Origin of the sequence: Halobacterium sp. NMX12-1, assembly GCF_040435975.1 — an archaeon.
GTDB classification, from domain to species: domain Archaea; phylum Halobacteriota; class Halobacteria; order Halobacteriales; family Halobacteriaceae; genus Halobacterium; species Halobacterium hubeiense.
Genome location: NZ_CP159205.1, coordinates 57,672 through 115,342, shown reverse-complemented (window position 1 = coordinate 115,342; position 57,671 = coordinate 57,672). Strand labels below are relative to the sequence as shown.

The 57,671-nt window shown below is 57.6% G+C and carries 55 protein-coding genes and 2 pseudogenes; 32 read left to right on the top strand and 25 right to left on the bottom strand.

Going from position 1 to position 57,671, the window contains the following annotated elements:
* Positions 1-15: 15 nt before the first annotated feature.
* A complete protein-coding gene (locus tag ABSL23_RS16210) occupies positions 16-345 on the bottom strand; it encodes a hypothetical protein (RefSeq protein ID WP_353635412.1) in 330 nt (109 codons plus the stop codon).
* 2 nt (positions 346-347) lie between these two features.
* Positions 348-737, bottom strand: a complete 390-nt coding sequence (locus ABSL23_RS16205) for a hypothetical protein (protein WP_353635411.1) — start codon at positions 735-737, stop codon at positions 348-350.
* A 739-nt stretch (positions 738-1,476) separates the two neighbouring features.
* Here ABSL23_RS16205 and ABSL23_RS16200 point away from each other — a divergent pair.
* Positions 1,477-2,433, top strand: coding sequence for a hypothetical protein (locus tag ABSL23_RS16200; RefSeq protein WP_353635410.1), 957 nt, complete (start codon positions 1,477-1,479; stop codon positions 2,431-2,433).
* Between the two features lie 55 nt (positions 2,434-2,488).
* Here the strand turns inward: ABSL23_RS16200 and ABSL23_RS16195 are convergent, their stop codons facing one another.
* Positions 2,489-3,304: a uracil-DNA glycosylase family protein gene (locus ABSL23_RS16195; protein ID WP_353635409.1), complete on the bottom strand. Its 816-nt coding sequence runs from the start codon at positions 3,302-3,304 to the stop codon at positions 2,489-2,491.
* A gap of 392 nt (positions 3,305-3,696) precedes the next feature.
* Between ABSL23_RS16195 and ABSL23_RS16190 the strand changes: the two genes are divergently transcribed.
* Positions 3,697-4,665, top strand: a complete 969-nt coding sequence (locus ABSL23_RS16190; protein ID WP_353635408.1) for a hypothetical protein — start codon at positions 3,697-3,699, stop codon at positions 4,663-4,665.
* A gap of 441 nt (positions 4,666-5,106) precedes the next feature.
* Complete coding sequence (locus ABSL23_RS16185; protein ID WP_353635407.1) at positions 5,107-5,508, top strand: hypothetical protein; 402 nt, start codon at positions 5,107-5,109, stop codon at positions 5,506-5,508.
* Positions 5,509-5,524: 16 nt separating this feature from the next.
* Here ABSL23_RS16185 and ABSL23_RS16180 read toward each other — a convergent pair whose 3' ends face one another.
* Positions 5,525-6,502 (bottom strand): hypothetical protein, encoded by a 978-nt coding sequence (locus ABSL23_RS16180; protein ID WP_353635406.1) that lies wholly within the window; start codon positions 6,500-6,502, stop codon positions 5,525-5,527.
* A 505-nt stretch (positions 6,503-7,007) separates the two neighbouring features.
* On the opposite strand from ABSL23_RS16180, the gene ABSL23_RS16175 reads away from it, so the two are divergent.
* Together ABSL23_RS16175 and ABSL23_RS16170 are read left to right on the top strand one after the other, a co-directional pair.
* Complete coding sequence (locus ABSL23_RS16175) at positions 7,008-7,754, top strand: hypothetical protein (protein ID WP_353635405.1); 747 nt, start codon at positions 7,008-7,010, stop codon at positions 7,752-7,754.
* A gap of 4 nt (positions 7,755-7,758) precedes the next feature.
* Positions 7,759-8,925 (top strand): annotated as a pseudogene (locus ABSL23_RS16170) (ISH3-like element ISH27-2 family transposase).
* Positions 8,926-9,458: 533 nt separating this feature from the next.
* Here ABSL23_RS16170 and ABSL23_RS16165 read toward each other — a convergent pair.
* On the bottom strand, positions 9,459-9,533 hold the full coding sequence (locus ABSL23_RS16165; RefSeq protein WP_353635554.1) for a hypothetical protein: 75 nt from the start codon (positions 9,531-9,533) through the stop codon (positions 9,459-9,461).
* Between the two features lie 332 nt (positions 9,534-9,865).
* Here ABSL23_RS16165 and ABSL23_RS16160 point away from each other — a divergent pair, with 332 nt between their 5' ends.
* Both ABSL23_RS16160 and ABSL23_RS16155 read left to right on the top strand, forming a co-directional pair.
* Positions 9,866-11,263, top strand: coding sequence for a hypothetical protein (locus tag ABSL23_RS16160; RefSeq protein WP_353635548.1), 1,398 nt, complete (start codon positions 9,866-9,868; stop codon positions 11,261-11,263).
* 1,098 nt (positions 11,264-12,361) lie between these two features.
* Positions 12,362-14,227 carry an MBL fold metallo-hydrolase gene (locus ABSL23_RS16155; RefSeq protein WP_353635547.1) on the top strand — a complete coding sequence of 622 codons (1,866 nt, stop codon included), beginning with the start codon at positions 12,362-12,364 and terminating at the stop codon, positions 14,225-14,227.
* Positions 14,228-14,324: 97 nt separating this feature from the next.
* On the opposite strand, the gene ABSL23_RS16150 is transcribed toward ABSL23_RS16155, so the two are convergent.
* The 5 genes from ABSL23_RS16150 to ABSL23_RS16130 form a co-directional block, all read right to left on the bottom strand.
* Positions 14,325-16,598, bottom strand: coding sequence for a heavy metal translocating P-type ATPase (locus ABSL23_RS16150; RefSeq protein WP_353635546.1), 2,274 nt, complete (start codon positions 16,596-16,598; stop codon positions 14,325-14,327).
* Between the two features lie 131 nt (positions 16,599-16,729).
* A complete protein-coding gene (locus ABSL23_RS16145) occupies positions 16,730-16,927 on the bottom strand; it encodes a heavy metal-associated domain-containing protein (protein ID WP_049938511.1) in 198 nt (65 codons plus the stop codon).
* Between the two features lie 145 nt (positions 16,928-17,072).
* The gene (locus ABSL23_RS16140; RefSeq protein ID WP_353635545.1) at positions 17,073-17,468 is read right to left on the bottom strand and encodes a hypothetical protein; all 396 of its coding nucleotides are present in this window, start codon (positions 17,466-17,468) and stop codon (positions 17,073-17,075) included.
* A gap of 137 nt (positions 17,469-17,605) precedes the next feature.
* Positions 17,606-17,881, bottom strand: coding sequence for a hypothetical protein (locus ABSL23_RS16135; protein WP_004515576.1), 276 nt, complete (start codon positions 17,879-17,881; stop codon positions 17,606-17,608).
* A gap of 3 nt (positions 17,882-17,884) precedes the next feature.
* The gene (locus ABSL23_RS16130; protein ID WP_049938495.1) at positions 17,885-18,235 is read right to left on the bottom strand and encodes a winged helix-turn-helix domain-containing protein; all 351 of its coding nucleotides are present in this window, start codon (positions 18,233-18,235) and stop codon (positions 17,885-17,887) included.
* Between the two features lie 114 nt (positions 18,236-18,349).
* Here ABSL23_RS16130 and ABSL23_RS16125 point away from each other — a divergent pair, with 114 nt between their 5' ends.
* Positions 18,350-18,910: a DoxX family protein gene (locus ABSL23_RS16125; RefSeq protein WP_011222420.1), complete on the top strand. Its 561-nt coding sequence runs from the start codon at positions 18,350-18,352 to the stop codon at positions 18,908-18,910.
* 28 nt (positions 18,911-18,938) lie between these two features.
* A complete protein-coding gene (locus ABSL23_RS16120; protein WP_059059114.1) occupies positions 18,939-19,337 on the top strand; it encodes an SHOCT domain-containing protein in 399 nt (132 codons plus the stop codon).
* A gap of 11 nt (positions 19,338-19,348) precedes the next feature.
* Here ABSL23_RS16120 and acnA read toward each other — a convergent pair whose 3' ends face one another.
* Positions 19,349-22,132, bottom strand: a complete 2,784-nt coding sequence (gene acnA / locus ABSL23_RS16115; protein WP_011222418.1) for an aconitate hydratase AcnA — start codon at positions 22,130-22,132, stop codon at positions 19,349-19,351.
* 71 nt (positions 22,133-22,203) lie between these two features.
* Complete coding sequence (locus ABSL23_RS16110; protein ID WP_049938510.1) at positions 22,204-22,401, bottom strand: heavy metal-associated domain-containing protein; 198 nt, start codon at positions 22,399-22,401, stop codon at positions 22,204-22,206.
* A 134-nt stretch (positions 22,402-22,535) separates the two neighbouring features.
* Here ABSL23_RS16110 and ABSL23_RS16105 point away from each other — a divergent pair, with 134 nt between their 5' ends.
* From ABSL23_RS16105 to ABSL23_RS16080, 6 genes are all read left to right on the top strand, one after another.
* Positions 22,536-23,126 carry an AsnC family transcriptional regulator gene (locus ABSL23_RS16105; protein WP_049938493.1) on the top strand — a complete coding sequence of 197 codons (591 nt, stop codon included), beginning with the start codon at positions 22,536-22,538 and terminating at the stop codon, positions 23,124-23,126.
* Between the two features lie 94 nt (positions 23,127-23,220).
* Positions 23,221-25,827 (top strand): heavy metal translocating P-type ATPase, encoded by a 2,607-nt coding sequence (locus ABSL23_RS16100; protein ID WP_004594598.1) that lies wholly within the window; start codon positions 23,221-23,223, stop codon positions 25,825-25,827.
* Positions 25,828-26,065: 238 nt separating this feature from the next.
* Entirely contained in the window at positions 26,066-27,067 is a 1,002-nt protein-coding gene (locus ABSL23_RS16095) for a DUF63 family protein (RefSeq protein ID WP_004594600.1), read from the top strand.
* Between the two features lie 28 nt (positions 27,068-27,095).
* Complete coding sequence (locus ABSL23_RS16090) at positions 27,096-28,271, top strand: NAD(P)/FAD-dependent oxidoreductase (protein WP_353635544.1); 1,176 nt, start codon at positions 27,096-27,098, stop codon at positions 28,269-28,271.
* Positions 28,272-28,578: 307 nt separating this feature from the next.
* On the top strand, positions 28,579-29,124 hold the full coding sequence (locus ABSL23_RS16085) for a DoxX family protein (RefSeq protein ID WP_229772977.1): 546 nt from the start codon (positions 28,579-28,581) through the stop codon (positions 29,122-29,124).
* 6 nt (positions 29,125-29,130) lie between these two features.
* Entirely contained in the window at positions 29,131-29,418 is a 288-nt protein-coding gene (locus tag ABSL23_RS16080) for a hypothetical protein (RefSeq protein WP_004594603.1), read from the top strand.
* A 264-nt stretch (positions 29,419-29,682) separates the two neighbouring features.
* Here ABSL23_RS16080 and ABSL23_RS16075 read toward each other — a convergent pair whose 3' ends face one another.
* A complete protein-coding gene (locus ABSL23_RS16075) occupies positions 29,683-30,681 on the bottom strand; it encodes a universal stress protein (protein ID WP_353635543.1) in 999 nt (332 codons plus the stop codon).
* 579 nt (positions 30,682-31,260) lie between these two features.
* Between ABSL23_RS16075 and ABSL23_RS16070 the strand changes: the two genes are divergently transcribed.
* From ABSL23_RS16070 to ABSL23_RS16035, 8 genes and pseudogenes are all read left to right on the top strand, one after another.
* Complete coding sequence (locus ABSL23_RS16070) at positions 31,261-31,632, top strand: DUF411 domain-containing protein (RefSeq protein ID WP_229772983.1); 372 nt, start codon at positions 31,261-31,263, stop codon at positions 31,630-31,632.
* A 61-nt stretch (positions 31,633-31,693) separates the two neighbouring features.
* Positions 31,694-32,056 (top strand): annotated as a pseudogene (locus tag ABSL23_RS16065) (hypothetical protein); the annotation flags it as partial.
* 135 nt (positions 32,057-32,191) lie between these two features.
* On the top strand, positions 32,192-32,950 hold the full coding sequence (locus ABSL23_RS16060; protein WP_353635542.1) for a class I SAM-dependent methyltransferase: 759 nt from the start codon (positions 32,192-32,194) through the stop codon (positions 32,948-32,950).
* 349 nt (positions 32,951-33,299) lie between these two features.
* Positions 33,300-33,440 carry a YHS domain-containing protein gene (locus ABSL23_RS16055; RefSeq protein WP_011222411.1) on the top strand — a complete coding sequence of 47 codons (141 nt, stop codon included), beginning with the start codon at positions 33,300-33,302 and terminating at the stop codon, positions 33,438-33,440.
* Positions 33,441-33,499: 59 nt separating this feature from the next.
* Entirely contained in the window at positions 33,500-34,102 is a 603-nt protein-coding gene (locus ABSL23_RS16050) for an AsnC family transcriptional regulator (RefSeq protein WP_004594609.1), read from the top strand.
* 216 nt (positions 34,103-34,318) lie between these two features.
* Positions 34,319-34,942: an ATP-binding cassette domain-containing protein gene (locus ABSL23_RS16045; RefSeq protein ID WP_004594610.1), complete on the top strand. Its 624-nt coding sequence runs from the start codon at positions 34,319-34,321 to the stop codon at positions 34,940-34,942.
* Positions 34,943-35,069: 127 nt separating this feature from the next.
* Positions 35,070-35,672, top strand: coding sequence for an ABC transporter permease (locus tag ABSL23_RS16040; RefSeq protein WP_004594611.1), 603 nt, complete (start codon positions 35,070-35,072; stop codon positions 35,670-35,672).
* Positions 35,669-36,421, top strand: coding sequence for an ABC transporter permease (locus ABSL23_RS16035; RefSeq protein WP_353635541.1), 753 nt, complete (start codon positions 35,669-35,671; stop codon positions 36,419-36,421). Before ABSL23_RS16040 ends, ABSL23_RS16035 begins: the two co-directional genes overlap by 4 nt.
* Positions 36,422-36,705: 284 nt before the next feature.
* Here ABSL23_RS16035 and ABSL23_RS16030 read toward each other — a convergent pair whose 3' ends face one another.
* The 8 genes from ABSL23_RS16030 to ABSL23_RS15995 all read right to left on the bottom strand — a co-directional run bounded on the left by ABSL23_RS16030 (position 36,706) and on the right by ABSL23_RS15995 (position 41,792).
* The gene (locus ABSL23_RS16030) at positions 36,706-37,452 is read right to left on the bottom strand and encodes a plastocyanin/azurin family copper-binding protein (RefSeq protein ID WP_004594613.1); all 747 of its coding nucleotides are present in this window, start codon (positions 37,450-37,452) and stop codon (positions 36,706-36,708) included.
* 19 nt (positions 37,453-37,471) lie between these two features.
* A complete protein-coding gene (locus tag ABSL23_RS16025; RefSeq protein ID WP_004594614.1) occupies positions 37,472-37,780 on the bottom strand; it encodes a thioredoxin family protein in 309 nt (102 codons plus the stop codon).
* A 123-nt stretch (positions 37,781-37,903) separates the two neighbouring features.
* Positions 37,904-38,257, bottom strand: coding sequence for an SHOCT domain-containing protein (locus tag ABSL23_RS16020; RefSeq protein WP_004594615.1), 354 nt, complete (start codon positions 38,255-38,257; stop codon positions 37,904-37,906).
* Between the two features lie 3 nt (positions 38,258-38,260).
* Positions 38,261-38,677 (bottom strand): DUF302 domain-containing protein, encoded by a 417-nt coding sequence (locus ABSL23_RS16015; protein WP_004594616.1) that lies wholly within the window; start codon positions 38,675-38,677, stop codon positions 38,261-38,263.
* Positions 38,678-38,772: 95 nt separating this feature from the next.
* The gene (locus ABSL23_RS16010; protein WP_089649900.1) at positions 38,773-39,126 is read right to left on the bottom strand and encodes an SHOCT domain-containing protein; all 354 of its coding nucleotides are present in this window, start codon (positions 39,124-39,126) and stop codon (positions 38,773-38,775) included.
* 57 nt (positions 39,127-39,183) lie between these two features.
* Complete coding sequence (locus ABSL23_RS16005) at positions 39,184-39,504, bottom strand: hypothetical protein (protein WP_004594618.1); 321 nt, start codon at positions 39,502-39,504, stop codon at positions 39,184-39,186.
* 168 nt (positions 39,505-39,672) lie between these two features.
* Positions 39,673-40,272 (bottom strand): MarR family transcriptional regulator, encoded by a 600-nt coding sequence (locus ABSL23_RS16000; protein ID WP_353635540.1) that lies wholly within the window; start codon positions 40,270-40,272, stop codon positions 39,673-39,675.
* 125 nt (positions 40,273-40,397) lie between these two features.
* On the bottom strand, positions 40,398-41,792 hold the full coding sequence (locus ABSL23_RS15995; RefSeq protein ID WP_011222407.1) for a permease: 1,395 nt from the start codon (positions 41,790-41,792) through the stop codon (positions 40,398-40,400).
* A gap of 328 nt (positions 41,793-42,120) precedes the next feature.
* Here ABSL23_RS15995 and ABSL23_RS15990 point away from each other — a divergent pair, with 328 nt between their 5' ends.
* Positions 42,121-43,587 (top strand): amidohydrolase family protein, encoded by a 1,467-nt coding sequence (locus ABSL23_RS15990; protein WP_011222406.1) that lies wholly within the window; start codon positions 42,121-42,123, stop codon positions 43,585-43,587.
* Between the two features lie 29 nt (positions 43,588-43,616).
* Here the strand turns inward: ABSL23_RS15990 and ABSL23_RS15985 are convergent, their stop codons facing one another.
* Positions 43,617-44,141, bottom strand: a complete 525-nt coding sequence (locus ABSL23_RS15985; RefSeq protein WP_353635539.1) for a helix-turn-helix domain-containing protein — start codon at positions 44,139-44,141, stop codon at positions 43,617-43,619.
* 201 nt (positions 44,142-44,342) lie between these two features.
* Between ABSL23_RS15985 and ABSL23_RS15980 the strand changes: the two genes are divergently transcribed.
* Genes ABSL23_RS15980 through ABSL23_RS15970 form a run of 3 tightly spaced genes read left to right on the top strand, consistent with a single transcriptional unit; the run spans position 44,343 to position 47,164 of the window.
* Positions 44,343-44,558, top strand: a complete 216-nt coding sequence (locus ABSL23_RS15980; protein ID WP_004594622.1) for a heavy metal-associated domain-containing protein — start codon at positions 44,343-44,345, stop codon at positions 44,556-44,558.
* Between the two features lie 4 nt (positions 44,559-44,562).
* Positions 44,563-46,482, top strand: coding sequence for a cation-translocating P-type ATPase (locus tag ABSL23_RS15975; RefSeq protein WP_004594624.1), 1,920 nt, complete (start codon positions 44,563-44,565; stop codon positions 46,480-46,482).
* A gap of 28 nt (positions 46,483-46,510) precedes the next feature.
* Positions 46,511-47,164, top strand: coding sequence for a hypothetical protein (locus ABSL23_RS15970; RefSeq protein ID WP_353635538.1), 654 nt, complete (start codon positions 46,511-46,513; stop codon positions 47,162-47,164).
* 33 nt (positions 47,165-47,197) lie between these two features.
* Here ABSL23_RS15970 and ABSL23_RS15965 read toward each other — a convergent pair whose 3' ends face one another.
* The 3 genes from ABSL23_RS15965 to fni form a co-directional block, all read right to left on the bottom strand.
* Positions 47,198-48,430, bottom strand: coding sequence for a phage integrase SAM-like domain-containing protein (locus ABSL23_RS15965; protein ID WP_353635537.1), 1,233 nt, complete (start codon positions 48,428-48,430; stop codon positions 47,198-47,200).
* 450 nt (positions 48,431-48,880) lie between these two features.
* Positions 48,881-50,554 carry a transposase gene (locus tag ABSL23_RS15960; protein ID WP_353635536.1) on the bottom strand — a complete coding sequence of 558 codons (1,674 nt, stop codon included), beginning with the start codon at positions 50,552-50,554 and terminating at the stop codon, positions 48,881-48,883.
* Positions 50,555-51,069: 515 nt separating this feature from the next.
* Positions 51,070-52,152, bottom strand: a complete 1,083-nt coding sequence (gene fni, locus ABSL23_RS15955) for a type 2 isopentenyl-diphosphate Delta-isomerase (protein WP_010904022.1) — start codon at positions 52,150-52,152, stop codon at positions 51,070-51,072.
* Positions 52,153-52,437: 285 nt separating this feature from the next.
* On the opposite strand from fni, the gene ABSL23_RS15950 reads away from it, so the two are divergent.
* The 5 genes from ABSL23_RS15950 (at position 52,438) to ABSL23_RS15930 (ending at position 57,455) form a co-directional block, all read left to right on the top strand.
* Positions 52,438-53,091, top strand: coding sequence for a helix-turn-helix domain-containing protein (locus tag ABSL23_RS15950; protein ID WP_010890434.1), 654 nt, complete (start codon positions 52,438-52,440; stop codon positions 53,089-53,091).
* Between the two features lie 11 nt (positions 53,092-53,102).
* A complete protein-coding gene (locus ABSL23_RS15945; protein WP_353635553.1) occupies positions 53,103-53,660 on the top strand; it encodes a hypothetical protein in 558 nt (185 codons plus the stop codon).
* A 359-nt stretch (positions 53,661-54,019) separates the two neighbouring features.
* The gene (locus ABSL23_RS15940; protein ID WP_353635535.1) at positions 54,020-55,669 is read left to right on the top strand and encodes a hypothetical protein; all 1,650 of its coding nucleotides are present in this window, start codon (positions 54,020-54,022) and stop codon (positions 55,667-55,669) included.
* Positions 55,670-56,104: 435 nt separating this feature from the next.
* A complete protein-coding gene (locus tag ABSL23_RS15935; RefSeq protein WP_353635534.1) occupies positions 56,105-57,007 on the top strand; it encodes a ParA family protein in 903 nt (300 codons plus the stop codon).
* Complete coding sequence (locus tag ABSL23_RS15930; RefSeq protein WP_353635533.1) at positions 57,000-57,455, top strand: hypothetical protein; 456 nt, start codon at positions 57,000-57,002, stop codon at positions 57,453-57,455. Before ABSL23_RS15935 ends, ABSL23_RS15930 begins: the two co-directional genes overlap by 8 nt.
* Positions 57,456-57,671: the final 216 nt, after the last annotated feature.

The window sequence follows — 57,671 nt, the reverse complement described above, 5'->3', positions numbered from 1 at the left end:
CGGAAGGGATCAATTTCAATCGTCCTGTCGCGCGTTCAACTCTGCAAGGAACTGGCCGGCCGCCGTCCCGATTCGAACGCCGTCGACGTTGTCGACGTCGAGGTCTGCCGTCGCAGTTCGAAACGGATAGGCGTCGACAAGTACGCGCTGGATAACGGCTCGGACAGTCTCCGAGCTATATCTGTCGACGACAGTCGCCATCGCTTCGTCCAGGTGGGCGTCTTGATGATCCGCTCGTGGGTTCTCTGCTCGCTCGAGAACGAGGTCGACGACGTCATCAACCGATGGATGCTCGGGGTTCCCGGTACGCTCACGAACGTCATAGAGGGGCCCAGAGTCGGTCATCACTACTCCTCCGTCACGTCCTCGTTCGTGTCTTCCGCCGCTGGCTCCAGCCGTCGCTGTCGACGAACCTCCGCCAGCGTGTCCTCCAGCGTCCCGAGGGCCTCGATGGCTTCGAGTTCATCGGTAATCTCTTCCAGAAGGCGGGCTCGCTCGATTGCGTCTGCATCGCCGGCGGTCGTCTCGATTGCCTCGATGCGGAGCCGGCGCTCCTCTTGCCACCCACAGTCCCAGCACGTCCGGACGACGTCGAGACGCTCGTCTTCAGCAGCATCGAGAACCGCGTCGGACAGTGACGTCGACGGCGGTCGGTCCGGCCCGACCTCGAGCGTGACCGAGCCACCGCACGCAGGACAGTCCATATCCGACAGGATGCGCGCCGCGGTCATCAACATCAGGGACCCATGAGACGGACCCACAGACAGGGCTCTCGAGGAGGCAAAACCTGATACCTCAGGCTGGTCGTTGGGACGGCAATCGCCCCGGTGACTCGGTAGACGATACTGTCCGCTCAAACTGATACATTTCGGAAATCAAGACCCCAGAGATGGCCCCTCGGCCGGAGAGAGCCGGCGGCCTTCGCACATTGCATATCGCCTCTTTCTTTGGACGAAAACCGCGATATGCAACGCGAGATAACGCGCTCAAATCGCAGAAAAGCCTCGTCGGGCCGATTTGAGGCGGTAGAAAATACCTCGACGAGCTGCCGGCTCACTACTATTTCGCTAAAATTGCTCGACCACGGGGTAAGCGGGGTAAATTCGGGAAGTACTGATGAGGGATACGAATAGCCCTGTGTCAAGAACGCCTTGCTGGATGGCCGTGCTTTCTCGGGAGATGCCGAAAGAGATCCCCGATTCCCGCGAATTCGAGGCGTTGAACCCACTCAAAATTGCCCGACGGGGTTTCAGTACAAGGTAGACAGTACTACAACCCATCACCTCGATATACTGAGGGGACGGCTTGTTCACAGTCCAGACTCGACAGTGGACAAGTACGGGCTGTTAACCAACAATCCGAATCAGGAACAGAGTTTGTTGGTTAATAGTCTGCCCCCTCCACTGTTTCCGGAGCTATTGCTGTCTTCGTCTGTCCGACACAAGGCTTTTCGAGCGTCTCCGTGGAATCACGATTATGCGCCGCCGTGCCCTCCTCGCGACCGCCGCCACGTCCCTCCCCGCAGCAATCGCTGGCTGCACCAGTCCCGGTGGGTTGGGTGGAAGCAACGCCGCTGCAGAAGCCCCGACAGCACGCCTCGAACTGACGACGATTGCCGACGCGAAACTCCCGACGAAGGTCCTCTATACAGTCCGCCCTGCTGAAGGCAACGACGAAACGGCACAACTGTTCGATCGGATTCTCGACGGTGGCACGACAACGAAGGCGACACGGCCGCCACTGCCCGAACAACAACATATCGCCTACCAAGACGGCGTCTACGAGCTGGCGTACGAGGTGATCGAGGAAACGCCGGCCACCAGGTACTCCGTGAAGGTGGATATCGTCACCGGCTCGGTGACCGAGGCAGAGGCTATCCAGTTCGCTGACCTCCCCGAAGTTGATCAAGCGGAATTTGCTGCCCACGGACTCGCTGATGGTGACCCGATCGGAATCGGGACGACGTTCCTCTATACGGACGCCGAGCGCGAACAATCCGTCCTTGTCCCCGAGTCGGAGTACTCGTACATCACCTGGGAGGACGGGACCGAAGCCGAATGGGTCGTCGACGACGCGTACGACACGACGCTGAACACCTATCGCTACAAGGCTGACCAAGTGGCACCGGCCCCCGAGTACGGCCAACAGATGCGCGAGCGGTTTACGTTCGAACTTGCAGACCTTCCAGACGACCAGCGAGAGATCGTCGAGACGGCGATCACGGACGGACCGTACGTTGTCGGGCCCGATGAGACGCCGTCTGATGCGCTTGTGGCGCTCGCAGACCGGTTTCGCGGACACGAACAGGCCCACGGGCTCGACGAGGAGGGTGAAGGTGACCTGAGCGGCACGTATCTGGTTCGGTACCAAGGCGACGTGTATTGGACAACACTCGTCGTCCAACGGGATGCCCTCACGACGACAGAGGGATGAACGGGTAAGCCGTGGTAACTCACGACAATCCGGCGACCCAAATCTGGCGTTGATACTATTTGTGTTGCTGGAGGACCTGGAGTGCGGTACTGAGCCGGGCGATGTACTCGTCGGGTGGGAACCGCCACCAGACTTGCCCACTCATATGCGCTAAGGGAAGCACGTAGGTATCGACGGGATCGCTGATCCGATGCAGCGTTCCGTGAATGTCCATCACACTAGCTGGATCGGCATCCGTCTCTACAACGGGCTCCGGTGACGTGTGCCGGCGAAGTGCCGGCCACGCGTTACCGCCAAAGGTGAACACCACCTCCGGATCGAGCGCTTGGAGTTCTCGCTCGAGCAGCGCGTGATACGACACACGTTCCTCGCTCGTTCCAAACCCATCGACACGGTATTTCACTACATCACCGAGGTAGAAGTCGTGATAGAACTGCCCAGAGGCGACGTACTGGTGCCAGCCACTGGGGAGCGAGATGAGATCGTGGTGCGCAAGCGTCTCAAAGAATCGTTCGGTGAAATCAGCGTTGCGGCCAGTCAACCAACTCTGTCCGAACGCCCGGTAGACACTAATCTGATCGCGGGCGGAACAGTCGCCTGCAAGCGGATTGTGGGGCCGCAGTTCCGAGAGGTGTCGCTCGTGGAGGTTCCCCGGATCCTGTACCAGCAACACGTAATCCGGATCGTCAGTTTCCCAGTCGTAGTAGAACGTGTATGAGAGACGCCTGCAAACCTCTGCTTGAACGGGGAAGCCTGCCTGTGACAGGACCGACTCGATATCGTCGATGGCTGACTTCTGTAACGTTTGTAACTCGGGCTGCGGTGGTTGGTCAATCAGAGATAGAAGATCGCGAGCCGTTGTCTCATCCATTTCTGGGTGAGTGATCTCGTGCTCTCCAGTTGAGACTTTGGGCGTGACGATACAAGATACGACAGCAACAAGCGGGTTAGAGGGCTGTGCAACCGATATCTCACCTGAATCCCTGTAGAGTCGGGGCTATAGGTATTCCTATAGAATATACTATGGCAATAACAAGAGCAGACTGCATCTTGACAATAACCAACAGAACAGCCCGAATCGAACTGTGTTGGTTAATCGGGAGTCCACCGGTTCCGGAGCTTTGTCGCCGGCGATCCATCTGAGAAGCGGAACCAGCGAGGACCCGATGTCAGTCACGACCGGTGTACAGGCCTGGCTCGCCTCACGGGCAGGACGGAATTTGAAGACCACAGCGCGCAAAGGAGTAGCAGAGGCGATAGCCGATGGATCACGCACCGCCAGAAGCTCGAAGGCGAGCTGACGACATCCTCAAGGACTGGTCCCCGCCGGCGCTCGATATTCTCTGGGCGATTGCGCAGTGGTACAACGGCGCCGTGCTGGAGCGAGACAACCAGCGCTATCACATCGGGTGGCACCGTCCACCGGACCTCCAGACGCTTCTCGGCTGTTCCGACGCGGAGTGGGAGCAACGATACGAAGCTGCGTTCACCGACCTGCAAGCCCCCGCGACGTCGCCGACGCTCGTCGACGACCGACGCCACGGCCAGAGCGAGGAGTCACAGCCGTGGCTCACGGAGCAGTACATCCTCCGGCGCAAGGTTCGGTGGACACCGACCCGGACCGCCCGAACCGCGATGGACACGCTCTTCGCCGGCTTGTTCGACGCCGACGACTTCCCACAGCACCAGCTTGAGCCCGACACCGGCCTCGTCGGCGACTGGGACGAATCGCTCCTCCACCGCACCGGCGTCGCCGTCGTGGCCGCGGTCTGGCGCCAGCAGGGACGCTCCGTCGAGCTGTATCCCGGCGAACAGGGGCAGGCCCAGCCGGACGTTCGGAGTACAGCACTCGACGGTACCACCTGGGAAGCCGAAGTGCTGACTGACCACCACGACCGGGCGATGCCCCGATCGAAGTTCGCGACCTTCGCCGAGCGACCGGAGCGACAGCACCTCTGGATCTTCGAGAACCGAGAAACTGCTTTCGAGACGCTGAACCGCCTCCACGAATCCGGCAACGTCGACTGTAAGATCGCGAACGCGCCGTTCGACACGCCGGAGAACTACAGCCTCCAGGTCGGCAACCGCTACCTCGACCAGAGCCACACCGACGCCGACTACCACTGTCCCGGCATCGACCGGATCGACACGATCACCGGCTGGTACGGCCGCCACTACGACGACGCCGCTCGCACCCACCTCGCGACACCGACATCCACCACCCACTCCTGATATCTCTCACCAATCAAACATACCTCACCTAGACACCTCTCACAGTGTAACCCACCCTCATTCCCCCAATAATCGCGGGGATTTACACAGGTGAAGACCATCGATTCATAGCCGTCTGAATGGACTCAATCTACAGAATCAATCTGAAACACCTGCGTAAACACCTGACTACTGAGGAATAGGAGATTTACAGAGTCTACACCGGGAATAGTCATAATACTAGAACACGTTCATCTCGAGTACATAGATCTCTCTGGGTGGGATTGATCGTAGGAGCGGTTCTCTGATATGTGATTTTGAGACCCGTGCGAATAGGATATTCAACAATAGTAGATAGGGAATTAAGACCGATTATCAGCCTCTACAGGGGCTTTTGACGAAATTATACTAAATTAAAAGTGGGTCAAAACCCATAAGTAGTTTCGAAATAGATATATGGGTATGGCGCGAGAGATACGGTTCGAGCTTGATGATGACCAGCACGAAAAAATGAGAGAGATAAAAAATGAACAAGGTAGGACGTGGGCAGGCTTGTTCGTTGCAGGTGTTAGAGAGTTAGAAGGGACTAACAGCGGTGACCGGCTTGACGGATTAAAACACGATTGGGATAAGGACCAACGAGTCTTTCCTGAACCTGGGAATGATCGACTTGGATCTTTCAAGGCTGGTTGGACAAAAGCAGAAAACGGCGAAGAATTTGGCCCAAGAGCACTAGAGGGCCTCTCGTGGCATAATCTGGGATGGCGGTTAGGAATGATATTCGACGACACGCCCACGGATCTCAAAGAGGAACTCTACCGGTGGTGTGTTGAGCAACAGAAAGAGACACAGGAAGAAGAGTAATCGGCGAAACAGCACTTTATAATGCGTCTCGAGGGTCGTAGTAATCGTCGCTCAGAGCAAGCGCTCGTTCAATAATCCATTCGTCGTACAACGTATCCTCCGAAACAAGACTCACCCACTCGGCTCGATTTCGATCCGACTGTCGAACCAGCCGTTCTATTTGCTCGCTATCGCCCCCAGTCCAATACGCAAGCTGGCTACAGAACGCGACGTCAGCCTCTCTTTGGCTCGCATACCCTGCACTACTGCCGCTCCACAGGCGCCGGAAGACGTTGCCAGCGGGCCCGTACTGTGCCCGTTCGATGACTGTAGTGTCACTCAAATCAACGTCGACACCGGGCTCTGATGGCAGTCCACCGAATTCCTGGATATCAATGGCAGACAGCGTGGCCGCGGCTTCGGATGGGTCAGCAGCTCCTTTCCACGCCTTGTAGACACCCCGGAGTTTCGTCGTTCGCTCGGTGATCGTTGCCGGCGTCGACGACAGCCACTCGCCCGTGATTGGGATATAGAACTCCGCATCACAGATATCGATCGCCCCGAAGGTCCAGCTCGGTGGCCGTCCCGCAACGAGAATCCGAATACTCTGGCCGTCGGACGTAACTTCAGTATAGGAATCAAGCGTCTCGATCACCGTCTGGGCCCAGTCATCGAGGTCACCAGTCTCAGGGTCACGACAAGCGGTGAGTTCGACAGCAGTGAATGGATCATTGCGTGTGGGATAGAAGGCGAGTCCGTCGACGTCCAAGTCGGACGCTGTCGCCGTGGCGTATGCATCCTCGAAACCGCTCCACGTAGTCTCATCATCGAAGGTTGCGCGCTCGCCGGTCGCCGGATCGATCGGTGTGACCCAAATTCCGTCTACTGTGTCACTGGAATCAGCCGCCCGCCAACAGACCCACTGCTCGCGTTTGCGAAGTGCCTCAGGAACGGTCTCCCAGTGGGGGATCCGTTCACGGAGCATCGGTACGACCTCCCGCTGGATGGCCAGCACACTTCGTCTCGTCCGAGCTGTGCCACAGTCCTGTAGAACGCCGATACCTGGAGGGCGACATTAGTGAGTGACAGGACCGCATAAAACTTGTATTCTCTGGGGTGGGGGGTTCACACTCGATCATAATCGGAATCGCTCTATCTACTAGCGGAGAGGAATCCGATTGTGAAATCCGAGTTTAGCGCCTTATTTGTACAGTATCGCCGGAATCAGGGGGGAAATCGGAACTAGGAAAAGTGCCCAGAAACGAAGTGAATCGATTATACAAACACGACTATCACAATATTCTGATACAACTATTCGATTCTGAGAGAGCTTCAGTCAGGAATCTCCGACAAAGACCTCTTACTCGCACCTATTTCGGGAGTTCGGAATATGCCCTTCGTGTATAAGACAATAGTAACACTAAGAACAGGGTGGAAAACCATTAAGTTCAGACAGCACCTACATCAGAGTAGGCCGTTGGAAATGCGACGTTGTCCGGTGAGATCCCGCTCACAGCGCCGTGGACGCCTGCTTCTCGAACAGTACCCGGACTCACGCCGAGGAACTGCCACCCGTAGTGATCGAGAACCCACCACACTACACAATGAGTACCAGCGATTCCGACGACACTGACCGACTCGAACAGTATATCCGCAACGAGAAAGGAGACCTTCCCAGCAGCGAGAGCATGATCGCGTTCGCGAACTGGCTCTACGCGAACGAGTATTTCGAGACCAACGATCGCGTGGTTCCTACGAGTACTCTGAAGGACACCCTCGGCGACCGGCTTGAATATGGGGTCGACACAGTCCTTGACCATCTTGAAGAGATTGACGTTGTCGCTGAGGTTTCGCGTGGTAGTGGACAGCTGATTCTACACGAACGGAAGAATAAGGGCTTCTTCGACCCGAGCAATCGGGATATGATTCCACTTCTCGAAGAAGAGCTTTCCCGCTTCCTCGAGGATCTCCAAGAACAGGAAAGCCAAATACTGGAGTCCGAAGACGCCAGTGATGACGAGACTCCGTCGGTCGCTGATGGCGGTGAGCCTGAAACAAATACAGAGGAGGCTCAAGCGGAGGACATCGACGAGGGCGAAGCCAGCGATGAGGAGGACACAGACGATGTGCCGACAACGCTCCGCGAAGTTGCCGCGGCTACGCTAGACGTCGACGTGCCGATCGAGGATGCGCTCACCAATCCCACGGACCACATCGAGAGAATCAGTACATCACAAAGCCGCTTAGTTAGAACGTCTGCTTGCTGAAGGTGTGTCTACGACCCAGCAAGCAGACAGTGAGATTCACGAGGACCAGCTCCTTAACTTCCTCGTCAACTGCCTTGACGAGGAAGTTTCTCTCAACCTCGCCAACAACGCTGAAATCGATGCAGAGGACATCTACGAGGTCCTCGTCGGCGCGACCGCCGACGGGACCTCGATCTCGACGCTGTGCAACTCCAGTGAAGACTCGCCATCGGCGAACACAGTTCTCTATCATCTACGGACGAAGTTCGAGCCCGAACGGCTCGAACGAGTCGCTAACACGCTTCTTCGACGAGACATCGTCGAACTGCTCCCCGAGCAGGTGGAGGTCTGCGCAGACCTCCACCTGCGGCCCTACTACGGTGATGAAGACGACACGGAGAACCTCTATCACTCGGAAGCCAAGCGTGGAACCACCGCATTCCACGCCTACGCCACACTCTACGCGCGTGTGAAGAACAAACGCTACACGCTGGCGGTGCGCCGTCTCGAAGACGGCGACACCGCCAGCAGCGTCCTCGCTGAGTTCCTCGGTGTCCTCGACGGCCTTGACACCGACGTCAAGGCCGTCTACCCTGATCGCGGATTCTACGACAGCAAGTGTCTCACGCTGTTACAGACGCACAACTACGCCTACGTTGTCCCGATCATCCGGTGGGGTGAAGCGATTCAGCAGGAACTCTCGGAAGGGTGGAGTCGCGTCATCCAACACGATCTGACGGGGAAACTCGACGGTCACAGCTGGACCGTCGAGTTTCCCGTCTACATCGACTGTACGTACCTGAACGGACGGTACGACGAGCACGGCGTGGCGCGTCACGGCTACGCCGCTGACGCGCCGTTCATCGAGAATCCACGCGACGCTCGATACCACTACTCGAAACGGTTCGGTATCGAGTCGAGCTATCGGTTGTCTGAGCAAGCGATAGCGACGACAACGACGCGAGAGGCCACGGTGAGACTGCTGTACGTCGTGGTGAGTCTGCTGTTGCAGAACACGTGGCGGTATCTGCACTACGAATACGTGGCGACGCCGCGCCGAGGCGGGCGTCGCCTCTGGTGGTGGCCGTACAAGGAGTTCGTGAATATGGTTTGACGGGCCGCGTGGACGGCCCTCGCGGTGCGTCGGGCCGTCCCCGCGAACCGGCCACCAGACGACCGGTTCCACCGGTAGTCACCCACCGAGTACGGCGTCTCCGCAAGTGGCAACGCTGTCGCGTCGGCGGCTGAGCGCCGCCGACAGCGACAGCTCCGCCTTCGATCAGCGTTGCTCAACCGTGATCGACGACTCACCACAACAGAACAGATGGCTCAAGTCGGATTAGCCGGCGATGCTTTGTGAGGTACTGAGAATTGAGCGGTTTGATGATGTAGTCTCAGCGATTATCGAAAGCGACGAAGTAAGTCGCCGGCGTGAGTACGAGCCGATGGGTTGGCGCAATACCGCTAACAAGTGGGTACTGACGAAGACAGCAAAAGCGCGCCGGGAGAACGAATCGCTATCGAGCTGAATCACCCAGTGCTACGGGGTAATCGTCGGGGTCGAAAAGCCCTCACAGTGAGAGTGAAACACTCCGATGAACTAATCGTCCGATTACTCACTCACTGTCGGCGGAATCGATTAGCGTCCACTCAAGCTTGTGTAGCTGTTCAGTGACATCGCCGTCTTTGTTGATCTGGTGGGCCCACTGATCTTCGGCGTCTGTTCTACGGCTCTATCGCTCGGAGATCCCCAAGATGGTCGTACACAGTGCTGCGGCTCATACCAGCCTGCTCGGCGATCTGACTGACGTTGCTGTCACGGCCGTCGCTCAGGATGATAGCAAGGCTTTCACCTTCAGATGGTGTCCGAGGAGCTCCGTTAGCGCGGTCTGTTCTGCGAACGATTCGCCTCCGGATTGTACGTCTGGAGTGGTCGATACGAGTGTCAATATAGAGGATGTACAGTGTATCGCTCAGCTACGGGAATAATATCTCACGGATTAATTTCGGGTAGGAATTACGGTCTCCTATCCCGGTTTTCGTTCTTCACAAGTTTCCGCCGATATCGCTTTCCCACCATAACCACCAACAGCGCCACTGAATCTATTACGCCTCGTATTTTTAATCCCAATATGACCGATGAGGGATGGTTGGATCCAGTATTAGAGAAACTGCATTATGTCCCTGTCCCAGATGATGAGCATGTCCAGGTTGAAGATGACTCATCATTTCACCATGACGTTGAGCGACTCATCACAGATGGACTTGGGGTAGATCCTCAAGAAAAACGACATTCCCTTGAGACACTTCGTCGGGAGTTCGTACCGCTATTATGTGATGCAGTAGAGCAAGCGGAGACATCTGAACAGTCGAAAAAGGAGGCGTATGAGGATAAGAAAGCGGAGTTTTTCCGTTCTGTTGTCAACCGTGACGAACACACATATACGATTATCTTTCCGTTCCACCTGGGCAATAATGAACTGAATGACACGGTGACTGTATTAGGTCACGAACTGAAACCTGCTGACCACACCGAACTAGAATCCGGTTTGGAATCATATACGGCCCATTACAGCTCAAAAAACTCTACAGAGACAGCGGACCAGTTTCGTGAGTACGACGGGGAGTACTGGCAGCTCCAGATCAAAGCCAGAGATAGTACCTTCGCATATCGACGTGGAGTAACCATTTTCCGATATTTCTACGGGATTCTGAATCACTTACTGCTACGGTGGAAACGTCCAAAGTGGACAACAGCTGGTGAGCCGGCACAGAAACCAGCACCAGGACTACAGTTACCAGCAGGAGTACTAGTATACTCAGCGACAGCAGCAGAGACTCGTAACGAACCCGCCCAGCTCACGATCAATCGCGAGTCAATATCCAAACACGCAGGCCACAGCCAGATTCTATCTGAATTTAAATCTCTTCCGCAGCTTCCGCCGCTCGACTCACTTACTGAAGCTCAAGAAAGGCTGTACGCAGCTGCCATTTCATATCAAAAGGGTTCGGGCACAGCCAACGCAAATGACGCGTTTTTTGCGTTCTGGCGGGGCCTCGAAGTGTTAGCGCTAAGTGATCAGTCAAGCAACGAAGAGTTAGTTGATCGGGCCCAACAGATTCTCTGGTCAGTCAGCGGTCCAGATTTGGGTAATCCTGAAAACCGAAGGGGGAATCTGTGGTTGGAACAATCGCGGCTGTTAGACGCAATGAATAGCCTCGATGATCTCCGCAACACGATGGTGCATGAAGGGCCGGATGTAGAAATTCAACCGATCGATGTCGTAGCAGTGAAAACACTACTTGATGCATACTTTGATGTCTATTTTGAGTATTGGGATATGGTTGGTGAGCAGAACTTCAAGAAACTATTAGATGGGCTCGTCCTCTCGCCTGATGAACGCTCTGAGCGGGTTACCGAGTTGGAAGAACAAATCGATATTTTGAGAGAAGCGAATGAATTCGATACACAGCGCACCCACGCCGGTTATGAGGATGATACGTGGATGCTACCGGTCCCAGACTACTGATCTTCCAAGATCTCTTGCCAGATAGTCCTGATAATGCCTGCTATCAAATATAGTTATACCTATAGTTATACCTATAGTTATACCTATAGAACAACATATAGGTAGAATATGAGAGTTTGTGAATCTCACGTAGCCATCCGCATCGATTTTTTACTTTCACTCCGCTTTGATGACATTTAGATTCTGGTAGGCCCTTGGCTGGCGTATGAGCAACAGTAGTTCCGATACAAGTTCTGTCGAGACAAGCAGCCGAGGAGCGGTTATTCTGGATGAATCAGATCCACGAACGGTGATAGAACGCTTACCGAATACCGTCTTCCCGGTTATGATTCGATTTGCTCTCCAGAAATCGACGAGTGGTGACCGGACACACGAGTCGCTAAGAACACCAGATTACCCTGTAGACGTGCGAATTCCACAGGGAGCATACATCCCGCAATCGACAGTTTATTTCGATAATCCTGCAGAGCGGCCGCCACGAAATGCAGCGGCCTGGCGACCACGAGAATTCGTTGATTCGCTCTCTGGGCTGTTAGATGAAATCGAGGACTCACCACATGTCGATCCAGATCGGTTACAATTCACCGACCTTTGTGTGGCCGAGATAGCCCCCCGGTATACTACCAGCGACCCACAAACAGGTGACACCGTCGCCACGCCAGAATTGTACGGTGACCAGGGGGACATCACCCTCGGGTATTTCCGGCGTGAGGGGAGTCTCTCTGCAACCGAAGTTCGGGATTCCCTCGATACTGCAATGCCTGGTGAAACGCGGTCTCCCCCACAGCTCATCCAGATCACTGAAGCAACGGCGAAACCGGCTCGGTCAAGTCGAGAGACACAGCAACCAGCGGGACGACACAAATACTTCACAGAGGGTGAAGCTGAGCGGGTAGACAAACTTGATGCAACTCCTGCCGCCTGGATGCTGGACCAAGTTGCTGCGGCATCTGAGAGTCATCGGCCGCTTGATCCGGTACTCTCCGAAATTGAACGATTTTTCCCACAGCTCGCAGAGACTGATCTCCTCGAGTTCATTCAGCTACAGGGACGCACTGAGACGAGTGAGCGATTCTACGCAAACGAAGTACTGTCACGATGAGTGAAGCAATTCAAGAATCTGATGACGAGGGGTCGCAAAATGAATACATCCCACGAGTCGGTGGGGAGATTGATCTCGATATTTCGGTTGACAGCGAATCCCCGTTCGTGGTTATCCCTCGTGGGGGAGCAAAGGAGATCGGCCGGAGTTGCTATCAGGTTGAGACGCGTAATGGAACGTATCTCGTCGACGTCGGACTGAATCAAGGTGACGGGGGATTATTCCCTGATCTAAGGGGACTCGATGAGGGACAGATAGACGCCGTTTTTCTCACCCATGCTCATATCGACCACGTCGGCTCGCTCCCCCTGTTGGAGAGTCACGACTTCCTCTCTGATCAGGCACCAGTGATTACAACGAGGCCAACAGCTGCGCTTGCAGACACATTACTCCGAGATTCACTGAAGCTTCACCGACGAGCGACGCAAAAACCAGGGAGAGAACAACAGTACTCGGAAACAGACCTGAGGAAAGTTATCGACCGATTCCGTCCCTGTGGATACCAGGCGGCAGACCTGAGTGATCACGTCGCACATATCGAAGATACGGAAACGCTCCACTTCGAATTCGGAAATGCAGCCCACCTACTGGGCAGTGCTTGGTTAGCGCTAACAGTAGACGGTTCACGGGTTGTCTTCTCAGGAGACATTGGCGGCCGGTCGAATCATCTCCCCGAAATTGATGAACCTCCACAGGCAGACGCCCTCTTCCTTGAATCGACGTATGGGGACACCCATTCGCATACCAGTGCCACTGACACCCGAACGGACATCTACAACGAAGCCATCGACGCAGCTACCGATGGGAAGCCAGTACTCATCCCCTGTTTCGGGGTTGGGCGATCCCAAGAGCTGCTCTATATGTTCAAAAACCGGGTTCATACGCTTCCTGAAGAGGACCGAAAGCAGCTCAACGTAGTCTATGATGGAATGGCGCAAAGCGCCACTGACACGTATAACGAGCACTGTAGAAGCGAGTTCGCAGCCGAATCGATCCGAAACTACATAGTAAATTCAGGTGACCAACAACCATTCCTCTTCGATCAGGCGTCGGCCGCTAGACGAATGCCGATGTCTCGCGAGGAATTGCTCGAAGCTGATGAGACACCGATCATCATTGCTCCATCTGGAATGCTCTCGGGTGGGTTCTCACCGACCTACTTACTTGAATTCTGCCAGCGGTACGATGATGCACGCGTAATTCTCTGTGGGTATCAAGCCGAGGGGACACCTGGTCGTCAATTGGAGGACGCTATTGAGGAAGATCTCGAGAGAGTTGGTGTCACTCTTCCCTCGAACGGACTTAACGGAGGGATACCAGATGAGGGCGAAGGAACCCGCGTGAAGGTTCCCGTAAGCTGGATAAGTCGATATCACGGCCTCTCAGCTCACGCAGCGCGAAATACGTTGCTTCAATTCGCTCGCCAAGTCTCATCATCCCAAGTGTACCTTATTCACGGTGAACAGGAGCAACAAGAGAAGATGGCGCAACACCTGAGAGATAATCTAGACTCGGTTTCCAAGATCCAGTTGACGGGAATGATGCATCCGGTATCTGTGTCGCCGGATCTTCCCGAAGAAGAGATCGTTGGTGACAGGCCTGCGAAACGAATACTAGACGAGCGTGGTGCTGACATCGAGGTTAGCGATAGTGCCCAATTCGGTTCAGATGCAGTCCACGGGACGTTATCCGGGTTCAGTGATCAAATCGAAGCTCTTGAATTAGCCTTGCGCACGTTGAGTGGTCAGCTCGCCGTTGAACGACATGATAGTGGATTTTCGGAAGAGGATATCCGCCAAATTGTCCGAGATGAGATGGACGAGATTGTCCGTGAAGCAGTTGAAGAGAATCAATCCAACTGAGCGGGTCAGAGCGTCTCCATAGCCGAAGACACCAGTCCGGATTATAGGACTGACTCTACGTGTCTACCTCGCTGCTGGAAATTTCAGGTCTATACGATTACTGTGCCTCCGTAGCTGGTGTCCCGCTTGCAAGCTCAGGGATGGACAGATCCACGCGACGGAGGAGCTGTGCGTTGATCGCGACGATTACTGTACTCAACGACATCAGAAGCGCACCCACAGCGGGGGACAGCAGAATTCCGATCGGTGCCAACACCCCTGCTGCGAGCGGAATCGCGAACACGTTATAGCCGGCGGCCCAGACGATGTTCTCCTGCATCTTCCGGTAGCTGGCCTTACTGAGCTTCACCAGCCGAACGACGTCCATCGGGTTGTTCTGCACGAGGATGACGTCCGCCGACTGGACGGCGACGTCGGTGCCGCTCCCGATTGCGATGCCGACATCGGCCCGCGTCAGCGCCGGCGCGTCGTTGACGCCGTCGCCGACCATCCCCACGAGCTTGCCCTGGTCCTGGAGCTCCTGGACTTTCTTGTCCTTGTCTTCGGGAAGGACTTCCGCGAACACCGTATCGATCCCCAGTTCGTCTGCGACGGCGTTGGCGACGTCCTGGGAGTCGCCAGTCAGCATCGCAACCTCGATGTCGAGGTCGTGGAGTGCGTCGACGACGGCGTAGCTTTCCTCGCGGATCACGTCGGCCATCGCGAAGGCGGCGATTAGCTCTCCGTCACGAACGAGATACACCACTGTCTGGGCATTCTGGCCGGCCTCGTCAGCGAAGCGCTGGAGATGGTCGGGGATCTCGCTATCGAGCTGGGTCAACAGGTTCGGCCCGCCGACGTACACCTCGTTTCCGTCGACGTTCGCCCGGACCCCTCGGCCTTTGATCGCCTCGAAGTCGGTCGCGTCGGGAGTAGTTAGGTCTCGCTTGTCGGCGGCCTCGCGGATGGCTCGCGCGATCATGTGTTCGGAGTCGCTCTCGACGGCTGCCGCCAGCGCGAGCGCGTCGTTCTTGTCGACGCCGTCGACGGTCGCCATATCGACGACGCCGTGCTCGCCTTCGGTGAGCGTCCCCGTCTTGTCGAAGATGATCGCGTCCAGATTCCGTGCGTCTTCCATCGCGATGCGGTCGCGGACGAGCATCCCGTTGCGCGCCGCAAGTGAGGTGTTGATGGCGACGACCAGCGGGATGGCGAGCCCGAGGGCGTGTGGGCAGGCGATGACGAGCACCGTGACGACCCGCTCGATGACGGTCGCGTCAAACGAGACCGCGACCGTCCACGCGATTGCGGTCACGACTGCCGCCCCGAGAGCCACGTAGAACAGCCAGCCGGCCGCGCGGTCGGCCAGCACCTGGGTCTTGGACTTGCTCTGCTGGGCTTCCTCGACGAGACGCATGATGCCCGCCAGCGTCGTCTCCTCGCCCGTCGCGCCAACACGGACGCGGAGACTACCATCGCCGTTGATGGTGCCGCCGATGACCTCGTCGCCAGGCTCCTTCGAGACGGGCTTGGACTCGCCGGTGATCATCGACTCGTTGACGTCGGAGTCACCCTCCTCGACGGTGCCGTCAGCAGGGACACTCGCGCCCGGCCGGACGAGCACGAGATCGCCTTCCGAGAGCTCACTGACGGGAACTTCTTCGGTCTCCCCGTCGTCGGTGATACGCTCGGCGGTGTCTGGCATCAGTTTCGCCAGTTCGTCGAGCGAGCTGGAGGCCCGCCGGACCGACCGCATCTCGATCCAGTGGCCCAGCAGCATGATGTCGATCAGCGTGACGAGCTCCCAGAAGAACGCCGACTGCGTCGGGAAGACCACGCTCGCGAGGCTGTAGACGAACGCGACGGTGATCGCCATCGAGATGAGCGTCATCATCCCCGGCGACCGATCTTTCAGCTCCGGTACCGCCATCTGGAGGAACGGCATCCCACCGTACGCGAAGACGATGACCGCGAAGACGGGGTTGATCCACTCGCTGCCCGGGAACGCGGGGACGGAGAACCCGAGCCACTCCTGCAGCATTTCGCTGTATAGCAGGACTGGGATCGACAGGAGCGTCGAGACGAAGAAGCGCCGGCGGAACATCTGCTCGTGGCCCTTGTGCATCCCGCCATGCCCCTCACCGTGGCCCTCATGGGAACCGTGGTCGTGTCCTTCGCCCTCGTGTCCAGCGTGCTCGTGCTGCTCGTCGAGCACTGTCTCACTCTCCGCAGCAGGGTGTGCCTCTTCTTCCAGTAGGTCCTGTTCTACCCGCTGCTCGTCCGACTCGGCGTCCGATTCATCCTGCTCGCCGTGTTCGTGCTGGTGACTGCTGTCGTCCTGCTGGTGTTCCCCTCCAGGGAGATTCTCATTTGTATCTTTGTGGTCGTCCATAGCCCATATTCTCTGTAGAGGTGGATCCGCTGGCCCCCTGAATCTTCCCCACTGAACTGTACAGCAGGACCAGCGTAGCGAAGCTTCAAAGACAACGGTTGGCCGTTGTCTCGGAGTGGTCCGCGCGATTCTCAGGCGTAAGCGGTGTACCCGGCGTCTTCGACGGCCTCCACGAGAGCTGTGACATTTGCCTCACCATCGACGCTCGCCTGTTCGCTCTCCCTGTCGACGGTCACGTCAGTCACGCCGGATACCTCTTCGAGGGCCTCTTCGACCGTCTGCTCACAGTGACCGCACGACATTCCTTCCACGGTGATGGTCGTCGTCATACAGAGGTACATACGGCTCCCTCTCTTTAGCGGATTTCCCCTTCGATTATACTGGTCTCTTGGGGGTCAAACTTTAGATTCCAAGTGATACGTGCAGCCGAAACGAACCAAATTTCAGATTCAGCAACTGACGATGCGGGAAGACTCAGGTACCGTTGTGGCGCTCCAGATACGTCTTCGCCGCTAAAAAGACGTATAGTACGCCGATAGCCCGAATACCCGAGCGGAATCGCTCGTTCCATTCGACCGACTCCGGACGCTCGTACAGGAACGCGGTGGCAAATCTTCGATACAGATCGGGAAACAGGAAGACGATAGCGCCGAACACACCGGTAAGATTCATCAGCCACGCGTATGCTCGCCCATTGAGGAGGGAAATCGCAGCTATCAGAACGCCCTCAGACCGGATAGCTGGGCGGACCCACCCTCTCACTGTTCCCCCGCTTCGATTCGCAATCGCAAGTTTCTCGAAGAGACTGACGATTTTGTCCGGGAACAGCGCTGAGAGAGCGCCAAGGACACCCACGAGTGTTCGAATCATACGATACTGTACGACCGGTACGGACATAATTCCCGCTGCGACCCTACACTGGTGAGAATAAGGGGAATCCGAACAATAGCGACTTCGAATGAGGAACAACGCCCAGAGGCCGCTTCTCGAATGAACGTCCCGAATCCTCAGGGGTTCGGGGCATACAGGGCGTAGAGAATCGACAGCATCCCGGCGGCGGTGACGAGTGCTGCGACGAATCCTGCTTCGAAAATCGACACTTGGAGGAGTTCGAAGAGCACGCCCTCGAGGAGGCCGCCGAGCCCGACCAGCGCGAAGCCAGCCGCGACGTACAGGAGTAACTGCGTGTGATGCCGTTGGTATCCGCGATAGGCCTGGTAGGCGATCACCAGCGCCAGGGCGGTCGTGAACAGCTTGCCGATGACGAATAACGTGTGTTCCATGAGTCAGTCTCCCCGCATTTCCTCGAAGATGGACGTAATCCGGTCGGCGGGGTCCGGCCGAACATCGATCTGCACGTCGAAGCCCTCTGCTTGGAGGAGTACTTCGACACGCTCGAGTCGCGCCTCGTACTCGCTGTAGTGCCGTCCGCCGGGGTCGACGTGCGTGTACTCCTCGAGGAGGCCCTGCTCGACGAGGCGGGTGACACGCCGCGAGACGGTCGGGCGTGACATATCGCATTCCTCGCTGAGCTCCTTCGCGGAGAGTCGGTCGGTCTTCGTCGCCACGAGGATGTTGCGGGCGTACTCGTCGTCGAGTGTGGCGAAGATGTCCGACGGGTCGGCCTCCTCAGTCACACGTCCGTACTCGCTACAGGAGGGTAATATAGCCCGCCGGTTTTCTGACTCAGAACGCCGGCTCGCTATTATATCGTCTCTACCCGCCTACTGATAGTTGAAGGTGCAATAATTATGTCCACACTCGACTCCGGCATGAACCAGCTTGAGAGCAGAGTCGGCGGCCTGACCGTCGGCGGGAAAGTCCACAGCCTCAGCGCGTGGTTCGTGCTGGCGCTCCGTCTCATGATGGGCTACGCGTTCGCGTACTCCGGCTTCACGAAGATCACCGGCGAGTTCGCGGCCGGCGGCTACCTCTCGAACGTTGCGGCGACGAACGGCAACCCGCTGGCGGGCCTGTTCGCGTGGATGGGTTCGACGCCGTGGTTTGTCGAGTTCGCGAACGTCGCCGTGCCGTACGGCGAGCTGTTCATCGGCCTCGGCCTCCTCGTCGGCGCGTTCGTCCGCCTCGCGGCGTTCTTCGGCGCGCTGATGATGCTCATGTTCTACTTCGGGAACTGGGACATGGGTCACGGGTTCATCAACGGTGACTTCGCGTACATGCTCGTGTTCCTCGCGGTCGCCGCGTTCGCCGCGGGCCGCATCCTGGGCCTCGACCAGTACATCGAGAACTACGACGTCGGCGGCGAGACGCTCGTCGAGCGCTATCCCGCCCTCGAATACATCCTCGGCTAACCACGCCGAGACCGTTGGGAGTACAACAATGCAAAATCCAATTCAAGCACGCGGGATTCGTTCTCTGGGATTCATCGTCGTTGGGGCACTGACTCTGGCCGTCGTCGCCGGGATGGTTCTAACGCACGCGACCGTCCCGGATGCAATGATGTGGGGGTGGCACGACAGTATGTGGAACGGCGGCCATATGGCCGGCTGGGGTGGCTGGGGCTGGGGGATGATACTGTTCGGGCTCCTGTGGATGGCACTTCTGATCGCCCTCCCAGTCTACGCCGTTTACTGGCTGACAACGCGGTCCCCTACGGACGGCCATACTGATGACAGCGCACTCGCTGTTCTCCAAGAACGGTACGCTCGTGGCGAAATCGACGACGAGGAGTTTGATCACCGTCGCGCCCGCCTGGTGTCCGACGACGATCGTTTCTGACCGCGTTGGTGTTACTGTCTGAGGAGGCGTCTGAGGACGTAGTGGAGGATTCCGCCGTGTTCGATATAGGTTACGGCGGCCGGCGTGCCGACCTGTGCTGTGACCGGGAACTCGACAGTCGACCCGTCCGCACGCTCGGCGATAACGGTCAGTTCGTCCATCACGTCGAGCCCGTCATCGAGGCCGTGGATCGTGAAGACCTCCGACCCATCCAGACCGAGAGATTCCCACGAGTCGCCATCATCGAACTGCAGGGGAAGCACACCCATGCCGACGAGGTTGTCGCGGTAGATGCGCTCGTAACTCTCGGCGATGGTTGCGCGGACACCGAGCAGGTCCGTTCCTTTCGCCGCCCAGTCCCGGCTAGACCCAGTTCCGAACTCCTCGCCAGCCATCACGACGAGCGGTATCCCCTCGTCCCGATAGCGGCGACTGGCTTCGAACACCGTGGTTTGTTCGTCGGTCGGGTGGTGGATCGTGTAGCCACCCTCGACGTCGTCGAGCATCTCGTTCTCGATTCGGACGTTGGCGAACGTCCCCCGCATCATCACCTCGTGATTGCCCCGACGTGCGCCGTAGGTGTTGAACTCGTGTGGCTCGACACCGTGATCGAGCAGCCACTGACCTGCGGGGAGGTCGGGACCGAACGGGCCGGCTGGACTGATGTGGTCGGTCGTAACGGTATCGCCGAGCGTCAGTAGACAGCGTGCGTCCTCGATATCGGCGACGCCGGGTTTCTCTACCGGGAAGTCCTTGAAGAACGGCGGTTCACGGATGTATGTCGAGTCCTCATCCCACTCGTAGACGTCACCCGTGGGCGCGTCGAGAGCAGCCCATCGCTCATCGCCCTCGAACACGGAGGCGTACTTCTCCTCGAACATCTCCGGAGAGACGTTCTCGTGGATTGCGGCCTGCACGTCCGCTGCGTCCGGCCAGATGTCCGCCAGATAGACTGGGTTACCCTCATCGTCAGTGCCCAGCGGCTCGTGTTCGAGATCGATGTCCATCCGCCCTGCGAGCCCGTAGGCGACGACGAGCGGCGGGCTCGCGAGGTAGTTCGCGCGGATCTTCGGGTGGATACGCGCCTCGAAGTTCCGGTTCCCGGAGAGAACGCTCGTCGTCCAGAGGTCGTGGTCGTCGATTGCCTGCTCGATGGGATCGGGAAGCGGCCCAGCGTTACCGATACAGGTGGTACAGCCGTAGCCGACGACGGCGTACCCGAGCTCTTCGAGATACGGAAGCAGCCCCGATTCTTCGAGATACTGCGTGACGACACGGCTACCCGGTGCGAGACTCGTCTTGACGTACGGCGGGACGTCTAGGCCTTTCTCGACGGCGTTCTGGGCGAGCAGTCCAGCAGCGATCATCACCGACGGGTTCGACGTGTTCGTACAGCTCGTGATGGCGCTGACGAGGACGTCTCCGTGTCCGATTTCGACCGTCTCACCGTCGAGGTCGACCTCGACACGTTTGGTTAACGGGTGCAGTTCCGATTCGGGTTCGACCTGAACGCCACCGTCGGTCTCCGCATCAGCTGCACCACCCTCACCGAGCCACCGCTGCAAGGCGTCCTCGTCGACATCATCGAGGTCGTCCTCGAACTCCCCGTGGAGAAGTCCCCGGAAGCTCTGTTTCACGTCCCCCATCGGAATCCGGTCCTGTGGCCGCTTGTGTCCGGCCAGACTCGGTTCGACTGTCGAGAGGTCGAACTCGACGACCTCAGTATATTCTGGTTCCTGTTCCCCGAACAGCCCTTGGGCTTCGAGGTACTCGCGAACGAGGTCGACGTGGTCGGGATCACGCCCGGTGAGTTCGAGATACTCGAGCGTCTGCTCGTCGACCGGGAACATACTGATCGTCGAGCCCTGTTCGGGCGCCATATTGGCGATCGTGGCCCGGTCGGGGACTGTGAGATTCTCCACACCGGGACCGAAGAACTCCACGAACCGGTCGACGACGCCGACCTCGCGGAGTCGTTCGGTGATGTGGAGCACGAGATCCGTAGCCGTCGCGCCCTCGGGTAATTCGCCTTCGAGACGGACGCCGACGACCTCGGGGAGTTTCATCGTGACCGGTTGACCGAGCATCGCCGCTTCCGCTTCGATGCCGCCGACGCCCCAACCGACCACACCGATGCCACCGATCATCGGGGTGTGGCTGTCCGTGCCGACGAGCGTGTCCGGCAGGAGCCAGTTCTCGCCGTCTTGCTCGCGGGCGTGGACGACCCGACCCAGATGTTCGAGATTCACCTGGTGGACGATACCGGTCCCCGGCGGGACGACGTTGAAGTTCTCGAAGGCGTTCTGCGCCCACTTGATCGCGCGATACCGTTCGGCGTTTCGCTCGTACTCCAGTTCGACGTTCTTCTCGTAGGCGTCCTCGGAGTCGAAGTAGTCGACCTGGACGCTGTGGTCGATCACGAGATCAATAGGAATCTCCGGTTCGACCAGGGTGGGATCTCGGTCTTTGCGGTCGACCTCGGATCGAAGGGCCGCCAGGTCGACGACTGCGGGTACACCGGTGAGATCTTGCAGGACGACTCGTGATGGAGAGAACGGAACCTCTGCGTCCGGTACGTCTGGCTTCCAGCCAGCAGCATTCTTGACATCCGCTGCAGTAACAGTTTCGCCGTCGGCGTTCCGGAGCACCGACTCAAGCAGAATACGGATGCTCACAGGGAGCGTGTCGAGGTCACAGAGCCCCTGCTCTTCGAGTGCTCGAAGATCGGCCATCTTGTACGTCGTCCCGTCGACGTCGAGCTCGCGGACGGCATCGAACGGAAGTGTATCAGTCATAGTATCTACACCTGGGATTGGCAGTCGTATCAATCCCTCTCCGAATCCGATTCGACGAGAATCGGGATTTGTTACGCAGAGGCATCGTATCCAGCGTCTTCGACCACAGTCACAAGCTCATCCCGTTCAGCGGACCCCTCGACCGTCGCGGATTCTGAGTCACGATCCGCAGTAGCGGACGTAACCCCCTCAACTTCTTCGAGTGCCTCTTCGACGGTCTGCTCGCAATGTTCACAGGTCATTCCTTCGACGGTGATTGTCTGAGTCATATCCATTCGTAGATAGGGGCGAGTATTCTATGTGGTTTTCTGCTTAGAATCCAATGTTGTCGCAGCCCTAGATCACCGATTTCGAAGGTGTGTTGTGGGCAACAATAATGTATCCTGCGAGACGAAGCGGTCGTATGCGCGATTTGGATGAAACCGACTTAGAAATCCTCTCGTTACTCGCTGATGACGCCCGCCGCCCGTTCAGCGATATTGGCGAGGAGGTCGACTTGTCGGGGCCAGCCGTTTCTGACCGGGTAAAGCGATTACAGGAAGCTGGCATCATTAACAACTTCACGATTGACGTCAACCGGGCTCATCTCCGAGCTGGTGTACCGGTATTTATTCAGGCCGAAATCGGCTCAGCGTCGTTGGAGGCCGCCCGCGAGCGGGCTCGAGAGTCAGATGGCGTTGAACACGTCTTCACGACCTCCGAAGGAGATCTTTGGTTCTATGCCCGTGTTGAAGCCCAGAACGTACGTCAGTGGGTAGATGGACTCTTTAACGAGATCGATGTAGCAGATTACACCGTCACACTAATTGACGAGCTTGAATGGACGCCGTCCGTTGATGGCGTCGAATTTGCACTCACCTGTGCTGAATGTAACAATACCGTTGATAATCAAGGTGAAACGACGAGAATCGACGGAGAGATCTATCACTTCTGTTGTCCGTCCTGTCTCACACGGTTCGACGATCGGTATCAGCGACTCGAAGAGGGAGCGTAACGCCGTCTTTGGAATCCAAATTTTCCTGCAGTCGAAACCCCGCCTCTCGAAGCAGTAAATCGCCTAAACCTAGACCCCGTATAGTAGAACAAGCATGACAAGCCAAACAATCCATCTTGATATCACGGGAATGTCCTGCGCCAACTGTTCGGCGACGATCCAGGACACTCTCGAATCGCTCGACGGGGTATCGGAGGCGGATGCGAACTTCGCCACCGACGAGGGTTCCGTCACCTACGACCCTGAAGAGGTATCGCTCAAAGAAATCTACGACGCGATCGACGAGGCCGGGTACGGCGCAGTCTCTGAGACGGTAACGATTGCCATCTCCGATATGACCTGTGCCAACTGCGCCGAGACCAACCAAACCGCTCTTGAAAATATTCCGGGCGTCGTTAATGCGGAGGTCAATTACGCAACCGACGAAGCACAGGTCACCTACAATCCTGCGGAAGTATCTATTGGTGCGCTGTACGATGCTATCGAGGAGGCTGGCTACTCGCCCGTCCGCGAAGATGGTGCCGACGAAGAGTCGGGCCAGGACGCACGAGATGCCGCCCGTCAAGCCGAAACTCGGAAACAACTCAGGTTGACCCTCTTTGGGGCAGTGTTATCGGCACCGTTGCTCTTCTTCCTCATCGACAATTATCTGCTCGGTGGCGCGATCGTCCCTGAAGCCGTCTTCGGTGTGGAACTTGGCTGGGTTGAGTTCCTCCTCGCCACGCCGGTACAGGCGATCCTCGGCTGGCCGTTCTATAAGAACTCGTACAAGGCGATCGTGAAGAACGGCCGCGCCAATATGGACGTGCTGATTGCGATCGGTTCAACAACGGCCTATCTATACTCTGTGGCAGTCCTTGCTGAACTCATTGCAGGTGGACTTTATTTCGACACGGCAGCCCTCATCCTCGTGTTCATCACGTTGGGTAACTATCTCGAAGCTCGGTCGAAGGGCCAAGCGGGTGAGGCCCTCCGAAAGCTCCTCGAAATGGAAGCCGAAACGGCGACCATTGTCCGCGAGGACGGCAGTGAAGAAGAAGTTCCACTCGAAGAGGTCACAACTGGTGACCGGATGAAAATTCGTCCAGGTGAGAAGATTCCCACTGACGGTGTCGTTGTCGACGGTCAGTCTGCCGTCGACGAGTCAATGGTCACTGGCGAATCTGTGCCTGTCGAGAAAGAGGAGGGCGATGAGGTCGTCGGCTCGACGATTAACGAGAACGGCGTCCTTGTCGTGGAGGCGACGAAGGTTGGAGAAGACACGGCCCTCCAACAGATCGTCCAGACAGTCAAGGAGGCCCAGTCGCGCCAGCCCGACATCCAGAATCTCGCCGACCGCATCTCCGCGTACTTCGTGCCTGCGGTCATCGCGAACGCCCTTCTCTGGGGTGTCGTCTGGTTCCTGTTCCCCGAGGCTCTCGCTGGCTTCGTCGACTGGCTCCCGCTGTGGGGTCAGGTTGCTGGCGGCCCGGCCCCGGTCGGTGGGACCGTTTCAGTCTTCGAGTTCGCGATAATTGTCTTCGCGTCCTCGATCCTCATCGCCTGTCCCTGTGCGCTGGGGCTGGCGACGCCCGCAGCGACGATGGTCGGGACGACGATTGGTGCCCAGAACGGCGTCCTGTTCAAGGGCGGTGACATCCTCGAACGCGCAAAAGACGTCGACACGGTCGTCTTCGACAAGACGGGCACCCTCACGGAGGGTGAAATGGAACTCACCGACGTGGTCGTCTTTGATAGCGATGGAAATGTGGTGACTGACGGTGGCGAGCCGACCCCAGATGGTGGACAGCTCAGCACCCGTGAGCGCCTCTCAGAGGATGATGTGCTTCGACTGGCGGCGATAGCTGAAAGCGGCAGCGAACACCCGCTCGCCCGTGCAATCGTCGAAGGGGCCGAAGAACGCGGCCTGGACGTGACTGAGCCTGACGACTTCGAGAACGTTCCGGGCCACGGGATCAAAGCAGTCATTGGTGACAGCGAGGTGCTGGTCGGCAACCGCAAGCTGCTGCGGGACAACGGGATCGACCCCTCTCCCGCTGAGGAGACGATGGAACGCCTCGAGAACGAGGGGAAGACGGCGATGCTGGTCGCCTACGAGGGGGAGCTCGTGGGTGTGGTCGCCGACGCCGACACAGTGAAGGAAAGCTCCAAGCAGGCTGTCACAGCACTCCAAGAGCGGGGAGTTGACGTGATGATGATTACGGGCGACAACGAGCGAACTGCCCGTGCGGTCGCTAAACAGGTGGGTATCGACCCGAAGAACGTCCGCGCAGGAGTCCTTCCTGAGGACAAGTCCAACGCGGTCGACAGTATTCAAGACGAGGGCCGGCAGGCGATGATGGTCGGTGACGGCGTCAACGACGCTCCGGCACTCGCGGTCGCACACGTCGGGACAGCAATCGGCTCCGGCACCGACGTCGCCATCGAAGCTGCAGACGTCACGCTGATGCGAGACGACCCGCTCGACGTGGTAAAGGCGATCCGAATCTCAGACGCGACACTCCAGAAGATCAAACAGAACCTCGTGTGGGCGCTCGGTTACAACACGGCGATGATTCCGTTAGCGTCGCTCGGCCTCCTCCAGCCCGTGCTCGCTGCAGCAGCAATGGCGTTCTCGTCGGTGTCGGTGCTGACGAACAGTCTCCTGTTCCGGCGGTACACCCCCGATCACGACTACAAGCTCTTCGGATTTCTTCGCTAACCGTCACCTCTAGATCAATGTCGAATATTTCCCGGCACACGGTTCGAAGGTACCTCGTCGAGACAGCCAGTAGCGAACCGACATACCTCCGGGCTCGCGAGATTGCCAGCGACCTCGACGGATCTCCCAAGGCAGTCGCGCAGTATCTCAGCCAGCTCCAGGACGAACTCACAATCGTTTCACTCGAACAGTGGGGGCGCTCGAAAAGCACGACGTGGCGATTGGAGGTGAACGGGTCGTGAGTACTGTCACCCGCCGCGTCGAGACTGTCCTTCCGGAGACCGGCTCACGCGAGTGGTGGGCGCTGTACCTGCTGGCCCCGCTCGTCCTCCTCGGTGGGGGCATCCTCGTGTTTCCGACGTTGGTCTACGACCGGTTCATCTGGCAGTATCTCTGGGGACCAGTCGTCGCCGATGCGGCCGGTCAGCCAGTCACGCACGAGGGGGTTCGTGCTGTCCAGGGCTACAACGCGGTGAACACGGTAATCTACCTCGCGGCAGTCGTATACAGCCTCCCCGGACTACGTGCGTATCTCGACCAACTCGACGTCACGTTCGACGCACGACTGGCCTACGGGTTCGCTCCGATCATCATCGCAGGTGGGGCGATGCGCGCCCTCGAGGATCTCGGGCTGCTCGGGGACTACGCGGTGTGGTTCATCACGCCATCGATTTACATCGTCGTCACCGCTGTCACCATCCTCGCGCTCGGTGTCGGTGCACTCTTGCGTGACCAAAATATCGGATCTATCCCGCTAACAGTCGGGCTCGTCGGGTCGGTGTGGGCTGTCGGGGCCGTCTGGTGGGCTGTTTGGCACGGCCTCTCGACATCGACCCCACTCCGCCTATGGGTTCCTGTCGCGACGACGGGGATAGCGCTCGGCGTAACCGCACTCTACTACTGGGGCGCGAGTTTCGTCAATATCACACACCTTCGACACCCGCTAATTCTGCTGGCCGTTTTCGGCCAGTTGTGGGACGCTGCGCAGAATCTCATCGGTGTGACGTTCCTCGGCTACTCCCCAAAGCTGGTCGTGACGAATCTCGTGTACCAGGCGACTGGATTCTCCGGATCGACGTTCGTGCTGAAACTCGTCGTGACTGTCGGCATCGTGTGGTATCTCGCCGATGCGAAAGAGGAGATGAATCACACGTGGTGGTGGCTTATGACGTTCTTCATCGGAGCGATCGGACTCCCGATGGGCGTTCGTGGGTCACTTCGGATGCTGTTGGGAGCTTAACGATGGCCTCAAAGATTGGCAAAAACCGATGACACGAACGTCCAAAATTGCGGTAATAGGTGGAGGGATGGCCGGGCTTGCAGCAGCTGCTGGATTCGACGACGCTGGATTCGTCGTCGAACTATATGAGCGGCAGTCCTACGATAGCAAAGGCGTTAATTGCGGAGAAGCGATGACAGCGGTATCGAAGATCCCACTCGAGCCGACTGTAGAGAACGGCTTTCTCAATCCGCTGCCAGCGATGGAAGTGGAGGTGTATGACGGAATCGACGCCGATCGCCACCGCACTGGAGCCGGCACCTTTCCTGCTGCGGATACATATATAACGGACCGAAATGTCGTTGAGCAGTCCTGGGCAGAACAACTCTCAGAGAAGGGTGTTGACATCCACGAAAACCAGTCTATCACACGGACAGATTTCCACGAGTTCACCGATGAGTATGATCTCGTCGTTGATGCAACCGGTCAGCCATCACTCTCTAGTAAAGCGCTCGGAACAACCAACGAGTATTCAGGATATATGGTAGCGCTTAACAGTGATGTCGAAGGGGACTTCACCGAGTTGTACCCGAACAGCCGGATAATTCTGGAGAACTATACAGGGTACTCGTGGGCATTCCCGAAGACATCGCAACGAGCCAACGTTGGTATCGGCTGGACGGTCAGTGACCGGCCTAGTGATTATATGAAGGCATTGAGGGAAGCCTGTAAGCGGAATGGGTGGCCAGTCCCGTCGCAGGAACGGACGAACGTCGCAATCATTCCCGAGGGACCAAGCCTTGATCCCGACAGAACCTATCTACCGGAGCATTCCGTCGTACGGGTGGGTGATGCTGCAGGTATCGCAAACCGACTCACTGGAAAAGGAATTTCACAGGCCGTTGAATCGGGATTCTTGGCCGCAGAGTTGGCTAACAGCGGCCAATTACACAATTTTCCTGACAGTTTATATCAGAGGATGAAAACGGAGTACATTTTCGCCACAGTTGTGAGATACTTTCTTGAAACTCGTAATCCCAAGGTTCTGGGAGCAGCAATTCGTGCCGCTGCCGGGATCGATATTGAAGACGTTGACCGGTCTCCGAGTACAGTTCTACTGCGTCTCCTCCGCCACCCTGTTTTGTTTGCCCGTATTTTCTCGAGACGACGAGTTTTAAACCGTGTCTATGGAGGAATGACTAACCAATGGGAGTTGATTAATTGACATCCGCTCGAGTTAAATTCTCAGAATCTGTTAGCTACTGGGAGGATCGGTAAGTACAGAGGATTAAATCAGCAAATGGAGTCCCTCAAGCGAATTTTCCGAGATCCAGAATTCGGTGGGCTCGGCTTCATCAGTGTTCCCGCTTACACGCCCCAGCACACAATCAGTCCGTAGAGGGTGACCGAATTCCTTCTTGAGAATCATCCAACTCACCTCGGATATCCGCGTTCCTGAAATGAGCCCCGACTCTTAGAAATCACGAACACCATCAATCTTTTTTACTACATCTGACAAAATCAGCCGTGAGGTGAAGTATGCCATGTCAACTCAATCCATCCGTACGAATTTTCTCGGAACCGAGACGTCGTTCTCGGTCTCGGGAGCCTGGTTGTCGTATTGGATCCTGCTGCTCCGGCTGACCGCCGGGTGGTGGATGCTCCACGCTGGCCTTGACAAAATCTGGGCGTGGCCCTTCGACGCCAGCTGGTTCGTCGGCGGAGCCGCTCAGGGCACGATTCTCGCCCCCTTCGTCACGCCGTTCAGCGACGGCATCCTGTTGGCGTTCGTCAACGTGGCGGTACCGCTTGGGCAAACCGCCATCGGTCTCGGGCTGATACTCGGTGTCCTCACGAGGACCGCCGCCTTCTTTGGTGCCTTCATGATGCTGTTCTTCTACTTCATCAACGGCTACGGTGGCGGCTGGGCCAACGGTATGGTCACGGGTGAACTCCTTGGGATCATGGTCTTCGGAACCATTGTGGCACTTGGAGCGGGCGGCGTCCTGGCAGTCGATAACCGCCTGCGTGAGATGGAACTGTTCGAGAACACGCGATTACGGAAACTCCTCGGGTGACTACCAATGAGTGACTTATCAACGGCAGACCAAATCGCCATGTACGTCGGCGGTGGCCTGGTTGTCTTGGGCGTCGTCGTGATCGGCCTGCTCGACATGCTACTGGGAGCCGGGCACCCAGTCGATAGCGAGGGAGCAATCGAACACGCTGCAGTGGTCCCCATCGACATTAGGGCGGGCATCATCCTGCTCGGCTTGGTGATTTGGGGACTCGTCGCCGTTTACAAGTTTGCCGCAGGGTCGGCACCGTCGGGATCGACTACGGGCCAAACCCCATCCGGCATGGACGACTAGTTCAACAACTCAGTCCGTGGAGCCATTTGCCAGTTAACTTTTCGCGTTGCTCGCACTAACGTCCATCTGATGCACCTAAACGTGAAGACAAACACGATTTTTAGGAGTAGCCCTGTCGTTTCTTGGTTTTCCTTCTGGTCAGTACGCGCGCTTTATTCAGCAGAACGAACTTAACACTCTTTGGTTTGGTAGAAGAAACGGGGATTAATACGCAATTAGAATTTCCGAATTTAAGACTGAAATTAGTATATTACAAATAATATTTCAATATAGCCTTGACTTCCGATTCTGGTTTGTCTTTCGAAGAAAGGTGTACGGGTGTTTTTTCAATTCAGCTGTCCTTCGGTTAATCGTTAGAACGGGGTAATCTGCTTCCTCGATCACTTGAGCTGCGACGCTTCCCTGTAATAGCCGACGAATGCCAGTCAATCCTCGTGTCCCCATTGTAACAAGGTCGATGTCAGTCACCTCAGTGTATTTGAGAATCTCCTGCTGAGGTTGACCAAAGCTCAACGTAGTTCGGACAGGAACGTCCAAGGTCGCTGCCTTCTCCGTAATGTCCTCCAAGAGCCGAGTTCCCCGCTGTTCCCAAGAGTCAGTGACCTCTTCCCACGTGAATCCAGGCCGACTCGAATAGGACTGTTCGGAAATGATAAAAAGTCCATGTAGGGTTGCATCATACCGTTTAGCAATTTGTAGCCCATGTTTGAAGGCCACAGATGCCTCGTCGTATCCATCCGTAGGCACGAGAATATCTGTGAACTGACTAGTAGATAACTCTCCTACCGGATCAGAGGGATCCATATCAGGTATCGTCAAGACAGGAAGAGAGATATTTTGAATGATGTGGCTGGAGACGTCTCTCCGGAGAATTCGTGCTAATCTAGTCTGTGTAGGTTTCTGGTGGACAAGCAAATCGATATCATTCTCCTCAGCGTATTCCCGAATAACACCTGAAGAGTGCCCACTATCCACTGCTGGTATCACATTGAGTCCGAGCGAGTGGGCCTGATCCACCACGGGTTCAATTACCGCTGCTGCGTCCCATTCCTCTTGTTTAGTGACTTGATCGGATTCCACCTCCGTGCGTTCCTCATCTTGAATATATAACATGTGGAGAGCCGCATCATACGTTTCTGCAAGTGATAGGCCATATTGGACCACTGAGTCCCTTATATCAGCTCCGTAGAGTGGAATGAGGATCTGGTTGTACAGGTTGATGTCCGCACCTTCTCGAACTTCTAGATGGCTGGGGGAGTTCATACATATCTATACGTAACGACGATTTACCGTGCTTTCTGTTAAGAATCGAAACCGGGAGAACAGTCTCTGGGGTGGTGACTTGAGGCTTTTATCGCAAGTAACTCGCTATAGCACGTCTATTTCGAAAAGAGTGGAGACGTCGTTTGGAGTCGCATCAGTTCGACGAGAGCGTATTTCCCACAGTTTCGAGGAGTGAAGTGTCGGAGTCGGTGCGACGAGTCATGCTCTGGGTCATGTTGGGCGCAATTTAAGGCCGATATGCTCGTTGACGGAAAACCGTCACGGCAGCACCCTCGACCGATGAGGGTCGCCACATAGAGACGAATACGGGACTCTGACCTTTGGGGTTTCCTCCTCAGAACTGAAAGTCACCTTCCCCGTCGTGCTTGAATCCGTTCTCAATACACAGGAAAGGTCGACGTACAATTGAATACTTCCGAGCCAAGTGACGAGCATATGGAACGGGCCGTAACTCGTCGCGAACTACTACGGGTCGGTGCGACGACAGTCGCACTCGGAACCGCCGGTTGTTTGGGGTCATCGAGTGGGGATGAGTGGGATATCGAGGGAACGCTAGCGGTGACGAACGCCCAACAATACAGTTCACCAGGCTGTAGCTGTTGTGGAAAATATGCGTCGTACCTGCGGGAACAGCTCGACACGACGCTCGGGGAAACCGAAACCGAGGACGTGACGGATCTCAAGCGCCAACACGGTATTCCATCGGATCTACAGAGCTGTCACACACTCGTCCTCGACGAGTACGTCGTCGAAGGACATGTTCCTGCCGAGGTTATCGCGACGATGCTCGAGGAAGAGCCGGCGATTGACGGCATCGCGTTGCCCGGGATGCCGGCTGGATCGCCGGGGATGGGCGGGACGAAGTCCGACACATTCACCGTCTACAAACTCGGCGGCGGAAAGACAGGTGACGTGTACACCGAAATCTGAACAGAAAACACCTGATCAAGATACTTTGGGACGGCAGTCGACACCCTAAACAATGATTCGACGACTCCTCCACGATCTCGGATACGTGCTTGCATACGTCCTTTTCCTCGGCGCGAATACGCCAGAATCGGTCGTTACCCGTCTTCGCATCGCCTATCGCCTTGTCGGTGTCCGGATCGTCGAGACGCCACAGGTTGATTCGGTCGAACGGACGATCTTCCTGTGTCCGTACCGAAATCTGGGCACTACGTGGGTTAGGGAGAAGTGGATCTGTCACGACATCCTGGACCGCGTCGACGACGGATACGTGACGTATCTCCGACGGCACAAGGGAATCGACTACCAGCGTCCTCGCGGGTGTGCCGACCTCGCGTACTGCGACGAATCCGAGTACTGCTATTCGGAGGTTTCCGAACTCGAGTAGGTGGCCGATGGATCAGAGTACTCTCCGCCACCGAATCACCGACCAGTTTTCTTACCGCGGCGAGCGAGCCGATATCTGGCGGGCGTTCGACCTCCTGTTCGATACTGACGAGTTCCTCAATCTCGGCTACTCGGAGTGGTACCAGCCACATATAGCCGGTTCGAGTCAACGTCGCCTCGTCACGGAAGTCGGCTCAAGGGTCGCGTCGCATCTACCCACAACCGACGGAGTGCGCCTCCTCGATGTCGGCTGCGGTCGGGGGGGGGGGGTCCAGCCCTCCACCTCGCCTATCAGTTCGGCTTCAACGTCACTGGTGTCGACCTCGTTCCGTACAACATCCAGATGGCAACCGAGAACGCACGGGGTAAGCACCTCGATTCCGAGTTCATCATCGGTGACGCGACACAACTCCCGTTTACCAGGGACTCGTTTACCGCGTGTACAGCCATCGACGCACTCGTATACCTCCCCGAGCGGAATCGCGTTTTCGCTACAGTCGCAGATACCCTCGAACCCGAGGGGGTTCTCGTAGTCTCCGATCTCGTGATGCAGTCAGACGTGACTGAAACGGAACGGAGATTGGTCGATTCATTTGCGGATGCGTGGGATATGCCGTCCTTGGGTACTGTTGAAGGATACAAAGCTGCTCTCGACGAGACGAGCTTTGAGCTCAAAGCGGTCGAAGATATCACGAAACACAGCGTCGGACGCTTCCGAAAGTGGACGACGCTGTACCTCCAGCTACTCACGAGCCCGCTCCGGGCTCTCATTGAACGACTGTTAGGAGCGTATGATCTCGATCCCCCAGCGATTACTGAGCAGGTACGGAAGGCTCACCACGCGCTGCCGTTCCTGCGACACGTTATCTTCGTTGCGGAACTAGAGACTACTTGACTGCTACTTGCACGGCGCAAGAAAGAATCGGATCGTCACGTCGACGCTTGAGCATCCACGAATTTGGATGGACCTGTGGGGTCTTCACTGCTCGTGATTGTCGTGTGGTGGATCGTGACCCATAGGTTTAGAATTGGTTCAGACTCCAGTATTTATATAGGACACAGATAGGAATCCGTTGGTATACTCGAACGATAGTTCGGGATTGTGAGGTACTAACCGTTGATTGTGGAGTCAGAAAAGCCAAACCGTGCAGCACGGCTCAAATCGCTATGTATCCCGACTTTGGATTGCTAAGAACAAATTGCTTGATTCAGGCCCTCGTACCATTGATGTGGGGTGAAACCGAATGGCAACTGATCCAGTCTGTGGAATGGACGTCGATGAAAGTGATCCGGCGGCCACAGCTGAGTACGACGGTCAGACGTACTACTTCTGTGCCGAGGGCTGCAAGGAGACGTTCACCTCGACACCGGAGGAGTACGTCTAACCGTCACACCCCACACCTGCGTCGTAGCTCCCCCACACCCACCCCCATTCCGCCTTTCGATGACCCAACCAGAACTTGACGACACGGATCGCGAAATCCTCCGTCTTTTAGCGGAGAACGCGAGACGACCCTACAGCACTATTGCTGAGGCTGTAAATCTTTCACCCCCGTCCGTTTCAGCACGCGTCCGTCAGTTGGAGCAAGAAGATGTCATTCGTCGATTCACCGTTGATCTCGACCTCACACAGTACGAAAACCGGATACACGTCATGGTACGCCTCCAGCCTGAGCTCGGAAAGACGGATTCTCTTCGAGAATCGATCCTCGAGACCCCAGCCGTAGAACACGTATTCACAACTGCGGAGGGCGAAATCGTAGCTGTTGCGACGCCGCCGCGGAATACAGTCGGAAACTGGGCGCAGCAATATCTACCACTGACTGACGTGCGGCGATACGACGTACAACTGCTGTCGAACGCTGCTCAATCAGCGTATGCCGAGGGGACTGAATCCGCACTCAAATGTGCAAATTGCGGAACCACTGTCGGTGAAGACGGACTAGCCACCCGTGTCGGTGGTTCACTCCAGCAGTTTTGCAGTGAGAACTGTGAAACAACGTATAGGGAACAGTATACAGAAAGTCAAGAGAAATCTGATGCTTAGAGTCTAGCATTAGCTGTATACTCAATTCCTGATTGCTTACGAGTTTGCTGCAAATAGTTTTGATTTGAAACAGTAATCGCAGTGAATTAGAAGCGTGTGTATACACCTATGGAAGCGTCCACAACCACCAAAGGAGAAGCTACAAGCAACAAGGTACTCGTCCGTGCTAATGAGATTGAAAAAACGTACGGATCGAGTTTTCCATTTACGCGGTCAGTGACCGTCCTCACCGATGCCGATCTCGAAATTCGGACGGGGGAAATCGTCGGGATCGTCGGCGCGAACGGGTCGGGCAAATCCACGCTCATGAACATCCTCGTCGGTGTCCTCGAACAGGATTCCGGAACAGTCGAACGGACGGGAACCGTTGGCTGGTGTCCACAGGAACCACTGCTTTACGACCGCTTGACGGTCGGAGAGACGTTCCGACTGTTCGGTTCCGGATACGGAATGACCGCCGAAGAAATCGACGAGGCCAAACACCGCTTGGCGTCGAAACTCGATTTCGAGCAGTACCTTGACTACCGAATCGACCAACTCAGTGGTGGAAACCGGCAGAAAATCAATCTCAGTATCGCCCTGATGCACGATCCGGACGTCCTCATGCTGGACGAGCCCTACACTGGATTCGACTGGGAAACGTATCTCACGTTCTGGGATCTCGCCGAGGAACTCGCTGCCGACGGAACAGCTGTCACGATGATTTCACACCTGATCGAAGAGCAAAGTCGTCTCGACCGCATCTATGAGGTTCGTGACGGACAGGTCTACGACGTGACTGACCAGGAAGGCGAGACTGATGCAACGGCCAGTGAACGGGGGGAAGAGACCGATGAATAGGGTTTGGACGGGGATTCGGGCGAACGTCTCCACCTTCCTCAGAACCCCCCTGAATGTTGTCCTAGCACTTCTCCTTCCGATTGTCGTTATCGAAGGCTGGGGACAAGCAATGGCTGGGTTACCAAGTATGCCGACGGTCGAGGCGATTCCGATCGAGCTAGGTCGCCTTCTCGGAGCGATATTCGGGGTCGCCATCATTGCCGGCCTGATGGGACTCGCGCAGATGATTAGTGCGCGTGCAGCCGATCGGCGACTCGTTCAGACAGGCTATCCACCCCGAACACTGCTTGCGACTCGATTAGCGGCGCTCGGAGGAGTGACCGTTGTCGTGGCTGCCGTAAACTACGGCGTTCTCTGGCTGACGATTTCACCGGGAGCCCCTGTCCTGACGTTCGTATTCCTCGTACTTGCCGGCCTCGTCTATGCGTTTCTTGGCGCACTCGTCGGGGCGCTCCTTCCACGACTGTTCGAAGGCTCGCTCGTCGTGGTGTTCCTTGCAATGATGGATGCGTTCCTCAGTGGCGACAGTCCGCTGGCCGCCGACGTTCCCGAGTTCGTGGAATACTTCCCGCTCTATCATCCAAAGGAACTCCTTCAGGAGGCGATGTTCCAAGGCACATATACGACGGGTGATCTCGGCTTCGTCGCCGGATACCTGCTAGTCCTGCTTGTACTCGTCACCGCAGTGTTCGGAGTGACGATGCGCACCAGTGGTGGGTGGTCCGCATGAGTCGTACGACAACGGCGTTCACAATCGGCATCAAAGAACAGGCGCGAAACTACGTCCTCGTCGCTCTACTGGTCGTCCTACCGGTCTCGTTCATCACGTTGGCGTTCGCAGTCACCCAGGACGTCGAGATGCCGGTTCGGACGCTCGTCGACGGTGAGACGGTGACGGTCATGCGAGGGATGCCTGAGGTCCACGGCGTGATTATGACGCCGATTACGAGCGCCCTCATCGCGGGACTCGCCGGGTTGTTCCTGATGCGAGAAGCCAAAGACACAGACGGTCGTCTGGCAGTCGCCGGCTATCGTGCACGACAGGTAATCACTGCCCGGTTTGGGGTCCTCGCAGCAATCACTCTCATCGTTACCGGCGTCTCAGTCGGCGTGATGCTCGTCGATTTCCAGCCTGAGCATCTCTGGTGGTTCGTCGCAGCGATGCTCGTCGTCTCGGTCACGTATGGTCTCATCGGGATGCTCGTCGGGGCCGTTTTCGACCGCCTAGCCGGGATGTGGCTAATGCTGATTCTCCCGATGCTCGATATCGGACTCTTCCAGGATCCGCTGTTCATCCAGTCCGAGCCCGAATGGTGGATGAAACTACTCCCCGGCTATTGGCCCGTCCGTGTGATGATCGATACCGGACTCACAACGGACGTAGATACGACTCTCTCATTGGTGTGGGCTACTGGATACCTCCTCCTCGTAGCTGTCCTCACAATCGGCGTCTACTACCGAATTACACAGGAGAAGTAAGATCAGGCCAGTAGACTACTTACTCCGGTAACTGTAGGGGAGAAGACCCAAACAGCACTATATCCAGCTTCGCTCAATTGGATAGTTTGACTCGGATTTCACTACGACCGTCTGATCGGGCAAACGGTTCGGTGGACTCTGGTTGCTGCTGTGTCCCTCGTTCTCTGGGCACCGATGAGTGCGGCTTACGTTCCGCGGAGAAGTGCCGCGGCGTAGGAACAGGTCTTCGAAGGACTCCTGAGCGAGGGACCTCAGGCGTGTAGAAATGGCGACGACACCGCGCCTTACCGAGATGGGTCTTCACTCCCAGTCTCCAACCGTTCACGACGCTTCTGGAACTCTTCTTCGTCGATCTCGCCTCGTGCGTAACGACGTTGGAGGGTTTCCATAGCGGAATCGTCACTCTCTGGAGGTGCATCGCCTCGACCCATTGCCCAGTAGAGGAAGCCGCCGACCAGCCCCAGCATCCCGAGTGCCCCGCCGACGAACGGCAGCCCACCGAACCATCCACCGTTCCGGCCGTGCATCATCCCTGGACCCATCATTCCGCCATCGGTACTCCCACTGCCGTCGACGTCCGAGCCGACGGCAACGGCGCCGTTCTGGACGATCGTTTCGCTGTCTGGGACCTCGCCGTCCGGGATCGGGCTGTCTTCAGCTGGACCGCCAGGGCTACCAACGACGATGCGACCGACCATGCCGACCGTCTTGTGAGGGATGCAGTAGTAGTCGTACGTTCCGGGCACCTCGAACGTGTGCTCGAAGCTCCCCTGCGAGATGGTCCCGCTGTCGAAGGCGGTGGCGTCGGCGGGAACGCGGTCCGGATAGGCCGTCGCCGAGTGAGCTCCGGCTGCTATCTCGAAGCGGACGGTCGTGCCAGGTTCGACGTGGAGCCCGATCGGGTCGAAGTAGTTGTTGCCCATCTTCACGACGGGCGTCTCCTGTGCGGCGACTGGTTGGGTGAATCCCGCACTCGCGACTGTGCCAGCACCGAGCGCTCCCAGGAACTGGCGTCTACTGTAGTCTGTCATTGTAGCTGGTTGGCTTCTGTTATCCACGGATGATGCTGGCGAGCCGGTTCGTGAGTCCGGGCGATTGCTGGCCGGCGCTCTCGATGGCAGCCTCCAATTCGTCCCGGTCGACGATGCCGATGAACTCGGCCGTCTGTTCCCCGTTTGCATACACGAGCGTCGTTGGCGTCTTTCGGACACCGTACTCCTCGGCCGTCTCCAGATCGGTCTGGATGTCGACCTCCCGGAACTCGACATCCGGATACGCATCTTCGATACCCTCGTTTTTCTCTCGCTGCGTTGCGCACGCTCCACAAGTCTCCTGTGTGAACAGGATAACTTCCGTCATAGTAGCTAGTATGGTCTTATGCTTTTAGCACACTTCTATTCACATCCGAAAGCTGTGAGGGTCACAGATTTCGGATTCCAAGGGGCCGGACGTGAGTAACGCCGGAGGTTGGTGGTCGGACCGTCACTCCGAGCGTTCGAGCTTGTTCCGACGCGCCTCGAACTCTTCCTCGGTGAGATCTCCGCGGGCGTATGCCATACGCAGCTCCTCCATTGCGGGATTCCGCGACGACTGCGATGCCGTCACGCGACGGAAGACGAGATATCCGCCACCGAGCAGGAGGAGGAGGAAGACCAGCTGGACGAGCATCCCGACGAGTGGCCACCAGCCGCTGGTCGTCCCGTATCCACCCATCATTCCACCGTATCCCATCATCCCGCCGAATCCCATCCCCATCGTGAGCAAGGGGAGGACGATGATCGCCCCGAGGATGAGGAGGACGATGGTTGTGGTGTCGAGTTGGTTTGATGATGTCATGGTTCAGATCTCGGTCGATGATTCGAGTTCGTCCGCGACGCTGGCGAGAACGCGTTCGAACCGGTCGTGGACCTCGTTCGCGATCGAGTCGAGTGCCTCGTTGTCGGCGATGCCGACGAGCTGTTGTGGGTCGACGGCACTCACCATGACCTCGCCGCCGTCGGTTTCGTAGACAATGACGTTACACGGGAGGAGTGCGCCGAGTTCGATCTCTTCGTTCAGGCCCTCGTGTGCCAGCCCCGGGTTGCACGCACCGAGGATGCAGTACTGTCGAAACTCCTCGCCGAGTTTCTCCTCGAGCGTCGCTTGGACGTCGATGTCACAGAGGACGCCGAATCCTTCGTCTTTGAGCGCCGCAATCGTCGTGTCGACGACGTCGTCGAACTCACCGGTGACTGAAGTCTGTATTGTGTATTCCATGAAGTATCATACCCCGTCTACGGGGTTAACGGTTGGGTGCCGCAACGGCGGCCGTTGGGAATATGATGTATCGGCTGGAACAGCAGCTGCTCCAGTCATCCGGTGCGTTCGAGCTGTTCTCGCCGCCGATCGAATTCGTCATCCGAGAGCTCTCCGCGGGCGTAGCGCTCACGGAGAACCGACAGCGACTGCTCTTCGTTCCCACCGGAGCCTCGATTGAGGAGCGCATAGACAATGTAGAGCGGAACGGCGATGAGGAGCCCCATCCAGAGGAACCCCCAGAGCCCCATCGCTCCACCGAAGAGGCCCCAGCCGACCCCCATCATGCCGCCGCCGTAGCTCCCACTACCGTGGGCAACAGCCGGTCCAGTCGCCGCAACTAGCAGCGGGACGGCGAGGATCGCGAGTCGCCGAGCAGTGCGTCCGATGTGAGTGGTGAGTTGCGTCATTATCTTGCGTTGGTGAGTTGTGGTGTTCGATTGGAGCGATCGAAACGGCCAGAGCCGTCAGCAGTGGCCCTGCCCGTACATCCCGCCGTTGTAGCCGTCGTCAGCCCCGTCGTGGTATTCCCCGTCAGCCATGTCCTGGGCCATCTCGTCGACGGTCACACCCATGTGCGACTCCATCCACTCGACGCTACCCGGGCCCATGTGTTCGGTCATCTGTGCCTCCATCCAAGTGGCCCATTCATCTGCGGTGGCATTGTCCGTAGGCGCGTCGTCAGCGGTCGTTGCGTTGTCGTGTGCGCTGACTGCCGGTGCGGCGAACGCGAGTCCGACAATCGCGAGCGCCACGAGCAGCCACCGGCCGAGTTTGAAGTTGGTCATTGTCTCTCTCCTCGGTTACTCGTAGGCCTGCTCGGGAGTTATCGACATGGGTGTGAATCCATACAGGAGAACGTTCGAGAACGTCTATAACATCTTCTAACCGTTTTGCTCGAGGGAGACCGTTCATACCTACGGAATTCGAGAGGGAGAGCGCCCGATAGATAGCGACTATTTTCCCGGTTGTTGCTGCCGAAGGTCATCACTCGGATACACACGATAGGTCCGACCCTGTCGTTCCCGATACAGCAGACCTCGCTCCTCGAGTGAACTCACGGTCTGGCTTACTTTACTCTTCGAGAACTCAGATCGATCCCGAAGTTCAATCTGCGTGATTCCGGGGGAGTTCAGGACGGGTTCGAGGACGCGTCGTTCATCATCCGGTAAGAGATCGAGAACGCGTGCTTGGGGGTCCGATTCAGGATTGATAGACGTCGCCGGTGCAGCGTCATCATCCATCGACGTAGCTGTTGCCGCCGATGTCTGTGCAGGATCGACAGGCGCCGTTGTGTCGGCCACTTCTGGATCGGTGAGTTCTCCCCGGACCACGTAATAGACGCCACCGATAACGCCAGCAACCAGCAGGGTTCCAACCACGTACCAGAGGGGGTCTGGGCCGTGCATCGTTCCCATAGATGAACCCATCATTGACCCTATCGATTGCTCGATAGCCCGACGCTGTTGATAGGCCCGCCAACTGAGTACCCCGCCGGCCAGGAGAACGAACCCGAGAAGCACACCGACGACAGTATCTGCTCGACGGCGATTCATATGACAGCCCCGAGTTGCGGGATTTGACTATTCATACCGTCTATTTGAGCGCAGTAGGTGTGACAATTGCGGATTGAAACTGTGATGATGAACCCCATCACAGCGGATGAACCACAGTGCGATCATCAGTGGTCATGATCGTGATCGTGGCTCGATATTTGCGGGCTTTGATTAGTAAATTCCGTTGGTTCTTCTTCGAACGTACGCTTGCATTTCTTTGAGCAAAAATAGTACGTCGTCCCATCGTGGGACGCACTCGGGCCCTCATCGTCGGTTCGCATCCCGCACACCGGATCTCGATACTGACCTGGTGCGCCGAGTCCCCGCCGGTAGACATACAGAAGGAACCCGGAGAGCGCAAAGGCGATAATATTGAGGTAGAACGTGTAGTTGAGCTCGAAGTACGTCTGTTCAGTCGCCGTCTCGCCGCCCGCCAGATCTGGAACGATACCCAGCGCGTCGAACAGCAGCTCCATGAGGAAGCCGGTGAACGCCATCGTGACGAAGAAGACGCCGAGGATGTACAGCATCACCTTCCAGCCGTAGTACTTCCGGTAGACGTTCAGGACGGGCACGGTGATGAGGTCGGCGTAGACGAACGCGATGATCCCGGCGAAGCTGACGCCACCACCCCAGAGCGCGACGGCGAACGGGACGTTGCCCATACTGCCGACGAAACTGAGGACGGCGATGATGACGCCCATGACGGCGTTCTCGGCAGTCACGAGCAGGCCGTCGCCCTGAATGAACAGCGTGTTCCACACCCACTGCGGGACGAAGACGATGACGAACCCAGAAATAAGGAAGCCGGCGACGATGTCTTTCCAGATCATCGACCACTCCTTGCGGTACTGATTCCCGACCTTGTACCAGCCACCCCACGACAGCAACTCGTCACGCCACCCGCCGCTACTCGACGTCTCCTGGCGATAGGTCTCCATACAGCCCTCCGAGCAGAATTTGAGCGTCTCACCGCCGTCGGTCGTGAGCGTGTACTCGTCTTTCCCCTCCATCCCGCAGGTGGGATCTTCCGTGACGCCCGCCTGGTGGTCGCGCTCGTTGAGCTTCTCGCGGACTTCGTTAAACAGGTTTTCGGGAAGCGTGAGGTGGACGATGGCGGCCATGACGGCGATGAGAATCAGGCCGCCGAGCAGTTCCGCGACGAGGAACTCCCAGCCAAGCAGGATGAGAATCATCAGCCCTAGTTCGACGATGAGGTTCGTCGACGCGAACATGAACGCGAGGAAGTTCACCGCGTGCGCCCCCTTCTTGAACAGGCCCTTCCCGATGGCGACGGCGCCGAAACTACAGCCACTGCTTGCTGCTCCGAACACAGTCGCCTTGGTAAGTCCAGTTAGATCGCCCTCACCCAGCACCTGTGCCATCCGCTCCTTCGAGACGTAGACCTGGACGAGACTCGTAATCGTGAGGCCCATGATGATCGCCCACGCCGCCGTCCAGAGAAATCCGACACCGATACGAAGGGATTCAAGAACTCCGTCGATTATCGTCGCCTGCATAGGTGTATCATTGTAGGGATCATCTATTGCGGTTTTGATTAGAATATACTGCCTATGAGGGTATCAGTACTATGGCATCGTAACCGTCGGCCATAGATGATCTATCGTGAAGAGGGGAAAACATTGCAAACCTCCACAAGCTCCACGGAATCCGACTTCAGATTCAAAAGGGGAATCTGATTAAATCACGCCGACGTATTAGAGGCTAATGGGACCAGTAGAGACCGATGATATCCCAAATGAGGGGAACACCACCTGGAAGAACAGCCTTCGCCGGCCTGCTCGGTTGTCCAGTACGGTAACTGTCACATCCACTTCCTAATTTACGATGGCTGTCGATCTGGCAATCCATGATGCACTCGTTCTCACAGCCGACGAGCGGAACCGCCTGTACGAGCGCGGCACAGTATGCATCACCGATGGCTGTATCGAAGAAGTCCGACCATCACGTGCAGGAGACGGAGAATTAGAAGCGTCCACCGTTATCGACGGGAACGGGAAACTGGTGATGCCGGGGTTGGTGAACGCCCACACGCACTTGGAGATGACACCGCTCATCGGTGCGTTTAGCGAACTCGAGCTGACGGAGATGCTTGGGAGTGGGACGGCCTTGTTTAACAGATTAGGGAACGGCGAATTCGAGTACCTCGTCGAGGCAGGCGTCGAGCTCGCAGCGCTCAATTTCCTCTTGGGCGGTGTCACAACCGTGAACTCGATGGACGCACGGCCTGCCGCAGGTGCAGAGGCGTTCGGGGAAGCAGGGCTCCGCGGATTTTTCGGCCCGGCGATCTCGGACCTCTTCTGGGACCAACCAGTCGATCAGCAGTTCTCCCGTGCTCGCGAGTTCGTCGAAACGTACCACGACACGTACGACGGCCGAATCAGGGCGACGATCTGCCCGCACGACGACTGGTCGTGTACCAGGCAGCTGTGGGAACGGACCGCATCCCTCGCCGCAGAGTACCCGGACCTGCTCGTCCACACGCACTTGCTCGAACTCGAGGAGAGTAACACGATGGCACGAGCGAACGGTGGCGAGGACTCGGTAGGATTGCTCGACGACGTTGGACTCCTGGACGACCGACTGGTCGCTGCTCACTTCCGCCTCGGCGACGAAGAGGACATCCAGCGAACCGCCGAGGCGGACGCGGCTGTTGCGCACTGCCCGTCCGTCTTCTGTTACTGGAATCCGGACGGGGAGACGCAGTGGACGCCCGTTCCCGAGCTTCGAGCCGCCGGCGTCGACGTCGGAGTAGGGATTGACGACCACTACTGGCACGACTCGTACAGCATGTTCGGTGAAGCGCGGCAAGCTCGGCTGGCGGCAAATCTCAAGCGTTCAGCCGGGCAGTTCGACTCGATGGAACTGATACGAATGCTCACTATCGAGGGCGCACGCGCGCTGGGGATGGGCGACGAGATCGGCAGTATCGAAGCGGGAAAGCGCGCGGATATTATCCTCCTCGACGTCGACAAACCGAAGTTCACGCCACTGACCAACGTTCCCGCACACGTCGTGAACAACGCGGTCCCGGCCGACGTCGAGACAGTGATCGTTGACGGCGACGTCGTCCTCCGGAATGGTGTGCCCGAGACAATGGACTCGGACGACGTGCGACAGCGAGTAAATCAGGCTGTCGAACGCTTCATGGACGAGACAGGCTGGGAGTTAGACATTGGTGGTAGTGAACCGCCGACCAGCATCGAGACTGTACGGGACCTCCCAAAGCGTGGCCCTGCGCGACTCCTGACTCGCCTCGCGATGCAATCCGCGCGTGATCGGTTCTCCTTCTAAGACCCTGCCAGCGTAGGGGTGGTTCCCCCTCAGGAATTTCTGTGGGCGCGAACGAACGCACGTCGCAGGACGGTCAGAAGAACGTACGTCTCGTACTTCTGGGTCTGGCAGTGCTCGCAGGGCTGCATATCCTCGACGATCTCCTCAATAGCGTCGTCGTACTCGTCGGTGAGCGTAGTGAGCGCGTCCGTGATCTGGGGCTGGGCAGCGGCGATCATCTCCTCGACGGCGGCGTCGGCCGAATCTGGTAGTGAGTACGAGAGGACGATCGTGTTCGCGTGGTAGTACTTCGTCGTCCCACCACGCCCCTCCTCGAAGCGAACGACGTCGACGAGGCCCGCATCCCGGAGCTCGTTGATGTGATGGCGGACCGTGTTCTCCGTCCGGTCGATGCCGCGATCGTCGAGGCGTTCGTGGACCTCGGTCGCAGTTAGGGCTTCCTCGGACAGAATGTCGAGGACCATCGCCCGCATCGGCTCGTCGATGGCGTCCGAAATCCGAGTGTCTCGTACCGCGATGTCGTCGAGACGGTGGTCGGTATCGGAATCACTCATACGAGGACTGAGCGCGAGCACGCGGGAAAAGGTAGCGGGGCAGGAGTCGGGTAGGTGTCTGTCGAGGTATCCAGTACAGGATGGACCCGCGATAGCGAAAGCCCTAGACGACCCGTTTGACTGTTCCAACGACTCGTATCCGAATTCAAACATATCATATAAAAAATACTTATTGAGGTACGGGCACTATCTCAAACTGTAATGAGCGACACAACCCAATTCCGCGTCCTCGACTTCGACTGCCCGACCTGCGCGAGTACCGTCGAACGCGCCCTGTCGAACGTCGACGGCGTCCAGCACGTCGAAGTCCACTACGCGACCGGCCGCGTCGAGATCGAGTACGACGACAGCGTCGCTGACCCCGACGCCTTCGCAGAGACCATCGAAAACCAGGGGTACACTCCCCAGCCCGCCTAACACTATGAACAAACAATCGATCACGCAGTACTACCGGAACCACCGGAAGGCCATCGTCACGGCGACAAGCGGCCTGCTGTACGGCGGTGGCTGGAGTCTCGGCTACCTCACGAGTTTCGAGATGGCAAGCGCCGCCATCCTCGTCCTCGCGACGGTCGTGGGTGGCTACGACATCGCCAAGACCGCTTACCACGAGGTCACCAACCGGACGCTCGGCATCAAGACGCTGGTGACGCTGGCCGCCATCGGTGCTATCGTCATCGGGGAGTACTGGGAAGCCGCCGCCGTCGTCTTCCTGTTCAGCCTTGGCAGCTACCTCGAAGGCCGGACGATGCGGAAGACCCGGACGGCACTTCAGGAGCTACTGGAGATGACGCCCGACACGGCGACCGTCCGTCGCGACGGGACACTCCAAAAGGTCTCCGCCCGCGATGTCGAAGAGGGCGAAGTCGTCGTCGTAAAGCCGGGCGGGAAGATCCCGGTCGACGGAACCGTCGTCGACGGCGAGAGCGCAGTCAACCAGGCGCCGGTCACCGGCGAGAGCGCGCCCGTCCACAAGGCCGACAGCGACGAGGTGTACGCCGGGACGGTCAACCAGGAGGGCGCGCTAGAAATCCGGACGACGGGAGCGGGATCGGATACGACTCTCGAACGGATCATCCGTCGCGTCGAGGAGGCCCAGGAGGCTCAGTCGCCCACGGAGAGTCTCATCGACCGGTTCGCGAAGTACTACACGCCGGCCGTCATTGCCCTGGCTATCGGCGCGTACGCGGTCACGCAGAACGCGATCCTGTCGCTGACGCTGCTGGTCATCGGCTGTCCGGGCGCGCTGGTCATCGGGCCACCGGTCAGCATCGTCTCGGCCATCGGTAACGCCGCCCGGTCGGGCGTCCTGATGAAGGGCGGCGAACACCTCGAACGCGCCGGCAAGATCGATCTCGTCGCCTTCGACAAGACGGGGACGCTCACGAAGGGCGAGACCACCGTCTCCGGTATCGAGGGGTTCGGCGTCGCCGCCGCCGACGTCCTCTCGCTCGCAGCGACCGCCGAGAAGAAGAGCGAACACCACCTCGCGGACGCCATCGTCGACATGGCCCGCGAACGCCAGACGGCTGCGACGGACGGTGGAGCGACGGTCGCCCAAGCGGACGATACGGACGTGGGGCGCAGGTCGGTCCCCGATCCCGACGACTTCGACGTGGTCGCCGGCAAGGGCGTCATCGCCCATGCCGATGGCCAGGAAGTCGTCGTCGGCAACCGCGCGCTGCTGGACGACCGCGACGTCGATGTCCCCGATCGGGTCGCCGACTACGTCCGCGAGCGTGAGGGGCGCGGCGAGACAGTCGTCCACGTCGTTCGGGACGGGGACATCATCGGCGCGATTGCGATGCGGGACGAGCTCCGGGAGGCCGCTCCTGGGGTCGTCGCGGCGCTCCAAGACGCTGGCATCGAGACGGTGATGCTCACCGGCGACAACGAGCGGACGGCCGCTGCCGTTGCCGAGGAGGTCGGTATCGACGAGTACCGTGCCGAACTCCTCCCCGAGGACAAGCAGTCCGTCATCGAGGGCTACCAGGCCGACGGCCACGTCGTCGCGATGGTCGGCGACGGCATCAACGACGCGCCATCGCTGGCCACTGCCGATGTCGGCATCGCGATGGGTGCTGCGGGAACGGACACCGCTATCGAAACGGCTGACATGGCGTTGATGGCCGACGACCTCGAACGCATCCCGTACGCGGTCAAACTCAGCAAGGCGACGCGCTGGAACGTCCTCGAGAACGTCGGGCTCGCGGTGCTGACCGTGACCGTCCTCCTCGCGGGCGTGCTCACCAGCTACGTCACCCTCGCGTCGGGAATGCTGGTCCACGAGGCCAGCGTCCTCCTCGTCATCCTCAACGGGATGCGACTGCTCCGCTACTGACCACAAGACACGATCACAACCACAACTCATGACATCGAATTCGACTGCGACTGACACGACCCAGACGAGAACCAATTGGCAGGTCGACTACGACGCCGACCCGATCGAAATCCGCGACCCCGTCGCGGAGGCCCTCGGCGTCCTCGAACCGGGCGAGCCGTTCGTCGTCACCTACACGGACGCGGTGAAAGAAGCCGGACACTCCTGTCCGACAGCCTCGGGTGCCTATCGGATCGTCCAGCTCGGGCTCGACGCCCTGTATCCCGACGACTATCCAGTCCGGAGCGAAATCGAGGTCCAGACGGCCGGCCCGCAGGAGGATGCTGCGTACGGCGTGATGAGCCGTATCATCTCGTACGTGACTGGCGCGACCGGCGATGACGGATTCAGCGGGCTCGCCGGCGGCTATGGCGGCCGCCGCGACCTCCTGCGCTTCGACGCGTTCGACCCGGACACGGCGGACCCGACGTTCCGGTTCCGGCGAACCGACACGGACGAGACCGTCGAAGTGACCTACCACGTCAGCGACGTTCCTGACGGTGGACCCGCAATCGGGAACCTCCAAGGGATTCTCGACGAATCGGCAACTGACCAGCAACGAGAGGCTTTCGCTGACGCCTGGCACCGCCGGGTACAGGTCGTCCTCAGCGACGACTCGCTGTTCACCGTCGACGCGGTGTGAACGCGACGGTCTACCCCTCTCACTCGAAATAAGTTACTGCGGTACACTATCGATCTCCTCAAGGGCCTCAGTAGCGACATCACCTAACTCACCAGCCTCGATATGCGAGTACCGCTCACGAACCATCTCCTCAGAATTATCGAGATATCGGGCCGCCACAGTATATCCGAATGCCCGGACCAGAACCTCGCCCATGCCACGACGGCCACCGTGCGGAGCAAGATAATCGTGTTTCGGATGGGCGATGTCGATTTCGGCGGCCTCCGAGAGTCGTTGGAGAATCGACCGTGCGCCGTCCGTCGTGATCGACGGCGGCCGAATGTCCTCATCGAGCGCCAGCAGCAGGTCGCGAGCGTACTCCGCTCGGCGTTCAGCGATTGCTTCTGGGCGTTCCCCTCGTTCGGCGAGGTTTTCCCGGACGAGCTCTGCGAGCGTCCGTTGGTCGAACGTCGGAAACACCGGCCAGCGCTCCGTTGGTGGGTCCATCAACTGGCGATAGCTTCGCAACGGCGAGATCACCGGATCGGGAAGGCTCGCGGCATCCCATTGCTGTTTCTTCCGGTAGACGTCCATACTCCCGTCGTCGACGGAGAGGTCCTCCCAGCGGACGCCGCGCCGGCGCGGGTCGTTCGGATCGCGGAGGAGTTCGCCAACGCGGACGGCGGTGTACGCGAGGACAAACACCAGCGCCCGGTCACGAGCCGCCTTCAACGCCGCGTAGCGTGCTCGCTGCTTGTCGAGGGGATCAGTATCCTCCGGGAGTGTCGTGTACGCCTCGACGGCGTCGCGGGCCCGTTCGTCGACGTGACGGGTGAGGGCGTGGCGCTGTTCGGACGTCCAGGCCTGCTGGTCGCCGGGCTTGCGACCGTCGTCCTCCGGCAGCGGCGCCATCGCACTCGCTCGCTGCGCGTAGTGGGCCTCAAGATATCCCTCGTTGACGCACCACCCACACCACGCAGAGATATAGCGGTAATAGGTTTGTACTGTGTTCTGCTTGAGTCCCCGATCTCCACCGAGATGTCGGGCGTACTCCCGGAACACGCGTTCGTCGAGATCGTCGAAGGTCGGCTCGCGGCCGACGTCGTCGGCGATCCCGGTCCAGTCGTCGGCGCCGCGGTCGCCGGCGGCCCACTCGGCGAACCGTTCGAGCTCGCGTGCAGCGTTACGTCGATAGTTCCCACCGCCGCCGCCCCGGCCTTTCCCCTTGTCTTGGAGGTAGCGCTCGAAGCTGTCGTCGAGCGGCGTCGAAAGCGCTCGGTCAGGCATTCACCGGCCCTCCACCGTCCTGCAGCCCCGGTCTCGGGTCCTCTACCCTGGGGGAAGCGTCGTTGTGAGGCGGTTGCAGCATTCGTGCTTCACCGACGGCGCCGGGGTACTTCAAAGTGGTCGTGATTACCGGCGTAATCAGGACCACTTGCTGTATTCGCCCCATCGGGAGAATTCGAGGAACTGAAGTCTCTTAGCGCCGGAATTCCGCACTACAGGAAAATGTATATTGTATATCGCTATACAAAACTCTACGCTGGTGAAGTTGAGACTATACCGGGTTTAGCGGGTCTGTGATGCGTGGTTTCGACCGAATCGATAAGTGGAGACTGCTTCAGAACCCTCTCTAAACGACTCTTCTTGTTGAAATCCCTACCATATGGACGATTTTCTGCAACTTTCGGTAGCGTTGCCACTCAGGCGACGCTCTATCACGGGTAGAGCACCGTACTACCCGATTCCTGTCTCCTTCTTCAACAGCGTGAGCGTATTATCGGCCGTCACAATGGGGGAGTACTCGTATTCACCGGTTAACTCGACTTGGACAAGTAGATCGACCGCTCGCCAAATCGAGTACAACAAACTGGCAAACGCGAAGTAGAAGAACCGCAGCCCGAAATTCGTCGAGGTTGTCGCAGCCATGAATCGCTTGATCGACCGATAGCCACTCTCAATCTCCCACCGATGGCCGTACTCACTGAGAAAGCCGCCACCTCGGTTGGACATGAACACCGAGTACTGCCGGTGATCGTCGTGTTCAGAGTTCTCTTTACGTCGGTAGATCAGCGTCGTCTCGTGCCACTCATTCTTCCCGAGATGGAGCTTCCGGTCGGTCTCGTACCGGTCTTGCCCCCGTTGGAGGAGTCGTTTTGCCTGGGCTTTCTCGCTAGCCTGCATCCGCTTTGGGACAACATAGGAGAGTCCCCGCTGGCTAATCATCTCCAAGAGGTGCTGACTATCGAACTCTCGGTCCATTAGCACGTTATCGACGTGAACGAGCTCTTCAGCGGAGTTGAGCAGGTCCTTGACGATCTCCTTTCGTGACTCGCCTCGTCGAACTGGGCGGGCATCAAGCACGAGTGGAACAGCGTTGCCGACCAGCTGGACGGTCGCCCATTGGTAGGCGTACTCGTCGTTCTTCTCCTTCGTTCCGATTATCTCGTCCTCGTGGCCGGTTCGGTCGCCCGTGAAGGAATCGTCCTCAGTGATGTCGATCGCGACGATTCCAGCTCGGAAGAACTCCTCCGTCCCCGCAAGTTCGTTGGTGAGTTGCTGGACTGCCTGTCGGTACATCTCGCGGATCTGCTCGATAGGGAGGTCACGAATCTGGTCGCGGTGGCCGTGTCCGAGTGGTGTTCGATCACGCGTCGACTCGTGGATGAAGCTCTGAGCGCCCTCGTTGGCGGCCAAGTTCTCACGGAGCCCCAGATAGGTCTGTAAGTCCCAGTAGGCGTTCTCAGGAATCTCACAGCCCTCGCCCCGGTTGAGCGAGAACGCGGGGAACACGACGCGACTGATGTGGTCGGTGATCTTCCCTGCCTTGTCGAGGATGGCTTGGTCGTTTGGGTCCGATTCAGTAGCGTCGTCGCCTCGACTCGGGAGGTTTCGTTCTGGTTCGCGTGGTACAGCGACACCCGCGTTCTGCGCTTTGATCAGGATCGTTCGAGCCGCTTTCTGGACGGTCTCGCGGAGATCTCGCGTGAAGCGCTCGTTCCAAGTGCGCCATAGTGTCGATTGATCGGGTACCGTCTCCAACTCTAGGCGTTCGCGGAGTTCGGGGTGGCTCTCAAGGTACTCGAGGAGAGGTGTTTCGTGCTGCCATCCGTGGAGTTCTTTCAGCACGAACATGCGAAAGAGAATATCCATCTCGTAGCGTGTCGAACTTCCGTAGCAGTCGTGGGCCTCAAAGCGGAAGTAGGCCAGAGGAATCGAGCAGACGAACTGTTCGAGTGAGTTATGATCTGGATGGGTAAACCAGACACCAGAGACGACTCGAACGTCCGATTCTAACCCACCGAGTGAGGAGCGATCGTACAGCGGTGTCGAGTCATATGCGGGCCATTCGACGTGTTGGTGTGCGATTCGTCGAAAGACGCTGCGCCGAGACTCGCGAGTCGCAATCACTACAGAAGAATAGCCCGGACACGCTCAAGAGTCCGTCCAACCGACCAGTATAGAGAGTTCTGTGGCTCTGTTGAATCCCTCAATCGCGAGCAGGAGTGATGCAGCTAATCGTTAGATGTAGAGGAACAGTATATCGGTTAGTGAAAATTCGTTGTGTCACAGGGGACAAAGCTTATTCTACAAGAAATTCTTCTGTGACACATGGACCTGAGCTGGGCACTTCTCCTTGTTGTCGCCGTCCTCGTAATCGGGTACGGTCTTTACACTGTGTACAATCTCTCAAATTTCCTCGGGGACTACCTTCGTTCCTGACAACCAAATTCTGGTGTTCTTGCTTCCGTATACCCGGTACATTCGCACACCTACTGAACGGTTATTTCACGACGAATTCGCTGGTGAGAACCCGCCTCGTTGTGGTTCGTAGTTCGGTAAGTACAGGTTGGACAGATATCGGAGTCGGCTCTCTCTTTCCCGCTGTTGTTCTATCCGTCCTGCTGAGACTGGGGAATCCGGGACTACTCGCTACTGGTTCGTTGTTCCACGTACTCGCGCGTCTTTCCGTGCAACACGTACTCCACCTGCTGGAGCTCGTCGATCGACCCCGAGCCGGTGACGAACATCGCTGTTCGCAGCTCGGCGATCAGGTCCCCGACGCGTTCGATGACAGCGTCTGGCCCGTCTGTAGCTGGTTTCAGGAATGGTTTCGCCAACCCGCCGGCGCGGGCACCCAGGGCAATCGCTTTTGCCACGTCCAATCCCGTTCGGACACCACCACTCGCAATGACGCAGTCGTGTTCGGCAACACACTCGATCGTGCTTGCAGCGGTTGGAATGCCCCATTCTCGGAACAGGGTGCCGATTTGTTTCTGTCGCGGCGCGTTCGCGGCTGCTGCGCGATAGGCTTCGATCCCGGACCACGTCGTTCCGCCTTTGCCAGCGACGTCGAGAGCGTCAACGCCTGCCGCAGTTAGCTCTCGGGCAGTCTCCCCGGAGATGCCGTTGCCCGTTTCCTTGACGATAATCGGCACCGAGAGTGCCTCGGACACTCGTTCGATCGCAGCTACACAGTTCCGGCCATCGACGTCGCCTTCTGGTTGGGTGGCTTCCTGGAGGAAGTTCAGGTGGACCGCGAGCGCGTCGGCGTCGATCATCTCGACTGCCTGCTCGACCATTTCGATGTCGTACTCTCGGAGCTGTGCAGCGCCGAGGTTCCCGTAGATGAACGCATCGGGTGCGGCATCGCGGACGACGGTGTACGATTCGAGGACGCGTTCGTCGTCGAGTTCGAGGCCTGCTCGCTGGCTACCGAGACCCATGGCGATACCGGTTTCGCTGGCGGCCCGGGCCAGCGCCCGATTGATCTCCGTCGTGTTGTGGTGCCCGCCAGTCATGCTCTCGATGAAGATTGGGGCAGAGAGGTCGTGACCCAGGAAGTCGATGGAGGGGTCGATCGCGTCGTAATCGAGTTCCGGAAGCGCGTTGTGGACGAGGTGGACGTCGTCGAAGCCCGTGCCTGTCGTTTCGACGTCCCGCTCTTGGACGATTTGAAGGTGGTCGTCTTTTCGGTCTTCAGTCTGCGTGGAGTCCTGCGCCGTCATTAGTCGGGTTTGTACAAGAGATGGGAAAACAATACTGTTGTATCGACTCTCCCCCATCCTAACTATTCTTGAAATGATAATATTCAGGGGTCGCTATGTGTCTGTATTCAGCATTGCGCTGCTATACGACGTAAATTGACAGAGATACCAGTGATAAGTTCGCGTCTCTACTTAATGGGCGTTGTGGGCGAGAGTAGTGTGTAATTAAGGCACGTAACAAAGCTATCCTCTGCGGTCGGGCCCGTTTGTAAACACTACAGTGACCCGGTTCCGTGGCAAACATTTATGGTTTCCAGTTTCGTAACTCTACACAAGATGAGTTACGATACAGAACACGTGCGAAACGCGGGGGACACTCCAGGAACCATCACTGGAATTCCGACGTTCGCAGAATTACTTGAGAACCCGTCCCTCGCGGACCTCTATACATCGATTAGACAGGCAGAGACTGCAACAGGTCCCGAACTCGTCGAAACAACGACCGTCTCCAAAAAGACGGTGTACGACTACTTGCATAAACTGGAGCAGGCGGGCCTGATCAGCAAGGTTGGCGACGAGACCGGGACTGCCGTATACACCGCTCAGGAGTTCGAGCTAACGTTGACGGTCCGTGAGACGGAAGTCTCGATCACTCCCAAAATCATCGAGGTAATCGCCCAGAAAAACGAGTACCCAGCGATCGAACGAGTCCTCGAAGACTACGGCATCGTCACGTTCGCGCTCGCATACGATCTCGTGAACGCACACAGTGAGGGCGAGGTCACAATCCGGCAAATCGCGAGCCTCACAGATCTCTCTCCTGGAACTACGTATGATCTCGTCGAAGCGCTCTATTCGGTTCTCGACCTCGGTGATGACGATTCGACCCCGACGACGTACACACCGGATGAGTTCGATGCGGAGGGGGGCGATCTCCTCGAGGAATACGCCGATAAGTGAACCGAGCGAGGATGTATACTGCGAACATTGCGGACACGGTGATGTTTCGGAACTTGGGGAAGCACCCCAGTCCACACCTACAATCGCTCAAGAGTGCCGTAGAGGAAGCTGGAACTGAAGTTTGGGTGCCAGCAGCGGTCTACCACGAGCTGGCGGATACCGGGAGTGCCGACTCACCGACGAATCCATACCTCGATACGGCTATCGAAGAAGGGTGGCTTCGGGTAGCCACACCGCTACCAGGTGATCGTACAGCGGGATTCGATAGTAGTGCTGGACCGGTTGAGAAAGCACGGTTCGTTGCAGATGAGTTTCTCAACCAGCAGAGCAAGTATCCAGAGACGAACAACTGGCAGGACGCGGCGGTGGTCGCGTTGGCAGTTCGATTGTTCGAAGCGAATGCTCGAATCCGTGTGATCACTCACACAGCGGACGAAAATCTGGCAAAGGCATGCGCTCGTATCCCTCCCGAATTCGGATACTACGATATCAAGTCCCGATACTACAACCCACCCCAAACAGCGAAGGCTGAGTTTCCAACCGTTGGACAGCTCACGTGGAGTGAGTAGAGAGCATTTTGGCGGTTAGACCAGTATTAGCACGTTTACGACTTTAATGTCAACGTCAGCGCGATGTACTGGTCGCCTTGGAATGGGTAGCTTCCCGGCTTTCTGTGATTAGAAGTAAAATCGACGAAAATGTCGAAGGATCACCTTGTCCATAGCCACAAACCAGTCCGAGAACCGTATGCATTGAGAAGGCCGGTCTCATCTTCTGCTACGCTGTTCTGGTTCTCGAATTTCGAGCCCAACCGAGAACACATCAGTTAGTCGCCGCACTCGCTGTTCAGACATTGACCGCGGAGGTGGAGTCATCGTCTTCCTATTGGTCACTCGACGTTTATGTAGTTCCAGCAAAAGCATCGAGTATGGAGAAGACGCCGCCAACCCGCCGGGATATCCTCTCTGGGCTTGGGGTGAGTCTGACCGCTGGGCTCGCCGGCTGCAATAGCCTCACAGACCCAGGCTCCTCGTCGGATAGTGCTGGACAAGCGGGAACGAGTAGTGGCGACGCTGAGATCACGGTCAGTATCTCGACTGAATCCCAGCCAGCACCGCTCCCTCCACTCTGGGACGACCATCACATCGAGGACTTTCAGGCCGTATTCACCGTAGAGACGAGCGGCGCCCCGTCACAGGTCACAGTTAGTACGGGCAGCGTCGAAATCAACAGAGAGTCCGCGCAGTGGGATGGTGATTCTGTAACCGTTCAGCCCGGCCAGATGGCTGCCGGCGAACAAGCGTTCACGGCGAACGCTCGGAAAAACGAGACTACAGTAGCGGATACGGCGACCGCACAGAAACCGGTGCCGGGCAACTACAAACTCGACGTAGTTCCGGAGCGAAACGAAGCACTCCGACAGACAATCCAGAACAACAGCGACGAAGCAAATTATCTCGACGACCGCGGCGGATTCACCGAAGACGACCCAGTCTTCAGCTCTTACAGCAGCCACGAACACGTAGGGTTCGACAAACTCGGCGTCGATCTCGTCGCACTCGAATGGCGACACGACAACGACTACGAAGCTCTAGAATCCGATTACAAAGATGAAGAATCGAAAGAGTTCGTAGAAAGCATCGGCACAGACACAGGCAACCCGGAGATACAGGCGATAAAGAACGGAGAAAAAGGTGTGACCACTTATCCAAATGGAGAGTGGAACTCCCAAACCAGAGATGGCGGGAGTTTTGACTACGAAAAGTTCGCGAGCGCGGAAACCGTCGGTGAAGCACTCGATGGACTACACACTTACCTCTTCAACTGGCAGGCCATCAGGACCGATATCGGTCCAATAAGTAGTGAAGACTCCATCTATGCATCGACACTCGAACAAGCGATCGAACAGAAAAATGACAACCATTTAGAAGCACACGGGTGGGACTTCGACCTTGACTCACACGGGAACGGGCTGATTTACGGGAAGAACCCCGATGGTAGTGACGAACTACGAGTAATGGAAACCGTCGCTAATCCAGTAACAAGTACTCCACAAACCATACACGAACAAAGACATCCCTTAGTCGAGGATTCAAACTACCTCAACCCAGCCCACGAAGAATTCAACAAATACTGGCACCCACTCAGATTCGGATGGGACGGCTACAGCAACAGCCAGAGATGGAATTTCAAGGACGAAAAAGAGAAAGCCTTCACTATTGCAGCTAACATGACGCAGTCGGTAAATGATAACCGAACTGCGGATACAATAGCTCCGACAACCGGCTACTTGCAAAGCTTTACTGAGAGGCTCCGTACCTATAACCAGAATGAGACCGTGTTCAAAGTGCTGTACAACCAAGCGAAGATTATGGACAAATTAATGGCGGCTGAAGGAAGGAATCACGTGGTTTATGGAGACACTGAGAACCCACAGTATGCGGTAGTGGAAGATGATTCAGTGATCGCAGAAGTCTGGCAGGACGAGCAGGGTCGCTACGATGACTTCGACCAGTTCCTCCGAGACAATCCAAGCGAGAAATCCTCGCAGATGAGGCTTGCGGCCTACTCGGACTGAAACCTGCCAAGCTGGATTCCCCTCGTAGGGGAAGCCTCGCCGTTCACGGCGAGGAGGATGTCACTCTGGTGTTTCACTTCGCCCCTGAACCGGATTTCGCGCTTCTCAACCCAGTTCGAGCAGCCGATCTCCGCTCGACGTCTCCCTGCAGTACGACTCTCACTCTCCCTTCTCCTCCTCCATCTCCTCCGGATACTCTATCTGCCCCATCTTTTCTAAAGTAGACATCTATCCTATCTACTCTATCTACCCTACAGTAGATGGCTACTGTGAACTATTAGGTACTCTATCTTCGTTTCTACTTTGACTACTCTATCTACTCCATCTACTCCATCTACTCTGCCTACCCTGTCTACTCTAGATTTTCTATCTACTTTGTCTACTTTGGAAAAGCTAAAGGAGTTATCTACTATTGTCTCGAGTGAGGCAACTGATATGGCACAAAGCGATACCGACAAAACTCCGCGTGCAGTGTGCGTAGGCATCCTGAAAGGCGGCTTCGGGAAAACAACAACCGCGCTCAACCTCGCACGCGAGCTCGCGCACCGTAACGAAGCCGCGCTGCTCATCGACCTCGACGACAACGGCCACCTGACACTCAATCTCGGACATCGCGACGCCTACCAGCACGGCTCCGGGGACGACGACGAGAACCACGCCGAAGCGGTCCTCGTCAACGAGGCCGACCCCCGTGACTACATCGTCAACGTCGCTGGCGGCCTCGACCTGTTCCCCTCCCACGCGGACTTGGAGGGTGTCGAATCCACGCTTAAAGACGCTGTGCAGGGCTCTGCTCGCCTCAAACAGCATCTTGTCGAACCGCTCCTCGGCGAGGACTACGACTATATCGTCGTTGACTGCCCCGCGAACCGTGGGAAGCTCAACGACAACGCGATGTACGCGACCGGGAACCTCATCATCCCGCTGCGGCCGGAACTCGGCTACAAAACCGGCCTCGACAACACCGTCAACCGGCTTGTGAAGCCAGCGCGCCGGTACTTCGACCTCGACATTCTCGCGGTCGTGCCGTCCGACCTCCAGCGGCGTATCGACCAAGCAACCCTCGACCAAGAACTCCTCAAGGAGATTACCACGCGGGACGGTGTGGCGTCGAAGGTCCCGAACTTCGCATACCTCTCCCCGGAGGACTGGGAGGATATCGAAGCCGGCGACTACGACGGTGGCTTGCCGGGCATCCGCCACCGGGACGCCATCAATAACTCGCTGCGGGACGCCAACGAGCCGTTGCGGGACTACGACCCCGAGTGCGACCAACTGGCAGCGTACGACGAGCTCGCGCAAATCGTCGAACGTGGTGAGGTGGTCCGTGATGACTAGCGATCCATTCGACGACCTTGACGAGACAATCGAGGACCAGGACGACGAGACCGAGGACAGTGAACCGGAGACCACGTCGACGGCGCCGTCGACGGCAGCGACTGAGGAAACTACCAGTGATGATGGCACGGATGAACCGATGACGACCGGGGAACAGGTAGCGCAAGAGGAAGCGGACCCGTACACGACGAAAGCGTTCGAGTTCGGGGACGAAGCGACGCAATTCCCGTTCTACGTCCGGGAAGCGACACTTGACGAGTGGGATACCGTGGACGACGTGGAAGTGACGCCGGCGCTCGTCCAAGACGGCGTGAAGGACGTCACGACGTCCGAGAAACACGACGCGATGCTCCAGATGGTGATGGACAACCCGGACGTGCTCGTGGAGTATATCAAGGACGCACGCGGGATTCCTGACGCGGATACGGACGGCCTTCGCAACGAGTAACGGAACGGCTCATTGTTCTTTCTGGGTCTGTAGGCAGCCGGCGAATGGCTTTTAAGCGACCGCCAGTAAGTGGGGAGTGCGAGGGTGCGTGCGGGTGTCGCTTTGTGCCATAAATGGGATGCACGCCCGCGCTCTCGCTTTCCTTCACGCTGAGCGACTGCTACCGGTCCGTAGTGGCAACGCATCGCTACAACGTTCGGGAACTCGTCAATAGGG

Coding starts and splice junctions, on each gene's coding strand:
- ABSL23_RS16210 (WP_353635412.1), bottom strand. CDS start 345: ATGACCGACTCTGGGCCCCTCTATGACGTTCGTGAGCGTACCGGGAAC.
- ABSL23_RS16205 (WP_353635411.1), bottom strand. CDS start 737: ATGTTGATGACCGCGGCGCGCATCCTGTCGGATATGGACTGTCCTGCG.
- ABSL23_RS16200 (WP_353635410.1), top strand. CDS start 1,477: ATGCGCCGCCGTGCCCTCCTCGCGACCGCCGCCACGTCCCTCCCCGCA.
- ABSL23_RS16195 (WP_353635409.1), bottom strand. CDS start 3,304: ATGGATGAGACAACGGCTCGCGATCTTCTATCTCTGATTGACCAACCA.
- ABSL23_RS16190 (WP_353635408.1), top strand. CDS start 3,697: ATGGATCACGCACCGCCAGAAGCTCGAAGGCGAGCTGACGACATCCTC.
- ABSL23_RS16185 (WP_353635407.1), top strand. CDS start 5,107: ATGGCGCGAGAGATACGGTTCGAGCTTGATGATGACCAGCACGAAAAA.
- ABSL23_RS16160 (WP_353635548.1), top strand. CDS start 9,866: ATGACCGATGAGGGATGGTTGGATCCAGTATTAGAGAAACTGCATTAT.
- ABSL23_RS16155 (WP_353635547.1), top strand. CDS start 12,362: ATGAGTGAAGCAATTCAAGAATCTGATGACGAGGGGTCGCAAAATGAA.
- ABSL23_RS16150 (WP_353635546.1), bottom strand. CDS start 16,598: ATGGACGACCACAAAGATACAAATGAGAATCTCCCTGGAGGGGAACAC.
- ABSL23_RS16145 (WP_049938511.1), bottom strand. CDS start 16,927: ATGACGACGACCATCACCGTGGAAGGAATGTCGTGCGGTCACTGTGAG.
- ABSL23_RS16140 (WP_353635545.1), bottom strand. CDS start 17,468: ATGATTCGAACACTCGTGGGTGTCCTTGGCGCTCTCTCAGCGCTGTTC.
- ABSL23_RS16135 (WP_004515576.1), bottom strand. CDS start 17,881: ATGGAACACACGTTATTCGTCATCGGCAAGCTGTTCACGACCGCCCTG.
- ABSL23_RS16125 (WP_011222420.1), top strand. CDS start 18,350: ATGTCCACACTCGACTCCGGCATGAACCAGCTTGAGAGCAGAGTCGGC.
- ABSL23_RS16120 (WP_059059114.1), top strand. CDS start 18,939: ATGCAAAATCCAATTCAAGCACGCGGGATTCGTTCTCTGGGATTCATC.
- acnA (WP_011222418.1), bottom strand. CDS start 22,132: ATGACTGATACACTTCCGTTCGATGCCGTCCGCGAGCTCGACGTCGAC.
- ABSL23_RS16110 (WP_049938510.1), bottom strand. CDS start 22,401: ATGACTCAGACAATCACCGTCGAAGGAATGACCTGTGAACATTGCGAG.
- ABSL23_RS16105 (WP_049938493.1), top strand. CDS start 22,536: ATGCGCGATTTGGATGAAACCGACTTAGAAATCCTCTCGTTACTCGCT.
- ABSL23_RS16100 (WP_004594598.1), top strand. CDS start 23,221: ATGACAAGCCAAACAATCCATCTTGATATCACGGGAATGTCCTGCGCC.
- ABSL23_RS16090 (WP_353635544.1), top strand. CDS start 27,096: ATGACACGAACGTCCAAAATTGCGGTAATAGGTGGAGGGATGGCCGGG.
- ABSL23_RS16080 (WP_004594603.1), top strand. CDS start 29,131: ATGAGTGACTTATCAACGGCAGACCAAATCGCCATGTACGTCGGCGGT.
- ABSL23_RS16075 (WP_353635543.1), bottom strand. CDS start 30,681: ATGAACTCCCCCAGCCATCTAGAAGTTCGAGAAGGTGCGGACATCAAC.
- ABSL23_RS16055 (WP_011222411.1), top strand. CDS start 33,300: ATGGCAACTGATCCAGTCTGTGGAATGGACGTCGATGAAAGTGATCCG.
- ABSL23_RS16050 (WP_004594609.1), top strand. CDS start 33,500: ATGACCCAACCAGAACTTGACGACACGGATCGCGAAATCCTCCGTCTT.
- ABSL23_RS16040 (WP_004594611.1), top strand. CDS start 35,070: ATGCCGACGGTCGAGGCGATTCCGATCGAGCTAGGTCGCCTTCTCGGA.
- ABSL23_RS16035 (WP_353635541.1), top strand. CDS start 35,669: ATGAGTCGTACGACAACGGCGTTCACAATCGGCATCAAAGAACAGGCG.
- ABSL23_RS16030 (WP_004594613.1), bottom strand. CDS start 37,452: ATGACAGACTACAGTAGACGCCAGTTCCTGGGAGCGCTCGGTGCTGGC.
- ABSL23_RS16025 (WP_004594614.1), bottom strand. CDS start 37,780: ATGACGGAAGTTATCCTGTTCACACAGGAGACTTGTGGAGCGTGCGCA.
- ABSL23_RS16020 (WP_004594615.1), bottom strand. CDS start 38,257: ATGACATCATCAAACCAACTCGACACCACAACCATCGTCCTCCTCATC.
- ABSL23_RS16015 (WP_004594616.1), bottom strand. CDS start 38,677: ATGGAATACACAATACAGACTTCAGTCACCGGTGAGTTCGACGACGTC.
- ABSL23_RS16010 (WP_089649900.1), bottom strand. CDS start 39,126: ATGACGCAACTCACCACTCACATCGGACGCACTGCTCGGCGACTCGCG.
- ABSL23_RS16005 (WP_004594618.1), bottom strand. CDS start 39,504: ATGACCAACTTCAAACTCGGCCGGTGGCTGCTCGTGGCGCTCGCGATT.
- ABSL23_RS16000 (WP_353635540.1), bottom strand. CDS start 40,272: ATGAATCGCCGTCGAGCAGATACTGTCGTCGGTGTGCTTCTCGGGTTC.
- ABSL23_RS15995 (WP_011222407.1), bottom strand. CDS start 41,792: ATGCAGGCGACGATAATCGACGGAGTTCTTGAATCCCTTCGTATCGGT.
- ABSL23_RS15990 (WP_011222406.1), top strand. CDS start 42,121: ATGGCTGTCGATCTGGCAATCCATGATGCACTCGTTCTCACAGCCGAC.
- ABSL23_RS15985 (WP_353635539.1), bottom strand. CDS start 44,141: ATGAGTGATTCCGATACCGACCACCGTCTCGACGACATCGCGGTACGA.
- ABSL23_RS15980 (WP_004594622.1), top strand. CDS start 44,343: ATGAGCGACACAACCCAATTCCGCGTCCTCGACTTCGACTGCCCGACC.
- ABSL23_RS15975 (WP_004594624.1), top strand. CDS start 44,563: ATGAACAAACAATCGATCACGCAGTACTACCGGAACCACCGGAAGGCC.
- ABSL23_RS15970 (WP_353635538.1), top strand. CDS start 46,511: ATGACATCGAATTCGACTGCGACTGACACGACCCAGACGAGAACCAAT.
- ABSL23_RS15965 (WP_353635537.1), bottom strand. CDS start 48,430: ATGCCTGACCGAGCGCTTTCGACGCCGCTCGACGACAGCTTCGAGCGC.
- fni (WP_010904022.1), bottom strand. CDS start 52,152: ATGACGGCGCAGGACTCCACGCAGACTGAAGACCGAAAAGACGACCAC.
- ABSL23_RS15950 (WP_010890434.1), top strand. CDS start 52,438: ATGGTTTCCAGTTTCGTAACTCTACACAAGATGAGTTACGATACAGAA.
- ABSL23_RS15945 (WP_353635553.1), top strand. CDS start 53,103: ATGTATACTGCGAACATTGCGGACACGGTGATGTTTCGGAACTTGGGG.
- ABSL23_RS15940 (WP_353635535.1), top strand. CDS start 54,020: ATGGAGAAGACGCCGCCAACCCGCCGGGATATCCTCTCTGGGCTTGGG.
- ABSL23_RS15935 (WP_353635534.1), top strand. CDS start 56,105: ATGGCACAAAGCGATACCGACAAAACTCCGCGTGCAGTGTGCGTAGGC.
- ABSL23_RS15930 (WP_353635533.1), top strand. CDS start 57,000: ATGACTAGCGATCCATTCGACGACCTTGACGAGACAATCGAGGACCAG.